This is a genomic window from Ensifer sp. EB106-03-01-XG145 (assembly GCF_058792075.1).
On sequence record NZ_JBYTEC010000028.1, the window covers coordinates 1 to 46412 of the forward strand.

Sequence of the window (46412 nt, forward strand, 5' to 3'; positions counted from 1 at the left end):
CTCTGCTTCTTCATTCGTCCGTCCTTTAATGGGCCGGACTCTAATCCAATCTGGAGGAAATTCGCAGTGGCAGGTCAACGATCAAAAAACAGCAGCTTCATCCGGTCGTGACGGCGATTGCAAAAGGCAAAGACCGCGGGAGCAAAGGGATCAAGCTCCATTACCTCCTGCACCAGAACTGCAAGGCTGTTGATGCCCGCGCGGAAGTCGATCGGTTCCCGATGCAGGTAGACCTTGAGGTCAGCGCCCAGTCTGAACACGGCTCAACGCTCCTATAATCGCCGCCAGTCCATCAACATCGCTGCATTCCACCGTCAGGCTGACCCCGTTCGGCAGTAGCGCGCTCACCTTGGATGCATGAGAGCGCTTGCCCAATGGCTCCGTCTTCGTCAGTCGATCGCTGGCAGAAGACGAGTGCATATCCGCAGCAATCTGAACCGGAACGAACGCCGAGACCAAAGGCAAAGGACGCTCCTCTCTGGCCTTCTTCATCCACTTCCGAACGAGATTTGCATTGACGCCATGTTCCAGCGCCAGCCGCGAGACCGAAACGCCGGGCTCTAAACACGCCGCGACAAGCTGATCTCTTGAGGCAGGGTCATATCGACGGCGACCGTCGCGACCAACAAGCCGCACCTGCAGTTTAGGAGCATCTTCATCCATGATTTGGTGTCCACCTATCTTTTGGTGGACACTTCATGCCTCACAGCACTGCGCTTCAGAAGGCGCGCAGAAATTCGCGCTTACGACCTTCTCGACTTCCAAGCCGTGGCGGGCCTTCATGCGCTCCTGTTTAACACGGAGGAGTGGGGTGACGACGCCCTTCGCATCGATGACTTGGCGGCGCCTCATGGCGACATCCCAAAAGGCAAAGTCTGCCCTGTTTAGGTGCAAATCAGCACACCATTGATGGTCAGCGTATATGAGCATCGAGCCATGAGGGATTGGACGCCGACAACGCGGTACAGGGCGAGGTCCGCAACGCCTCCCGTAGCCATGGCGGTGGCGGACCGATGTAGCTGAAACGGGAAACCCAGCGACCTGACCTCGCAACAACCGAAGTAAGACTAAGACCTTTGCGGCGAGCAATGGGACTGAAGTCCCATAGCGGAACCTTTAGCGCCACAATACCTCTCTTAAAAGCTCCGCACGCCGAAGCGACAATCGATGAATTTCTTGCCCTCGCATGCTTTCATGCAGACCACCGGGGCCAGAATCGACCCTGACCGTGGTCCCTTGACTACCTCATCGGCTCCTCAGGGAGCCTTTTTTGGCTGGTGCGAGTTGGCTGTGGTCTCAGCCAGGGGCAAAGGCAGTTCGTTGCCCACCGCGCTAAGTGCGTTTTGCGTACGAAAAGCCGTGGAGACACTATGATCACGCGTCGGATGATCCTGACAGCATTCTGGTCGGCAGTCTGCACCCTCGCCATCTCTTTGCCCTACAGCCTCGAAATGTCTAGCGCCGGGCTTGCGGTCGTCAAGACGGTCGCCTTCGCTGGCAATGGTAATGGAGGCGGAAGTGGCGGGAACGGTGGCGGGAGTGGTGGCGGCAACGGAGGTGGGAATGCTGGCGGCAACAGCGGTGGGAATTCGAAGTCCAACAGCTCGGGTCGTGGGAACGCAAAGGCCAATGGGCACAATGTCGGCGTTCGCCACGAAGGCGGCATTAGCGAAGAGATTGTGAATGGCCGCTATATCATGAAGGATGCCCGCGGACGCACCATCATCAACCGCCGCGCGACGGAAAACGATAGAAAACGGATAGATTCATTCTTGCATTAGGTGAGAATAGGCGCACGGAGCCGGTTGCGCCATCCTTGTTCGACGTGGATCAGACTTCGCGCGCATCGCGTAGTACCATGGCCGCCTCAGTGCGGTTGCCGACGCTCAGATTTGTCATGATCTGCGTCATCTCCGCGGGGCCATTTGACTAGTGCTGTTGCCTGTTGCTCCGCACGACCTTGCTCGAACTCATCGTCATGAATTGGGACGAGGACTGGGCTTGTCAAATTGATGAGCTTACCCACTTCGGGGGATGGTTTATTCGCCGGTACTCGTCAGAGAGAACAGCGCCTGATGCAGTCGGCGAAAGGTCTGTCAGTCATTCTGCCTTGCGCCAGAAATTGTAAGAGCGCCCAAACAAGGGCTTCTGCGCTGTAGTAATCCAAAGGGACTTCGATGTTCGCGCCCGTGAATGAGGTCAGTTCAAGTGTCCCAAGAAGCGGTTCCCGTGAGACGATACTGATTTCGAAACCCTGAAACTCTGTGGTTATTGTGGTCCGATCGTCTTCCATCTCTATCCCCTCCAGGCAAATACTCTGGCAATAGAGCGCTGAAAGGTTGGCTGGGTCCGCGCAACCGCCTCCTTTTCTTTCGCGGCTCGATGCGCACACTCCTCCTGCTGCCCATGGTGGTGCGTGCCTTGCCGTCGTGCTGGGGGTCGGCATGCAGTGCTGCTGGCGGGCTTTAGCCTCACCAATCGCTACATGGGCGTGATCATCGACCACACAGTCGTGGCGGTGCCCTTTGCGACGTCGTTGGACGAAGTCGTCCTCACGCTCTTCGTCGCAGGCCCGAACCAGCGGACGTTGGCACGGCAGATGTTTTCCAGCATCCGTGAAAATATCAGCCCTGCGATCGCGGCAGCAGCTTTTCTCTTCATCGCAGGGACGGTCTTGATCGGCCTCGTTGTCGTTGTGTCGCGGTCGATGATTGCGAAGCGGCTCTAATCAAGGATCGCTCATGTGTGACGATGACCTTTCGCGAAAACGGCTCTCAAGATAGGTCACGCCGAAGGAAACGATGTCCTGCGCATCAAATAAATAGCTGCATGCGTCTCCTACTCGGCCAATCTGGTGCCGTTCGAGGGCAATGTATGCACGCGCGATCGTTTCCACCGCGTCCGGCTGTCCATCGACCGCAAAGCAATCCAGGATGCCGTTTGAGTCGAAATCCTCCGTCAATTCCCAGATCGTTTGACCGTCTGGACCTAGGAGCGGCATCTCGTAGGTCACGCGGCGTTTACCGGGAATATTGGCAATAGCCTCGGCATAGTGCAGCGCGGTCACGGAGGCGAGCGGAGCACCAAGCAACAGAACTTTTCCACCCAGGCGGACAAAACGTTCAAGAGGCGAGCCTTTTCCCAACGCCTGTCCAAGACAATGTGGCTCTGTGAGTGTTTCCGCTAGAGGACCGATCGCGACCATTGATGCGTCCGGGTGAGCGCTTCGTCGCGCACCGCGATTTTGGACGAGAAACCGATTGAGCATGCCGAAACCTCGATATGTTGCCGAGGTCGCAGAATCAAAGGGTGGCCAATTACGACGCAGTTCCTCATCCATCTTAGCGCCGTTCAGTGTTTCCTCATAGGGTGATCGGTCCCATGAGGCATATCCCATCACGGTGCCCGTTGGCCCGATAGCGTCGAGAAGAGCGCCGACGACAGTGGCCGCACCTAGCTCGACACCACCGATGGCTTTCAAAGAGGCATGGACCATCACCAGGTCGCCCGGTTGGATGCCCAGTCTTTGAAGGTCCGCTGCGATTTCTATCCTGGTTTTCATTGGAACTTCTCTTCGTCAGGGCGTCGGCTTGAAAGCTCAGCAGAGCACTCCATCCTGAGGATCGCATAATGTCATCGTTGGGAACGTTGGCTTTTCCGTCGAGCGCAGATGTCCGCCATTTTCATTGGTGCCCCTGGCTGCTGAAGTTCAGGCCATGTGCGATTCAAAGGTAAAACGTGATGGCGAAATCGTACCTTTCCAAGTACTCATATATGATCGGGGGCGGTGGTCAGGCTCGATTGCAATCTGCGAGACGACTTATCCATGTCGGTGGCCGTTTGCACTGAACATATGGAGAGCTTCCGCACCGGCCCCAACTTTCACCTCGTCGCCGACCTCGTTGCGCGCTCGCCCGGAAACTCGGAAGATCAATTCGCTGCCGTTTTTGAGCCGACCATGCAGAAGGCTCTCGGCCCCGACTAGTTCGATACCGTCGATCCGGACCGTGGCCACGAATGGCAAACCGGGTGAATCGGCGAGTATCGGGGAAAGATCCTCGGGGCGGATGCCGAGCGTATAGTCGGCATTCGGGCGCACCACATCCGGGGATAGCGAGCACCCCGCCGACATGTCCTTGCCTTGCAAGAGATTCATCGAGGGCGAGCCTATAAAAGTGGCGACGAACGTTGTCGCGGGTTTCTCGTAGAGCTCCAGCGGTGTACCGACTTGTTCAATCCGGCCGGCATTCACGACGACCAGCCGATCGGCGAGCGTCATCGCTTCCATCTGATCGTGCGTGACATACACGCTCGTCGTTCCGAGCGACCGCTGCAGCCGCTTGATCTCTATACGCATCTGTCCGCGCAGCTTTGCGTCCAGATTGGAGAGCGGTTCGTCGAAGAGGAAGGCGGCCGGTTGCCGGACAATGGCCCGCCCCATCGCGACGCGCTGGCGCTGGCCGCCCGAAAGCTGGCGCGGCTTGCGGTCCAGGTAGGGTTCGATCTCCAGCGTCCTGGCGGCGGTCGCTATTCGCCGGTCGATCTCGGCGGCCGGCGTATTGCGGTTCTTCAGCCCGTAGGCGAGGTTCTGGCGTACGCTCATGTGCGGGTAGAGCGCATAGTTCTGGAAGACCATGGCAATATCGCGTTCGGCCGGTTCCACATCGTTGACACAGCGCGTGCCGATGAGGATATCGCCGCCGGTGATGCTTTCGAGCCCGGCGATCATGCGCAGGAGCGTGGACTTGCCGCAGCCCGACGGACCGACCAGCACGACGAATTCGCCATCCGTAATGTCGAGCGAGACGCCCTTGATCGCTTCCACCGTGCCGTAGGTCTTGCGGACGTCTTTGAGGGTAATCTCAGCCATTACTTTTCTGTCTCCACAAGACCTTTGACGAACCAGCGCTGCATTAGCACCACGACGAGGATAGGGGGGATGATCGCCAGGATCGCGGTCACCATGACATAGTTCCAGGGGGTCGAGGCGTCGGTGAAGTCGATCATCCGCCTGAGCCCAATGATGATCGTATTCATCTTGGCGTCGTTGGTGACGAGCAGGGGCCAGAGGTACTGGGTCCAGCCGTAGATGAAGAGGATGACGAAGAGCGCGGCGATGTTAGTTGCAGAGAGTGGCAGCAGGATGTCTCGCATAAAGCGAAACGGCCCGGCATTGTCGATGCGCGCGGCTTCCACCAGTTCTCCCGGTATCGTCAGGAAGAACTGGCGAAAGAGGAAGGTCGCCGTCGCCGAAGCCATCAGCGGCAGCGTCAGGCCCGCATAGGTGTCGATCAGGCCTAGGTCTACGATCACCTTGTAGGTCGGCAGGATGCGCACCTCGACCGGAAGCATCAGCGTGATGAAAATCATCCAGAAGAACAGCATCTTCAGCGGAAAGCGGAAAAAGACGATCGCGAAGGCGGAGAGAAAGGAAATCACGATCTTGCCGACCGCGATTGCGATCGCCACGACCGTCGAGTTGAAAAGCAGCCGTTCGAGGCTGACGCCGACGACGCGCTCGACGCCGCCACCGACTGCTTCCTTGTAATTTTCCACCAGATGGTCGCCGATCGCGAGCGACATCGGCGGGCGCACGATCTCGATCGACGTGTGCGTCGACGCGACGAACGTGTAGTAGATCGGAAGCGCAACGATGAGGATCCCGATCACGAGCACCAGGTGGCTGATCAGGGTGGAAATGGGGCGATTTTCGATCATCGGCGTCTCACGAGTAATGGACCCGCTTCTCGACGAAGCGGAACTGGAAGGCCGTCAGCGCAACGACGATGATCATCAGGATCACTGATTGGGCCGCCGAACTGCCGAGGTCGAGATTGACGAAACCGTCGTTGTAAACCTTGTAGACGAGCGTTTCGGTGGCCTTTGCCGGTCCCCCGCCGGTGACGGCATGAATGATACCAAAGGTATCAAAGAAGGCGTAGACGGTGTTGACGACCAGCAGGAAGAACGTCGTGGGCGCAAGAAGCGGAAAGACGATAGTCCAGAACCGCTTGCTGCCGCGGGCGCCGTCGATCGCGGCGGCCTCGATCAGCGATTTCGGGATCGCTTGCAGGCCGGCGACGAAGAACAGGAAATTGTAGCTAATCTGCTTCCAGGCCGCCGCAACGATGACCAGCCACATCGCCTGGTTGCCATTGAGGAGCGGATCCCAAACAAACCCGTTCCGGCGCAGAATGTAGGCGAACGTTCCCATCGCCGGATTGAACATGAAGAGCCAGAGCATGCCGGCAACGGCGGGGGCGACCGCATAGGGCCAGATCAGAAGCGTACGATAGATGTTGCGTCCCCGCACCACGCGGTCTGCCGAGGTGGCCAGCAGGAGCGCGAGAGCCATAGACAACAGGGCCGTCGCGAGACTGAAGACCACCGTGACCTTCAGCGAATGCAGGTAGTCCGGATTGGACAGGATCGCCTGGAAGTTGGCGAGGCCGACGAAACCGGATTTCAGGCCGAACGGATCCTCGCGCAGGACCGACTGGTAGAGAGCCTGGCTTGCGGGCCAAAAGAAGAAGACGATCGTCAGGACGATCTGAGGCGCAAGCAGAAGATACGGCAGCACCTTGTTGGGAAACACGACGGACTGCATGAAACGTCCCCTCCATGGAATACCAGTCCGCACCGCTTTGCGGTGCGGACATTTCGTTTAGAGGTTCAGTTTCCGATCGCTGCTTTAATTGCAGCGTTTGCCTTCGCTACACCTTCACTGAGGGCCGTCTTTGCATCCTTCTGGCCAGCAAGCATCGCTTCGAACTCTTCGTTGAGGATGTCTCGAACCTGCGGGAGGTTGACGAGGCGAACACCCTTCGAATTTTCGGTGGGAGCCTTGCCCATCATCTGCTTGATCGGCGTTTCCCGGCCCGGATTCTTTTCGTAGAAGCCGGACTTCTTGGTTTCTTCATAGGCTGCCAGCGTCACGGGCAGGTAGCCCGAAACCTGGTGAAGCTGGGCCTGGGTTTCCGTTTTCGAGAGGAAGTGGAAGAACTCGGCCACGCCCTTGTATTCGCCGTCGCTCTTGCCGGCGAAGACCCAGAGACTTGCGCCACCGGGGATGGTGTTCTGCGGACCATGGCCTTCATAGTAGGGAAGCTGGCCGACGCCATAGTTGATCCCCGACTTCACGATGTCGCCGAGACCGCCGGATGATTCGGTCAGGATGGCGCATTCGCCTGACATGAACAGCTGCTTTGCTTCCGATGTGCGGCCGCCATAGCGGAACGTTCCATCCTTGGCGAGGTCGGCAATCGACTGGAAATGCTCGACGAAGAGCGGCGCGTCGATTTTCAGTTCGACTTCGAGGCCAGAAAGGCCGTTCTCGTTCGTGCCATAGGGCACGTTGTTCCAGGCGGAGAAGTTCTCGGTCTGGATCCAGGTCAGCCAGGTCGATGTGAAGCCGCAATTTGCCGCCCCACTCGCCTTGATCTTCTTGGCCGCCTCGAAGACCTCGGGCCATGTGGCCGGTGGCTTTGCGGTATCGATGCCGGCCTTCGTGAAGGCGTCTTTGTTGTAATAGAGGATCGGCGAGGACGAGTTGAATGGGAAGGACAGCATGGTCCCGTCAGCCTTGGAATAGTACGCGACGATGCCTGGCAGGTACTGATCCTTGTTGAACTCGTAGCCGCCCTTCTGAAGGACGTCCGCCACCGGCACCACAGCGCCCTCGGCGCCCAGCATCACGCCGCTGCCCGCATCGAACACCTGCAGGATTGCAGGCGCCTGCTTGGAACGGAAAGCAGCGATGCCCGCGTTCAATGTTTCAGCATAGGTACCCTTGAACACTGGAACGACCTTGTACTCCGATTGGCTCTCGTTGAATTCCTTCGCAAGCCTTTCAACCGTTTCGTTGTTAGCGCCCGTCATGGCATGCCACCATTGAAGTTCCGTCGCCGCGAAGACATTGGAAGCAGCAAGGAATGAAAGCGTGGATGTGGCCGCAAGAGTCCATTTGAAAGCTGACATGGTGGTTCCTCCGATTATTAAGACGACAATGTCTGTCTTGATCGCGTCGACCCTCCTCGATCAAACGCGATTGACTTTCGTGGCGAAAGTAGGCGGATTAAAAACGAACGGGAACGAACCTGCAAGAGAAAATGGAATGGCGAATTCCCTGCTGCTTTTCGGTGGAATTTTCGTTCTGTTTCATGCCTTCGAGCCGAATGGCGTCCTAGTTAGCAATAAAAAATCGGCCCCGAGCGGGGCCGAAATCGAGTTCTAGGGGCTGGGTAATAAACGCTTTGCAGCCCTCCCGGTCCCGTCAAAGCCTGTAGCGGAGACGCTCTTTTTCGATCTCCTCGGGAGTGTAGGGATCGAGCTCTTCGTCGAAGCGTGTCCAGCCTTGCTCGAGGTAAGCCGCGCGGCGTTGTTCGGGATCTACCCAGCTGCCCCGGCGTAGGATGGCCTGGGCGTCCGCGTAGAGGCTCTCATCAACCCGGGCGGTGACAACAGCTCCGCCGCGGCGCACGCCTTCGGCATAGACATGGGCATGTTCTTCGGGAACGCCGGATTCGGTCATCGCGCCGATCAGTCCCCCCGCAGCGCCACCGGCGACTGCGCCTGCTGCTGCACCTGCTGCCGTTGCGGCAAGCCATCCCGCCGCCACCACAGGTCCGACACCGGGAACAGCCATGACGCCAAGCCCGGTCAAGAGACCCCCGATGCCGCCAACTGCAGCACCTAGACCTGCGCCTGTGCCTGCGCCCTCGGCAGCATTGCTGTCTTTGGAGTACCGGTCACCGACATTGTTAGAAACGATACTGATATCGTCAGACGGCACGCCGCGATCTTCCAGTGCGCTCACCGCCGCGCGTGCATCGGAGTAATCGTCAAAAAGTCCACTAACGGTTTTCATGTGGGTTCCTCGCTGCTGGGATTAGTTGGCGACCACGTTGCCCTGGTAGTCGAGTGCGATCTGGACAGATTTTCCGTCCTTCATGGCGCTGCCTCGCCAGACGCCCTCGCTATCGAGTTTGAGACCGGCAACGTCGGTATAACCGGCTTCAACGATGCGTTTCTTGGCCTGTTCTTCGGTGAAGCTGTTTGCCCCGGCGACCGGGGCGGTGGGATTGGTGGAGTCCGGCGTCGCGACGGCCGGCGTGTCACCGTTCGTAGTGGCCGGAGGCGTCGAAGTCTGCGCGAGCGCGCCAAAGGTCGTTGCGCCGAGGAATACCGCGGCGAGCAGCAGTTTTTTCATGATGTCTACATCCTTGTTTTCAGCCCGTGGAAGGCACTACCGGTCAAACTTTGCTCGAGTTTTTTGGTTCCCGAGTTTTTTGCCGTTCACGCAATGATTTCGACTTCTCGAAAAATACGTGTCGACCTCCTCGAATTCGGGGTAGGGAGGCTCAATTGGCGTTGCGACGGTTGGCAACAGACGCCTCGAAGCCGCGCCTACATGGCATCCATGCCCTTGATCGCATTCTCGAGATGCGACTTGCACTTTTCCACGTCATTGGCAGTCATGGCTTCTTTCGCTACAACGTTCCCGGTTTTGCGCCTGCGGCCCGGGAAACTCTCATTCTTTCCAGAGAGCATCTGGCGGAGCGGTGCGCCCTTTTCGTTCTTATCTGTCTGGGCGACACCATTCTTACCACGGGCCGTAACACCGTCGAGCATATGGATGCCGATCTGACGTTCCCGGTCTTCTGCAGCGCCTTTGTAAGCCGTCGCGATGTGGTGGATCTATTTTCATCGCGGGCAGGAGGTCGCGGCAGAAAAAGCGGAAAAGGCGTCACGACCGGAATCTGTGGCCCACAATCTTTTCACCTATGGGCATCTCCCGATCGTCGTCGGAATTATTCTGACGGCGGTCGGGCAGGACTTTTCCCTGTCGCACGCGGAGAAGGATGCCAGCCTGAAGACAGCGTCGGTCGTGGTTGGTGGTCCGGCACTCTTCCTCTGTGGGAACATATGGGTGAAGCTGTCGGCGGTGAGCCGATTGCCTGTGTCTCACATAGCCGGCCTGATGGCGCTCGGATTGCTGATGGCAGCGTTTTTGTTTCTGCCCACCTACGCCCTCAGTCTTGGCGCGACAATGAGCCTGCTTGTTGCCGCCACATGGGAATATGCCGCACTTAGGTGACCGGTGGACGCGCCGCCAGCGCACTGAGGAAACCAACCCGCCGTCTGCCTGACGACGGGTTGGCCGTTTCTTTTTTGAGGGTGGAAGCCATGTTCATGTTGCCATCGCATGGCCACATTCCATGATGCAGCTCGAGCGACTGCGCTCGCGTCATGAGTCGAGGTGCTCTGGCATTTCCTTGAGCTGATCCTTCGTCCAGGTGGTGATGGCGTGAACGTCGCCGTCATCGTCACGCATGAAGTCGAGATCCGCCAACGGCACGGCGACCGGTTTCGCGCCAATCCCGAGGAAGCCGCCAACATCAATGATCGCAGTGCTGTTGGCGCCGACGCCGTGAAGGTGATCCACCGTTCCGACCTTGTCATCGTCTGCGCCGTAAACCGTCGCGCCTTCGAGGTTTGCTGGTATCAGTTCAGAAGGATCAAGGCGCACGTGATTGGTATGGTCCATCTCTTTGGTCTCCGGTTAAGTCGGACTGAAAGAACCGGCTCAGCGGTAAACGGTTCCATTGATGAAGCAGCTTTCTGTTGGCCTTGGCCTGAGAGAAGCCTCCTCTGCTGCGATAAGTCACAAGACGATTGCGAAGGTGACCCGCGTCCAAGGCGAGGTCGCGCAACCTCAGCGAAACGCAAAAAGTTCACTGTCCGGATCCTGGTGCCCCAATATTGCTGACGACACGATCTCCGCGGCGATCTGGCTGTAGGTGATGCCGTTTCCGCCATATCCCATCACAGCATAAACGTTGTTGAGCCCTGGAACCGGACCGATTATCGGAAGCCCGTCGGCGGTCACGCCGAAGGCCGCTGCCCATTGATAGGCGGGCTCGGCGATCGGTATTTTCAGGAGCGCCGACAGCTTCGCCCGCAAGGTTTTGGATTTGGACTTGAGTTTGATGGGGTCCTGAAATGCTGTGGGGCTTTCTTCGTCCTCACCTCCAACCATGAGGCGGCCATCCGCAGTCGAGCGAAAATAGAGGTAGGGATCCGATCCCTCCCATAGCACATAATCCTTGAGCCAACGGGGCCTCGGATGATGCGGTCTGGTTGCAAGCGCCCAGGTGGAGAAGATCCGATGCTCTTGATTGGCCGCGACATCGAGGAACTCGTAGCCGGTGCAAAAGACGACATGCCTGGCCTGTATGATTTCTCCTTTTGATGTCGCGACGGCGTTCCAGTCATCGAAGCTGCGAACGTCGGTGATCTCAGTATCTCCTACGATCGCTACACCGTCTGCCTGCGCCTTGCGCCACAGGCCGGCGGTTAATTGTGCGGGATTTGCGGACGCGGAGATGGCAGACGCGATCGCAGCGGTCCGCTCCAGCCCAAACTTTTCGCGCAGTTGCGCGGCATTGAAAAACACCGCTGAAATGCCAGCCTTTTCGCGTGCCTCCGCCTCTGTGGCGAGCGCTCTTGCACCATAGGCATTTCCAGCGAGGTAGAGCGAATACTTCCGCTCGAGATGGCAGTCGATCCCAAGATTATCGACAAGCGAAGTTAGCGTTTCCACGGCCTTGGCGGAGCGTTGCCAAGCGCGCCGGGCTTTTGTTTGCCCAAGCATCGCCGTGAGCCTATGCAACGGCATGTCGATCTCATGCTGGATCATCGCGGTGCTGGCTAGAGTGCTACCTTGCACCGGTTGCCGTCGATCGACAACGAGGATTGTCATGTTTCGTTTGGCAAGGGACAGGGCCATCAGCGCCCCTCCAATGCCGGCGCCGACAATCAGCACGTCGACGACGTTGGCAGGGATGCGCGGTTGTACCGCGACCTGGATCTTCCGAGTGGTTTCCCACAATGGCTGGAAGGACCGCAGTTTGCGCTTGCGCGTAATTGTCTCCAATTCGTGGCTCTCCTATGTGCATTGTACTTCGGGCAATAAGCGGCCACGACCAGCCATGAACTCTCCCCCATGCCGCGTCAGGTAGCGGAGACATGAAAAGGACATGGGCGGGGTGGTCGACTAGTCAAGTGCTCGGTCCAACGCTCGCCGGTCGAACCCGGCAGAGCTCCGACTTAAGGCTTCCCCCCTGAGCCTTTGCAAATCGGGCGAGGCAAACGGGAAAAATCTGATGAGTTGCCTCGCCGGATCTCGTTTTTCGCGCGTTAAGCGATGCGGCGAGGTTGCAAGAGGTGTTTGGCATGCGGCTTTACCAATGCGATATCAGCGGGTTTCCGCTCTATTTCGACAATCATTTCTGCGTCGGGGCCAACAATGCGCCGGTCGGGTTTGTTGCAGACACATTGACGCTGCACACTCTCTTGGAAGTAGGCGACGGTTTGTGGAGCATTCCCTCACGGCCTGGCGAAACCTGGCGGTTCTGTGCCAACGCAGCCATAGATGGGAGCAACTGGTTGGTTGCGGCCGACGATCCAATTCGTCTGGCAATTCCTGCACGTTACAATCGGCTCATCCCCAACACCGATACCCCGGAGGGTCTCGCTAGGTTTCATAGAATTGGCGCGGCCCAGCGCCATCTGTTCTATTCCATTCTGCGCTTTGGCCTTCCGTGTCCCGGAAGAGACGTCGACCCTGAAGACGGGCTGGTGTTCGACTTTCTGGAAGATGCAGTCGATGAAGGCGGCGACGTCAGCCCTGCGATGACCGGGCACCAGAATGGGTTGATCAGTCTTCGAGCGGCAGAGGCTGATGACATCGTTCGCGAGACCGTTCGTGTTTCGATGGGGGAGCCCTACCGAACCCTGCTTGGACACTTTCGCCACGAGATCGGTCACTTCTATTTTCAGCAATTGGTGCGAAAGGGCGCATTGCTCGAGGAGGCACGCGCTCTCTTTGGTGACGAGCGCGACGACTACGCGGCCGCGCTCCAGAAAAGCTACGACAACGGGCCAGTTGCGGACTGGCAGGATACCTTCATTTCCGCTTACGCAAGCAGCCACCCATCTGAAGATTTTGCCGAATGCTGGGCCCACCTGTTTCACATTGTGGATACGCTGGAGACGGCCAGATCCTTCGGGCTATCGATAGAACCGTTCCGTCACCACGCCCTTGGGGCGGAGGTCGATTTTGACCCTTATCGGGCGCAGAATGCTCAGCAACTGGTGGATGCCTGGGTTCCGATCAGCCTTGCCCTTAACACCTTCCAGCGATCCATGGGCGAACGGGACATGTATCCGTTCGTTCTTTCGCCACCGGTCATAGCCAAACTCGATTTCATCAATCGGCTGGTTGCAGAAGCGCGCCTTCAAAACGGTCGCGCTTAACCGGAGGCAATGGGACGCTGCGACGAAACGAGACTAACAGGCATGCCGTCCTACGGGATCGTGACGTTCCCGCTTTCGAGATCGCTCACCCAGTGCTTCTTGAACATCTCCCTGTCCTTGACGAGAGTGGCGTTCCCTTCAATTGCAATGAATATGCCGGGATTGCTGAGTAGTATAGGTGAGGCCAACCTGAGGGTCGGCATTGATGTCGGCAATCTTGCGCGAGTCCCCGTAGTAGAAGAACCATGAGGCTCCATCATACTCCAGGTCGCCATTGTTGCTCATCGGTCGGCTGCAGATCGCGCCATCCGCATTCTTTGTCGAGAGCATTCCAAAATCGATGCTCTTCAGCTCCTTCGAGGTGTCCCTAGCGATTGCCGGCCTTAACCGTGCCCGTTCAAAGAGGTTCCCTGGCGGCCCGAACAATGTCGCCATAAGCTACGGCTCGCTGAAGCCGGTGGCAAAAATCCGGGATCGCCCGGCGGGATCGTTGCGAAAAATCAATCCAGCACGCGTCCTTGAATGCATCGGGACGTAGTCGAGTGTAATCTCGACCGTTTCGATAACAGTGTTTCCGGCGGTGATCTCGCCACGCACGGCGACGTCGGCGGCAGTCCGGTCGGCCGCGTTCTCAACGTCGAACATGACCTGATATTCGCCGTCCCGGCTCGCGCTGCTGATCGTCTTGACCGACAGCTCGGGAGCTCCATCGCTCTGCGTCGCAGCTTCGAAGCCGACCCACCCGATCAGGGCTATCACACCGATGGTTGAGACCGACCCGGTGAGCCATTCGATCCAGTGACCTTCGCCACTTTCAATCGGGCGGGATTTCGACGGTTTCGCCATAGGTCACCTAGAGAATGAGCCGCGCGGCTGCGGCGCCGATCGCGCTTGGAAATGCAAGCACTACCGTACTCATGATCGCCTGAGTCAGTTCGATCCCGTCCAGCCGATGAAACGTCCAGAGACAGTAGAAGCTGATCGCAAAGGCAACGGCGTAGCCGGGGAGGGTGAAGCGGACAAGGGCATGCCAAACGGGTGTGCCTTCTTCCAATTCGTGCCCGCCCGAAAACGACAGCGCGTAGACAAAACCATGCATCAGCACAATGGACGAAACGATGAGTGCGATTGCGTGCCAGGGTGACATCTTGAAGGAAATCAGGATCATTTCCTCGGTCGGGGCGACATTCAATCCGAGAAACAAGGCGCCGACGGCCATCATGAAAAGTTCGCCGCCATAGCCAATTTGCGTGTCATCGTCGATCGGGTCCTGTGCGTCCTCGTCATCATCGTCGCGTCTGCCCAGCTCGCTGCGACCAAGCAATGCACCGATACTGGCCGGAACCGTCTGAATGGCGATCATGCCTGCCGCCTCGGGCAAAGCCTGCTCGACACTTAGAACGCCTATGGCAGACAGCACGCTAGCGCTGGCCAACAGTCCCAGGAAATAGGCAATGCTGGCATCGCGCACTGCCTCATGCCAGGTCGAAATGTTTTCAAACCCGATCTGGCGCGCAAGAAGGATGAGCAAGGGGATGTTGACCAGGAGCACCAGAAGGAGCCTCGATCGATCGATATAGAGCCCAAGTTCCCACATCTCCATCGTCAGGAACATAGGCAGCGCAAAGAGCAGAGCGCCAGCCAATCCGCGCGCCAGGCCCTTAGCAAACCGACTATGGTCGAAATCAACACGCGTTTGCTCGATCGCCATTTTCTGTCGCCTTTCGGTTGCCATCTCAAAACGTCGACAAGCTCCGCAAGTTCCTGGTCTTGGAGGGACGGCCCCCCGTTCTGCAGTCTAAGTTCAAAGGTTCAAGGGTCCGGCCATTCCCGGATCGCGTCGGCTGCAGCAAGGGATGCGTCGGCGCGCGCGGCCGCTCCCAAGCCTGCGGAACAACGCACCAATCAGAGGGTTGGGCGCAGGAAAGGAGGCTGGCGATGGTTTTGATCCTGCCGGAATTCGATTGCAGAGGCGGCGAGGGATCCGACATCTCGGGCCTCGTTGCGTCGATCAAATGTGCCTTGAATGCGGAGGCATCATTGGAGACGCGAAACCTCACATTCAGGGTGCTTGGAAACAGCGTCGTTGTTGAAGGCGCAGTCGACCTGCCAGGGGGGCGCAGACTTTGTTCAGCGGCTTGCTGAGGGTCTTGCCGGTCCCGGCCGCGTCATCGTCAGGATCAGCTGTCCGCGCGATTAAGCCGCGGTGGACACATTCGAGCGGCCGGTGCTGCCGGGCAGAGCCCCGCAGCCCTTGCAATGAAGGTTACCGGTCGAAGGCCTGACGATCGTACCAGTCGTCCAGCTCGCGGCGAACGCGGTCCATCTCGATCCCATAGAGTTCCTGGATTCTGCCTTCGAGCTGTTCGCGATTACCATCGATCCGATCGAGGTCGTCGTCAGTAAGTCGGCCCCACTGCTCCTTGATTTTGCCTTTCACCTGTTTCCAGTTTCCTTCGACACGGTTCCAATCCATGACGGTTCCTCCTTTTGCTTCGAACCGTAGCCAAACCCGGGAGCGGTGGTTTGGTTCTCACGTTCGTTGATGTTCGGTAGGCAATCTCGGCGTTTTGTTGGGAGCTTCCACGTGGCGACTGCCGGCGTCTGCAGAGAGGCACAAGCCTGATTGAGCGGGCCCCTCAAAAAAGGGCCTCCGACGAGGGAGGCCAAGGGGGCGTATCCGGGTGCACGTCAGACCAGACCTCGCTGCATTGGTTCCCTCCGACGGCAAGGGAACGTTTGATCGTCGAGGCGGTTGGGCGGGCCTCAAGAACGAGAGATACGAATGCCCCGCGGGTCGGGCTTGCGCACTAGGTCAGTCGCTAAGGCCTATGCTGCGCTCGCGCATATACTGATCGAGATTAGAACGCGAGGGACCGAGTTGGACGAAGATCTCTCGGGCTTTCATCGGTGTGAGGCCATATCTGGCAATGAATTCCGCCAGGTCGTAATGGTCCCGATAAACTGTTTCGGCAGGATCTACGGCCCTGGCGCGGACCCTTCTCGGCACGACCTGTCCGTCGATTAACTTAAGCTCGCGCAAAGCGGGTTGGCTTTCTTTCATTTTTTCCTCCCTGTGGGCGTATCGACGCTTCGCCGGAACCTGTGTCGAACGAAGGCCGTGCGCCCGCGAGTCAAGTCTTCCAAACCCCATTTTGTTCCCGTTCGGAACCTTTGCAGCTGGGCTATGTTGGAGCGGCTCCACCAGACCGCAAAGGAGGTTGCTATGCCAGAGAAGACGCTTGAAACGCTGTTTCATGATGGCCTGAGGGACATCTACTACGCTGAGGGGCAGATTCTGAAAGCGCTACCGAAGATGGCACGCGCGGCGCAATTGCCGGACAGCAAGGCAGCGTTCGAAAAGCACCGGGACGAAACCGAAGTCCATGTGGAACGCTTGCAGCAGGTCTTCGAAATTTTTGGCAAGCGCGCCCAGGGAAAGACTTGCGAGGTTTCGCGATCTCAAAACGTTCTTTCGACAGCCTCTAAGGAGCGTATCGCCCTTCTAGGGCAAGGCGTTCTCTGTTTGGCGACACCAGCGGATTTGCCAGGATCATTTTACCTTGTTAAGGGCTGGGAGCGAGATCTCGAATAACGCTTTGGAACCGTCGTGGTACCGCTCGCCGAGGTCTCGTCGAGCGCGATGAAGGAGAGGTGAGGATTTCGACCGTTCCGTGATTCCTCCTGAATTGTTCAGATGGATGGCTTATAGCGGAATGCGCCGGTATTGCAGCCGGTGAGTCGATCGATGGTGGTTCCGAGTTAAACGAATGACGCAGCAGTTCGATCTGTTCGTCGCGAACGATGCGACAAATCAGAAGGCGGTTGGTTCGCCGGCGAAGCGACATCCTCCAACCGCGCTCAGCGAAGAGGATATGGTGCGCGTGCTTCGTGAAACCGGGCGCTACCGCATCCTGAAAAAGCTTGAACCGCGTCCCGTGACGATCTCGCCGCACCCCGGGTTTCTGTTAAGAGGCGTAATCGTCGATACCGAGACGACTGGCCTCAACCATCGCAAGGACGAGGTCATCGAAATTGGTGTCGTCGCGTTCACATTTGACGATACCGGCGCTGTCGGCGCTGTCACGGGCGTCTACGGCGGTCTGCAGCAACCAAGCATCCCAATTCCGGCCGAGGTCACGCGGCTGACCGGTATCACCGATGAGATGGTGGCCGGACAAATGATCGATCTGGCGCAGCTTCGGACCATCGTCGAGGACGCCGATCTTGTGATCGCGCACAACGCCGGTTTCGATCGGCCATTTTGTGAGGCACTTTCTCCCGTTTTCACCGGAAAGGCATGGGCCTGCTCGGTCTCTGAGATCGATTGGTCGGGGCGCGGCTTTGAAGGCACCAAGCTCGGATACCTGATCGGCCAGACTGGCTATTTTCATGAAGGGCATCGGGCGGTCGACGATTGCTTCGCCTTGCTCGAGGTGCTTGCGCAAGCGCGCACCGAGGACGCGCGTACGCCGTTTGCCGAACTCTACGAAGCGAGCCAGCAATCGCGCGTGCGCATCTTTGCCGAAAACAGCCCGTTCGACATGAAAGATCATCTAAAAGCCCGCGGCTACCGTTGGTCGGACGGAAGCGACGGCCGTCCGAAGTCGTGGTGGATCGAGCTTCAGGAAGATGCGCTGGACGATGAACTGCGCTATCTTCGCTCCGAAATCTATCGCTGGGATGCTGACCCTCCGACCAGGTATCTCACCGCCTTTGATCGCTTCAAGGCCTGAAGGTCGATTGACATCGATCGGATTCAAACGCCGTCGGGCGGCACGAACAAGCAGTTCACGTCTGACGAAGATCGACCGCTTGGAACAAGCCTACCGCGAAGAGCGGAACACGTGCACGAGATCGGAAGAACTGGCACGCCGTAACCGGGGCAGAGCGGACATGTGGTGCAACGACCTCCAATGCCGGGGACTCGATGACTTGGAGCCCGGCTTTCTTGCCCGTCGGTGCCTGCGGTTTTCGTGCGCAAATTGGCGTTGTCAGGCCAATGGCTTGTTGCCGTGAGGTCCCGAGCGCGCATGGTAGTGGGCAGCAACTGCTGACGTTGCCATGCCAGCCTCCAAGCACGCGCCAATGAAGGCCTCGCGCGCGACTGCAGATGGAACCGAATGGTTCAATGCGCCCCGGCACGTCATCACGGCTCGTTCATAGCCTTGTCCGTGCCGTAACGGCCATTCATGTTCTAGAAAATCCAGCGCGTCGTAGACGGATGCGAAAATGCGGTTGGCTCCTGACTGTAAACGAACAGATAACGGAACCGCCCAAGGTATCTCAGGAAGGCGCATAATGTCCTCCTTCTGCAGGCTAATGGTTTGAAAAAATTAAAATAAATTATAAGGGAAACTATACAGCGAGAAGCCCCGCCCTTCAACGTTGATACGGTAGTCATCTCGGGGGGCAGGGCTAGTACTTTCGCCTTACGGATTGCGAGAACGCGGTGAGGGAACCTAGTGCCGGCCTCCAGCCATAGGTATCGCGAGGTGTCCGCGGTGGACTTAGGAAGGACGATGGAGCTTGTCTGATCGCTGCCGCGCAAAGCGTCTCGAAACTGCAGGTAAGCAGCGATCAGGAATACTCGGCGCGTTTGTGGCGGGCACCGAGTGTCACGAGATCCGGGGTCGTCATTTGAGCAGGTTGATATATTAGCAAAGCCGTACCGGAATTGCCGAAAGCGACCTTCCTTGCGGGGGACTTTGTTCGTATCTGAGTGCATCGGCTTGGCCGATGGAGTTTTTCTTCCCCGCGTTCAGAGAGCCATCTGGGTGCGAACCTTGCCCCGCCTTCCCCGGCGGGGCTTTCTTTCCAATCTTTCCGCTTGGCGATTGTCGGAGCGCGAAGATTTCCGCCTCGGTCGGCAGCGCCAAGGCGCGAGGAACCTGATCAACCGCGAGGCGTGACAAAGCATGAGAAAGCTGGTGGCAGGGAAGCTCCATGGCATTTATGTCACCGAGGCGAACCTCAACTATCATGGGTCGATCACCCTTGACCCGGACCACTGTGAGGAGGCCGGCATCTTGCCGATGGAGTTCGTCGAGATCTGGAACAAGAATTCCGGGGCGCGCATCTCCACCTACGTCATCCTCGGTGAACGCGGGTCCAGGTGCTGCATCCTCAATGGAGCGGCCGCACGGACCTGCCAGCCCGGTGACCAGATCATCATATGCAACTCGGTCTACCTCGACGAAAGCCGGCTTACTTCCTTGAAGCCGAAGATCCTGACTTTCGACGAAAACAACCACGTGCAAGATCGCCTCAGCTACTCGGTGGGGGTCGATGCATCAGGCAGATACACCTTCGAAATCCTCGACGAGGCTGAGACGGCATTGCCGATGCCGCTCATGGTGTCCGGCAGCTGATGGTTCGCTGAGAGTGCCCAGGCCCCGCGGTCGCTGGCGCGGCCGGCCTTTTGCGTCTTCCTCAAAGCGCGAATGAGAACTGCGGCGCGCTTTCGAGTCTGGCTGGTTCAAGCGACGACAGGGTCACACCCAGCAACCGGATGCCTTTTGGAGCAGGGAAGAGCGGAGACAACAGTAGTGTCATGACCGCGGTAAGCTCCGCGGCATTCTCGATCGGTGCCGCTGTTGTCTTGCTTCGCGTGATCTGCGTGAAATCCGCCCATTTCACCTTCAGCGTCGCGGTCTTGGCGCGAATGCCACTCGCCTCGCAATAGCGCCAGACCTTTTCGATCAGCGGTTCGAGACCGGCTCGCGCGGTTTCAAAATCATGGACGTCCACTAAGAACGTGTCTTCCGCACCGATGGACTTGCGCACCCGGTCGGCCTTCACCTGGCGTTCGTCGACGCCGCGGGCGATCCAGTAGAAATAGGGGCCAGATTTTCCGAAGTGTTGCTGCAGGAAGGCGATATCGTGAGCCTTCAGGTCGGCGCCCGTTTCGATGCCGAGCTTGTGCATGCGCTCGGCGGTTGCCGGGCCGACGCCATGGAATTTCTTGACGGGCAGTGCCTCGACGAATGCCGGACCATTCTTCGGTGTAATGACGAAGAGGCCATCGGGTTTGCGTTGGTCGGAAGCCATCTTGGCGAGGAACTTGTTATAGGAAACGCCGGCCGACGCCGTAAGCCCGGTCCTTGCCCTGATCTTTGCGCGGATCTCCTCTGCAATCTCGGTCGCAACCTCCATTCCCTTGAGGTTCTCGGTGACATCCAGGTAGGCCTCGTCGAGCGAGAGCGGTTCGATCAGGGGCGTATATTCGGCAAAAATCGCGTGGATCTCTCCCGAAACCGCACGATAGGCGTCGAAGCGCGGTCTCACGAAAATCAGCTCCGGGCATTTCCGCTTGGCCGTGACGGACGGCATGGCCGAATGGACGCCGTATTTGCGCGCCTCGTAGCTTGCGGCTGCCACCACGCCGCGGGCCTCGCCAAAGCCAACGGCGATCGGGAGCCCGCGAAGCTCGGGATTGTCCCGTTGCTCCACCGATGCGTAGAAGGCATCCATATCGACGTGGATGATCTTGCGCAGTTGCCTGAGTGTGTCTGTCACGGCTCGCTCACAGCAATAGTTCCTCGCCCGGCGATGGCGCAGGCGGCCCGACGACAACGAGCATATTGCCGGGAAGCGACCGCTGCAGGTGCTTCACCTCGTCCCAGGATCCGGTGAGCCAAAGGTCGACCTCTTCAGGGGTGGTCAGGATCACCGGCATGGCCTTGAGATGGATCGGAGCGACGATCTCGTTCGGGGATGTGGTGAGGAAGCCGAAGAGCTCGTATTCGCGCTCACCATCGCGCACACGCCTCACACCCTTCCATGGTGTCCAGAAGCCCGCGAAGAACATGAGCGGCCGCTCCTTGTTGCCGGCAAACCAGGCGTTCGGGACTTTTCCGCCGGGAACCTTAGCTGCCGGATCCGGCTCGGCAAAGGAGGTGAAGGGCACGACGCAGCGGCTGGTCGGCCCGAGCCAGCGTCTCCAGTGCGGAGAGGTGACGTTTCGGATGTTGGTGACGCCTGGATCGTAGTTCGTCACGAAAGCCGGCGGCGAGGGCATGCCCCAGGTGACCCGCGTGATCTCGCGTTGACCGTCGTCGCCGACGCGAACAACCGGCGCCTGATAGCCTGGATAAACATCATAGGACGGCTGGTTCCAGCCGGCCTTGTCGCGAAAGGCCTTGGTGAATGCGATCACGGCATCGCGTGTCGTCGTGATGTTGTAGAGATTGCACATCGGCTCCGGTCCTCCGCTTTTCTCATCCGTCTTTCATACCAGCGCCCGCGCGCCTCTGTCGCCGTTCCCGGCGGCCGACGCATCCGTCTGCGCGAGGCCGCGTCTCCGTGCTGGCCGTCCGGATCGCAATCAACAGGCTCTTTTCTGAACTTCGTTGACTCGCAACCCAATTAGGAACAAATAGAGAACATATCAACAGGAAGCGCTAATGCATAGCCCTGAGGAGTTGTTCCTTCCAAAATGTCCCGTCCAGTCGACAATATCGTCGTCTCAGCACTTCGCGAGCGCATCCAGAGCCTCGAGGCACAAGCGGCCGTGGACGGCAGGTCCTGCCGTTTGGTGTCGTCGAGATCGATCGGCGCTTGCCGGGCGGTGGGCTCACACTCGGTTCGTTGCATGAGGTCGCCGGCGGCGGCAACGGTGCAATCGACGGCGCTGCAGCCGCCCTGTTTTCGGCTGGTATCGCCGCCCGCTCGAAGGGCAAGGTGCTGTGGTGCGTGACGCGGCCCGATCTCTTCGCACCGGCGCTGGCCCAGGTGGGACTGGCGCCGAGTCGCGTCATCTATGTGGAGGCTGGCGACGAAAAGGCACTTCTCTCCTGCATGGAAGAGGGGCTTCGCCACGGTGGCCTCGGTGCCGTCGTCGGCGAGCTCGCGCGCCTTCCGATGACCGCCTCGCGCCGCTTGCAGCTTGCGGCCGAAGGGTCTGGCGCAATGGGCATTGCGATCCGCCGCTGGCGCCGACAGGCCGAGGCCTCGGATTTCGGGCAGCCGACGGCATCGGTCACGCGTTGGCGGGTGTCCGTCTTGCCGTCGGCCCCCTTGCCGGTTCCAGGCGTCGGCCGCGCGCGTTGGCTCGTCGAACTCATCCGCTGCCGCGCCGGCGAAAGTGCAGATTTCGAAGTGGAGGCCCCAGATGCCAAGGGTCGTATCGCTCTTCCTTCCGAGCTGGTCCACGGATCGCCTGAGACGCAAGCTCGGCGACGCGTCGCCGCCGGTTGAGACGCCTCTCGTCCTCGTCAGCCGCGAAAAGCGCCGGCGTGTGGTGCTCTCGGCGTATGCCGCGGCGATCGCCGCCGGCCTGAGACCCGGCATGGCGGCAACGAAGGCCCAGGCGCTCGTCACAGATCTTGTCGTCATGGACGCCGATCCGGCGGCTGATGCAGAAGCGCTCGAACGCCTGGCGCTTTGGGCGCTGCAGCGCTACGCGCCGATCGTCGCTGCCGATCCGCCCGACGGCCTGGTGATAGACACATCAGGTGCCGATCACCTGCATGGCGGCGAAGACCTGATGTTGTCGGGCATGGTCAACCGGTTCTTCGGATCGGGCATCGAAGCGCGGGCTGCGGTTGCCGATACCTGGGGGGCGGCCCATGCCAGCGCCCGGTTTGTCGCTCGTCCGACGCTTGTCATTGCGCCGGGAGCGCAGCAGGACATCATCCGCAACCTGCCGATCTCAGCCCTTCGCCTTGATCCCGCGATTGTCCATGGTCTTCGCGTGCTGGGCTTCAACACGCTGGGCGAGGTGTCCGGCGTCCCGCGGGCGCCGCTTGCCCTTAGATTTGGACCCGAGCTTGGCCGTCGTCTCGACCAGGCCTTGGGGAAGATTGCAGAGCCCATCGACCCTGTGCGCACGCCCGATCTCATCGAGGTTCGCCGCTCCTTTTGTGAACCGATTGCGGCTGCCGAGACCATCGCCCGTTATGTCGCCAAGTTGGTACTCATGCTCTGTCGGATATTGGAGGAAAAGGGGCTCGGCGCGCGGCGCCTCGATCTTCTCTTCCACCGTGTCGACAACACCTATCAGGCGATCCGCGCAGGCACCGCGACCCCTGTTCGCGACGCCAAGCGCCTGACACGGCTCATCACCGATCGGATCGAGACGATCGACCCCGGCTTCGGGATCGAAATCATGTCGCTGACGGCAAGTCATGCCGAGCCGCTTGTGGCAAGCCAGGTCATTTCCTCGCTGGTCGAGGAGCCGGAAGCCGATGTTTCCGGCCTGATCGACATCTTGGGAAACCGTATCGGCGCAAGTCGGCTCTTTCGCTTTGCACCGGTTGCAAGCGACGTGCCCGAGCGCTCCATCAACCGCATCGCGCCGATGGCGCCGGACGAAGGCCAGACCTGGCCCGGCCAATGGCCAAGACCGGTGCGCCTGCTTGTCCATCCCGAACCGATCGAGACGATGGCGCTGCTTCCCGATCATCCGCCGGTCAGTTTCACCTGGCGCGGCGTGCGCCGGCGGGTGAGACGAGCCGATGGGCCGGAGCGCGTCTTCGGCGAGTGGTGGAAGCGCGACGCCGAGCTCGTCGCCGTGCGCGACTATTTCCAGGTCGAAGACGACGCCGGCGAGCGCTACTGGATTTATCGCGCAGGCGACGGCGAACACAGCGAGACCGGCAGCCACCAATGGTTCCTGCACGGGATCTTCGGATGACGACGCCACGTTATGCCGAACTGCAGGTAACCTCGCATTTCTCCTTCTTGCGCGGTGCGTCGTCCTGCGAAGAACTGTTTCAGCGAGCCGTTAAGCTCGGCATCGAAGCGCTGGCTGTGGCCGACCGCAACAGTCTCGCCGGCATCGTGCGCGCCCATCAGGCGGCTAAGGATGTCGGTGTTCGGCTGGTCGTCGGCTGCCGCCTTGATCTTGAAGGCGATCTCTCGGTTCTCGTCTATCCGACCGACCGGCCGGCCTATGCGCGGCTTTGCCGGCTGCTGTCACTCGGCAAGAAACGCGGCGGCAAGGCGAAATGCCGGCTCGACTGGTCCGATCTCGTTGCCTATGGCGAAGGCCTGATTGCGGTCCTCATTCCCGATGCCGCTGAGGAGGACTGCGCGCGGCAGCTGCGTCGTCTGAGGCAAGCGTTCGGCGATCGCGCCTACCTGGCGCTGACGCTCCGCCGCCGGCCGAATGACCAGCTGCGTCTTCACCAGCTTTCCAACCTGGCAGCGTCGATCGGCGTGCCGACGGTCGTCACCAACGACGTGCTGTTTCATGCGCCGGAGCGGCGCATCCTGCAGGATGTCGTTACTTGCATAAGACACAACATCACCATCGATGAGGCCGGTTTCCGCCGTGAGCGGCACGCCGACCGCTACCTGAAGCCGCCCGAGGAAATGGCGCGGCTCTTTGCGCGCTACCCCGATGCGCTTGCCCGCACCATCGAGATCATGGAGCGGTGTCGATTTTCGCTCGACGAGCTTGCCTATCAATATCCGGAGGAGCGTTCAAACCCGGAGCTGACGGCACAAGAGACGCTGTCGCAACTTACCTGGGAGGGTGCCGCCTGGCGCTATCCGGAGGGGTTGCCGGCCAAAGTCCGAAAGAACCTCGAGCATGAGCTACGGCTGATCGAGAAGCTTCAATATGCGCCCTATTTCCTGACCGTGAACTCTATCGTGCGTTTTGCCCGCTCAAGGGACATTTTATGCCAGGGCAGGGGATCGGCTGCCAATTCTTCCGTCTGCTATGTGCTCGGCATCACCTCGATCGACCCTGACATAAACGACCTTCTCTTCGAGCGCTTCGTTTCCGAGGAGCGGCGCGAGCCGCCTGACATCGACGTCGACTTCGAGCACGAGCGCCGCGAGATCGTCATGCAATGGGTGTTCGACACCTATGGCCGCGATCATGCGGCCCTTTGCTCGACGGTTATCCGCTACCGCTCGAAGGGCGCCATTCGGGATGTCGGCAAGGCGCTTGGGCTGCCTGAGGACTTGACGAAGACGCTGTCGTCACAGGTTTGGGGCTGGGGCGAGGACGTCGGCGAGAAACATGCCGAGGAGCTCAATCTCAACCTTTCTGACCGGCGATTGCGCCTGACGCTGGACCTGGCACGGCAGCTGATGGGCGCACCTCGCCACCTGTCGCAGCATCCGGGCGGCTTCGTTTTGACCCATGACCGCCTCGACGAACTCGTCCCGATTGAGCCTGCGGCAATGGCCGACCGACAGGTGATCGAATGGGACAAGGACGATATCGACATCTTGAAGTTCATGAAGGTCGATTGCCTGGCGCTCGGCATGCTCTCGTGCATGAAGCGTGGCTTTGATCTTCTCGCCCTGCACAAGGGCATCAATCTCGATCTCGCGAGCATCCCGGCCGAAGACCCGCGCACCTATGCGATGATCAGGCGTGCCGACACGCTCGGCACCTTCCAGATCGAGAGCCGCGCGCAGATGTCGATGCTGCCGAGGATCAAGCCGCGCACCTTCTATGACCTCGTCATCGAGGTGGCGATCGTTCGGCCCGGGCCGATCCAGGGCGACATGGTCCATCCCTATCTTCGCCGGCGCGAGGGCAAGGAGGCGGTCGTCTACCCGAAGCCGGAACTGGAGCAGGTGCTTGGCAAGACGCTCGGCGTGCCGCTCTTCCAGGAACAGGCGATGCGGGTCGCGATCGAGTGCGCCGGCTTCACGCCCGGAGAAGCCGATCAGCTCAGGCGCGCCATGGCAACCTTCAAGCATACCCGTGGTGTCTCGAAGTTCGGCGAGAAGCTTGTCCGGGGCATGGTTGCCAACGGCTATGAGCCGGACTTTGCCATAAAGACCTTCAAGCAGCTCGAAGGTTTCGGCAGCTACGGGTTCCCGGAAAGCCACGCCGCCTCCTTTGCGCTGATTGCCTATGCTTCTTCCTGGCTGAAATGCTGGCATCCGGACGTCTTTTGTGCGGCTCTCCTCAACGCTCAGCCGATGGGATTTTACGCCGCGGCCCAGATCGTGCGGGATGCGCGCGACCATGGCGTCGAAGTCCGGCCGGTCTGTGTGAACGCAAGCCGCTGGGATTGTACGTTCGAAACAACAGGAGACGAAAGTCGCTTTGCCGTCCGTCTCGGGTTTCGCATGGTCAAGGGGCTGGCGAATGCCGACGCTGCGGCGGTCGTTGCCGCGCGGGACGAACGACCCTTCGAAACCGTAGATGATCTCTGGCGTCGGGCAGGCGTGCCGGCCGCTTCTCTCGTGGAGCTCGCCGAAGCCGATGCGTTTCAGCCTTCGCTCAGGCTGGCGCGGCGCGAGGCGCTCTGGGCGATCAAGGCATTGCGCGACGAGCCGCTGCCGCTCTTTGCCGCCGCTTCGGCCCGTGAAAGCCGGACTGTCGCCGAACTCGATGAACCCTTTGTGGCGCTGAGGCCCATGACTTCGGGTGGGGAGGTGGTGGAGGACTATGGGCATGTCGGGCTGACGCTGCGCAACCATCCGCTCTCGTTCCTGCGCGCTGATCTTTCGAAACGTCGCATCGTCAACTGCCGCGACGCGATGCTGACGCGCGATGGAAAATGGTTGGAAGCCGCGGGTTTGGTGCTCGTCCGCCAGCGGCCGGGCTCGGCCAAGGGCGTGATGTTCATCACCATCGAGGACGAGACCGGCATTGCCAATCTCGTTGTCTGGGCCAAGACCTTCGAGAAGTACCGCCGCGTGGTTCTCGGCGCTGGCATGCTCGGCGTCTATGGCCGTATTCAACGGGAAGGCGAGGTCGTGCATCTCGTCGCCCATCGCTTGACCGACCTGTCAGCCGAACTCGCAAGCGTCGGTGACCGCGATGCCGGCTTTCCGGTGCCGCACGGGCGAGGGGACGAGTTCCATCATGGGTCGCCGGCGCCCGACCCGCGCGGGCTGCCGAAGGGGCCGCGGCCGCGCGACATCGTCGATCCCTACCTGCATCTCGATGCGATCAAGGTGAAGACGCGGGATTTTCGCTGAGAAGTGCTTTCCCTGGAATTCTCGAAAGCCGGTTTATTGCTTCGTGCGGCTCGAAGCCCTGACGCTCCGCGAGGTCCCCGTCTTAGAGGTTTCGGACGAAGTCTGGGCGCAGACGCTCAACGTTTATCTCATTGGCTATGTCTGCATGGCGCGGGCTGTCTTGCCGACGATACGGACTGAGGTCTCGGACCGCTCGAGCGGTTTCCTCCACGTCGCACTCAAGCTTTGGCTAGCGTTTGCCTAGCCTCGTTCGCCCCGCGGCCCGAATTGAGAGAGATGAGTCAGACGAGAGTCCGATAAGTCCAGCGCCAAGGGCGGCTTCGAGGGTCTGGCTGTATTCACTTCCCGCGAGACCATGTTTTTTGGAATGATTTTCAGCAGCGCCGCGTGAGACGGATGGCGACACTCCATATCGAACGCTGTGGAAGGCACCCAAAATAATAAGAAGTTTTTCGTCCAAGCTCTTCATTGTCTACCTTCAATCTATCTTGTGATGGAGGCGGCAATGACCACGAGAGGATGGCATTGGACTCACCTGCGGTCACCCGCGTGCTGCGGTTCCTTGGCTGTGCGGAATGGTTACCCGCGCTTATCGCGCAGGCGTTGGTAAAGCTCTGGCCTTCGATGAGATCGCTCCATCGGCGCCGTGCTTGTCAGGTTGGATGAAACCATGTCCTTATTGGAAGCATTTAACTGTGCCGGTGGCCGTGACGAGTCCTTCCAAAGCAAAATTGAGGCCCCGGTCCGAGACATGGGGTCTGATAGCGATTTTGAAAGGAAGGTTCGTTCAGAGCGCGATGCCAATCGCGCAATAATCAAAGCTAGCGAGCAAACTCGAGAGATCATTCTATCCGTGTCTTCGCCTGAGCGTCAATCGGTAGTAAAATCCATCCCCCGATCTGTGTTCGTGGCTGCTATTGGCGCAAGCTGATCCGTTGCCGGACTATGGCAATTCGATCTCGCCGTCCACCACGTGGTTGAGATTGGTGCCTTCCGCCGTCAGTGTAATGCGGACCTTCAACTTCTTGCCGCCGACCTGCCCTTCGCGCACGGTCTCCTCGATCTTGCGCTGGGATGTGACGCCGACTTCTTTCAGGAACTTGCGGATCGACATGTTGAAGGCGTCTTCGCTCATGGCGGAACTCCTCTCCTATCCGGAAGGGATTGTAAGGGAACGCAAGCTGTCAAGGAAGGACAGTGGCGCCCGCGCCATAGAAGTAGACCCCGTGCCTGGAGGAGGCATCGGGGTCTCTTGATCGGCCCCTTGGGAGGAGGAGCGGAACCGATCGATGACTTGGGCCGTGGGAGCAGGACTGCGGGTTGTTAATGGTGAGGATAAATTATGCCCCGTCATTGGAGTGTGCCCTAGGTAACATCGCAGCCTTGCGCAGAGAGCCGGGCGAGGTTTGTTCAAAATTGCCGCAGCCGCCACTATACTCTGGCGATATAACCGGGAGAGAGTTCATGCGTCCTCTAGCCCAGTGCCAAGCGTTAATGGCGGCGGTTCTCGCAGGCGCGGCCGCCGTGGTTTCGACATCCGCGCCCGCTCAGGATCGACTCGGCGAGCGTGCGGCGATGATCGAGACGATCAAAATGCACGCCCGTTCGGCGCCGTCAGCGGTCGAGGGCCAGGGCATCGATCCGGCTGTGTTGGAGACGATGGGAAGGGTGCCGCGCCACCTTTTTGTGCCCGAGGAGCAGCGTGGCGCGGCCTATCGAGATCGGCCGTTGCCGATCGGATACGGACAGACCATCTCGCAACCCTTCATCGTCGCGCTGATGACGGACCTGATCAACGTTGGGCCTGGCGACGCTGTCCTCGAGATCGGCACTGGCTCGGGTTATCAGGCAGCCGTCTTGTCGCCGCTCGCAGCGAAGGTTTACTCGATTGAGATCATACCGGAGCTGGGCGAAAGGGCGGCCGCCCGATTGGCGGAGCTCCGCTTCGACAATGTCGAGGGGAGGGTGGGCGACGGCTATTATGGTTGGCCTGCGCACGCGCCTTTCGACGGTATCGTGGTGACTGCCGCTGCCAGTCACATCCCGCCACCGCTGGTCGAGCAACTCGCCAAGGGAGGCCGGATGGTCGTCCCCGTGGGAGGCCCCTTCGCGACCCAGTTTCTTATGCTGGTCGAGAAGCGACGGGACGGAAGCATCACGACCCGCCAGCTGCTGCCGGTGGCCTTTGTGCCGCTGAGGGGAGGTAGGGCCCAATGAGAGCGGGGCGCCTGCTGCCGGTTGGTCTCATATCGGCGGCAACCCTTGCTCACGAAGTGCTGCTGATGCGGCTCTTTTCGATCATTCAGTGGCATCAATTTGCCTATATGATCATAAGCATCGCACTCCTGGGCTTCGGCGCGAGCGGTACGTTCGTTGCATTGGCCCGCCGCCCTCTGGTGAAAGGGTACCCGGCCGCCTTCGCAGCGTCGGCAGCGCTGTTCGGCATCACTGCGGTTGCCAGCTTCGCCGGTGCCGAACGCCTGCCGTTCAACGCGCTCGAGGTCGTCTGGAATCCGGGCCAGCTCGGTTGGCTCGCGGCTAGCTATGCTCTCCTGGTCCTGCCGTTCTTTTTTGGTGCCACCTGTATCGGCCTTGCCTTCAGCCGCCATCCCGGCCAGATCGGACGCGTCTATGCCTTCGACCTGGTCGGCGCTGGGGTCGGTGCACTGGGCATCGTCGGACTCCTGTTCCTGGTCTTTCCCTCTGCGGCACTGCGCTTTGTCGCGGCGTTGGGATTTGCGGCGGCTGCCCTTGCCGCGACGGGCATGGCTCGCCATCGGCGGCGCGCCGCGGGCAGCCTCGGGCTTGCAGCCGCGGTCATCGCGGTGTGGCTGCCACCGTCCATTACGGCCACCGGCCCGCACATGTCGCAATACAAGGGCCTAAGCATGGCTCTCGACGTCCCCGACGCGCGGGTGGTCGAGGAGCGATCAAGCCCGCTCGGACTACTGACAGTCGTGGAGAGCCCGAGCGTCCCATTCCGGTACGCGCCGGGCCTCAGCCTCGCCAACACCCAAGAGCCGCCCACGCAACTCGCCGTCTTCAGCGATGGCGATAGTGTTACAGCGATGACCGCCTATAGCGGCGATCTGGCGACGGTCGCCTATCTCGACCGGACAACGGCGGCGCTCCCGTACCGCATGCTTGCACGGCCGCGAGTGCTGGTCCTCGGTGCTGGTGGCGGCGAGCAGGTGCTGCTGGCGCTGCGCTCCGGAGCCGATCTCGTGGACGCTGTAGAGGTCAACCCGCAGATGATCGACCTGGCTCGCAATCGCTTCGCGAACTTCGCCGGCGGCATCTTCAGCCGACCGAACGTGCATCTGCATCTAGCCGAGGCGCGCGCCTTCGCTGCGACCGCTGGCGAGCGTTACGACCTGATCCAGATGCCGCTCCTTGACTCCTTCAGCGCGGCCGCGGCCGGCGTGCAAAGCATGCACGAGAATTACACCTACACCGTGGAGGCACTGCGGGATTACCTGTCGGTACTGAAGCCAGATGGCGTCGTCGCCATCACGCGATGGCTGCGCGTGCCGCCGCGCGACATCCTTAAGCTGTTCGCCACGGCTACCGCAGCGCTTGAAGCGGATGGCGTGTCCCAGCCCGGCCGGCACCTGGCGCTGATCCGGAGCTGGAATACCGCAACCCTGCTCGTCGCCACGTCGCCGTTCACTGGTGAGGACGTCGCAGCCATCCGCGGCTTCGCGGACGAGAATTTCTTCGACATCTCCTGGGCGCCGGGCATCTCCGCGAGCGACGTGAACCGCTACAATCAACTCGACCGGGAATATCTCTACGAGGGAGCCCTCGCTCTCCTTGGCCCTGAACGAGCCGACTTCACGGAGCGCTACAAGTTCGATATTGCGCCGGCCACGGACAATCGACCATATTTCTTCGACTTTTTCCGCTGGCGTGCGCTGCCCGAGCTCCTGACGCTGCGCACCCAAGGTGGGGCAGCGATGCTCGACTGGGGCTACCTGATCCTGGTGACGACGCTCGTCCAGGCCGTGATCCTCAGTGCCGTCTTGATCCTGCTGCCGCTCTGGCTTCGCCGGCGCACACTCGCGAGAGCCGTACCCCGGCTGCGCTTCGGGCTCTATTTCCTTGCCTTGGGCCTGGCCTTCCTCTTCATCGAGATCGCCTTCATCCAGCGCTTCGTGCTGTTCCTCGGCCATCCGCTCTACGCCGTCGCTGTCGTGCTTGCGGGTTTCCTCGTCTTCGCAGGTCTCGGTAGCGCCTTGGCTGTACGCTGGGTGGCGGCGGTCGGATGCGGATCCGCGGTGCGCGGCATCACCCTCGCTGTCGTGGTAATCGCATTCGTGGCTGGGACGTACCTGCTCGCGCTGCCTTCGATATTCGAACGGCTGCTGGCACTCCCGGATGCTGCGAAGGTTGCAATCGCGCTCCTCCTCATAGCACCGCTCGCTGTCTTCATGGGTATGCCCTTCCCCCTCGGCCTCGGCCACGTCGGCGCACGCTCGGAGGAATTTCTTCCCTGGGCGTGGGGGATCAATGGCTGTGCGTCGGTGCTAAGCGCGATCCTCGCCGCACTGCTTGCAATGCATATCGGGTTCACTGGCGTCGTGACGATGGCCGTGATCCTCTATCTTGCCGCGCCGGCCTTACTCGCCGGGTCGCGGGATCGATACGATCAGCAGACGTCGCAGCACGTTAATCCAGATCGGAACCGTTCGCGAGATAGGCGAAAAGGGCAATCCTGCAATTGATGTCGGCACACCGTTTGATGTCGATCGCGGCATGCGACATAACCCGGTGCAAACAGGGGGAGGGCGTCCCAAGCAGCCGTGCGGCGTCCAATACATGCGGCGAGGGGCGCCGTGCCCCTTTCTTCTCGTCCACCCCCAGCTATTTATCCAAGAACAATCCTGCTCCGACTGGCAGGAGGCGCGGTCCGCCGCCTTTCAGCCGAGAAGAACAGCGAGCGCGTCATGCAAGTTCAGGTCGAAACCTTTGTGGACGAAGGTGGTGTCGAAAAGATCCGACGATTTTACCTCAACGGCCGGCAGGTCGAAGTGGTCGAAAACCTCGATCAGTGGCATGGCGCCGACTACCGATACTTCAAGGTCAGGGGCAGCGAGGGTGACGTTTACATTTTGTATCTGGACGTACTCCGAACGCAGTGGGCGCTGACGATGTATCAACGCTCGCAATCACCGGGCTCCCGCGTCGCCATGTGACGTTCGACGTCGGTATTCGCATCTCCGCGCCGTAGGCCTTTCCAAGCGGCTGTGGAGAGTTAAATATGTGCAATCGTCCTAATCTTGGCCGCTAAGGTGATCGCTCTCCGCAATCTTAGGAAATCCTATGAGACTGCCGAAGGGCGGCTTGAAGTGCTGAGAGGGGTCAATCTCGTTCTCGGCGCGGGAGACAGAGTTGCCCTGACAGGGGAGTCCGGTAGCGGAAAGAGCACGCTCCTGCATCTCATAGCCGGCCTCGACCGAGCGGACTCCGGCGAGATCGCGATCGGGGGGCGAGATATTTCCAAGCTGAACGACCGGGAACGCGCTGCCTACAGGCGGACAGAAGTCGGCCTCGTATTTCAGCAGTTCAACCTTGTCCCGTCACTAGACGTGGCCGCGAACATTGCTTTCCACGCCAAGCTCGCGGGACGCCACGACAGAGAGTGGGAAAATGAACTCGTGGAGCGCCTCGGAATCGGGACGTTGCTGACCAGATATCCCGAACAACTTTCCATCGGACAGCAGCAGCGGGTGGCGATCGGACGAACCCTTGCCGCGCGTCCCGGCTTAGTTCTGGCGGATGAGCCCACAGGAAACCTGGACGAGGCCAACGGAGACGCTGTCCTGGAACTGATGCTCTCGCTATCGAAGGGAAGCGGATCGACACTTCTCCTGGTGACACACTCGCAAAGACTGGCGGACAGGCTCGACCGGCAGGTGCATTTGCGGTTCGGGAAGATCGAATGAAGATGTGGACCGCAGCCACGGCACTTCTGTCCCACTGGCGACGACGACCGCTGCAGCTCGGCGCTCTCTTGTCCGGCCTGGCGGTGGCGACGGCCCTGTGGTGCGGAGTGCAGGCGATCAACGCAGAAGCTCGCGCCAGCTATACCCGCGCCGCGGTTGTGCTCGACCAGAACGGATTGGCGAACCTCGTTTCTCCAAACGGCAGCTCGATTCCTCAGTCCGCCTTCGTGCGGCTCAGGCGGGCGGGCTGGAACGTGTCACCAGTTTTGGAGGGAGACTATCGGTTCGGAGTCATCCGGTTAAGGGTGATCGGCATCGAGCCACTGACGATGCCCGCGGAGACTAACACCGTCGACCTGGGAAATGCCGGGGACTTGCTTTCCTTCATCACGCCTCCTGGCATGCTGTTTGTCTCTCCCGCAACAGCGGAAAAAATGCGAGGACAGACGGACCTCGCACTGCGTGTTTCGGATCGGATGCTGGACGGCGCCGCCTTCATCGACATTGGCTTGGCCCAGAAGCTGTTAAGAAGAGAGGGCGAACTCAGTCGGATTGTGATTGCCGAAAACCAACGTTCCGGTCTGGAGCCGCTTGAAAAGCTTGTTCCAACGCTCTCAGTTCGCGAGCCGAATGCACAAACCGACGTCGAGCATCTTACCGAGAGCTTCCATCTCAATTTGACCGCCTTCGGGTTTCTCGCCTTCGCGGTGGGGCTGTTCATCGTGTACTCGACGATCGGTCTCGCCTTCGAGCAACGGCGGCCGACCTTCAGAACGCTTCGCTGCCTTGGAGTTTCGTTAAGTGCGCTTGCGGTTCTGCTGCTCGCCGAACTTGTCCTTTTCGCCCTTGCCGCCGGGGCGGTCGGCGTCGCGATAGGATATCTGGTCGCGTCGCTGCTTCTGCCCGGAGTGGCCGCAACCCTCGAAGGACTCTACGGAGCCAGCGTGCCTGGCACGCTTTCCCTGCGTCCGGAGTGGTGGGTTTCTGGTTTTGCCATCGCGGTGGCCGGCACATTGGTTTCGTCGGCACAGAGCCTGTTGCGCTTGACGAGGGTGCCTTTGCTCGCGGCGGGCCAGCCCCAGGCCTGGGGGCAATCGTGGCAAGCGGGGTGGCGGGTTCAGGTGCTGGCCGCAGCGGCTTTGCTAGCCCTCTCGGGAGCTCTTCTTCTGGGGGCTGAAGGACTTGAGGCGGGCTTTGGCGTTCTTGGCTGTCTTCTGCTCGGGGCGTCGCTACTTCTCCCCACCGTACTCTCCGGATTCCTCACCGTGATGCAGCGAGCGTCTTCGCGCGCGCTTGTCACGTGGTTCTGGGCCGACGCGCGGCAGCAGCTCCCCGGACTTTCCCTCGCGCTCATGGCATTGCTTCTTGCTCTGGCGGCAAACGTCGGCGTCGCAACCATGGTCTCGAGCTTCCGTCTCACGTTCGTCGGCTGGCTCGACCAACGCCTCGCCGCCGAGCTTTACGTCGCTGCCCGGAACGAGGGCGAGGCAGACAGGCTCAGGACATGGCTCGCAACGAAGGTGGAATCGGTGTTGCCGATCTTGAGCGTAGACGCCGAGATCCGGGGGCAGCCGATGCAGATCTTCGGTGTCGCTGACGATCCGACCTACAGGATGCACTGGCCCCTGATCGTTGGCATGCCGGACGTCTGGGATCGGGTGGCGTCCGGTCAAGGGGTGCTGGTCAACGAACAGTTCTGGAGGCGGGACCGGCTCCGCATCGGCGATCAGCTGGATCTAGCGGGTGACTGGAAGCCGGCGGTTGTCGGCGTCTATTCGGATTACGGAAACCCAAAGGGCCAGGTCATCGCCGGAATAAACGCTCTGACCTCTCGCTACCCGCAGGTCTCGCGCCTGCGCTACGGTCTGCGGATCCAGCCTGATCAGGTTGCGGACCTACGATCGAGGCTCTCGGACAACTTCGGACTACCACCGGGTAACGTCGTCGATCAAGCGGCACTAAAGGAACAGTCACGACGGATCTTCGATCGCACATTCTTGGTTACTGGCGCGTTGAACATCTTCACGCTCGGGGTTGCAGCATTGGCTATGTTCTCAAGCCTCCTCACGCTACAGGAAATGCGGCTCCCGCAGCTTGCGCCCGTGTGGGCCTTGGGGGTCACGAGACGTGATCTCGCTCTTCTTGAAGTTTTAAGGACGCTGGTCCTCTGGCTGGCGACATTTGTTGCCGCTTTGCCACTCGGCCTCGCGCTGGCGTGGGTGCTTTTGGCGGTGGTGAACGTCGAAGCCTTTGGCTGGCGTCTGCCTATGTATATCTTTCCCTACGAGTGGGTTCGCCTCGGACTAGTCGCACTCGCCGCTGCGGTCGTTTCCGTATTGATTCCGCTTCGCCGGCTGGCGGGAGCCACGCCGTCGGAACTTCTGAAGGTATTTGCCAATGAGCGTTAGATTGACTCTGATCGCTTTTGCGGTGACGACCATGGCCAGCTTGTCCGGAAGCCAAGCGGCCTCCGAGGGTTTTGGTGGCCTTGGCTCGGCGGCCGAAGGGTTTTCGGTGCCGCGGCCTGGCCTGCTGTTCCGTTTCCCCGCCGACCACGGCCCACATCCGGACTTCCGGATAGAGTGGTGGTATCTAACGGCCAATCTTGAAGCCCCCGACGGAACTCAATACGGAGCGCAGTGGACCCTTTTCCGGTCAGCGCTTGCTCCGGGTGAGGCCAACGCGTGGTCGAGCCCACAGCTCTGGATGGGTCACGCAGCCGTCACCACTTCAGAGGACCATTTCGTCGCAGAACGTATTTCACGCGGGGGAGTGGGGCAGGCTGGTGTTGTCGCGGCGCCGTTCTCGGCCTGGATCGATGACTGGCAGATGAAGGGACATGCCGCCCCGGGAGTGGATCAACTGGCCGATCTCAGCCTGACTGCGACTACAGAGGAATTCGGCTATGAACTCCGCCTATCGGCTACCGGTCCGCTGGTACCACAGGGCGACAACGGCTATTCGGTGAAATCAGCGAAGGGACAGGCCAGCTACTACTATTCGCAACCGTTCTATGCGGTGACCGGCTCGCTTTCGCTACCGACCGGGAATGTAGAGGTGGCGGGGAAGGCTTGGCTTGACCGCGAGTGGTCGTCACAGCCGCTCGCGGAAGACCAGACCGGTTGGGACTGGTTCTCGCTGCATCTCGATACAGGGGAGAAGCTAATGGGCTTCCGCCTCAGAGATGAAGGGGAGGGATATACCTCCGCCACCTGGATCACTGCCGACGGGCGACCGGACCCTTTACCCGCGGCAGCTCTCAAGATCGTTCCCGTGCGAACCGCCAAAGTCGCAGGGCGTCAAATTCCCGTTTCCTGGAACGTCCAGATTCCCAGTCGCGGCTTTGACGTCACGACCCAGCCTCTGAACGACCATGCGTGGATGTCAACGTCCATCCCGTACTGGGAAGGCCCGATCGCCTTCGAGGGCAGTGTGAGTGGCAGGGGTTACCTGGAGATGACCGGGTACTAGCCCAAACCAAGGGTAGCGGGAAGGCGAGGGCTTTTTCTTTGAGATTACGGAAAAACGCGGCTATCGCGGCTATGGGGCCGCCAACGCCATCTTCCGCATCGCCGCGCTGAGAAAGTCCCTGGGGCCGGCGGGCCTGCCGAAAAACTGATCGTCGGGCGATAGCCTTGGGTCGGCGCCTGGGATGGCTCAGACAGCCGCAATTCCCGAAAGATCGCACGCAAAAGAGCACATCGACTTTGGCGCGATGCCTCTTGTTCAGAGCGACTTCAACACGTCGCCAATTGCATCCAACAGCATGTCCGAGTTCTCGCGGGAGAAGACGAGGGGTGGCCGGATTTTTAGAACATTGGCATTGGGGCCGGAGGCGCTGATGAGGATGCGGCGCTCTCGCAGACCATTGACGATCCGGGTCGTCAGCGCGGCATCGGGGCTCTTGGCGGCAGGGTCGGCGACGATCTCGACGCCGATGAAGAGACCGGAACCGCGCACGTCCCCGATGGCGTGGTAGCGATCGGAAAGGCTCTTGAGGCCGTCCATCAGGTAACAACCGACCTCCAGCGCATTCTGCTGCAGGCCTTCAATGCGGATCGTGTCGAGCACTGCCCTGCCGGCCGCGGCGGCGACCGGATTGCCGCCGAACGTGTTGAAATAGCGCGCCTTTGGGCCGAACTCGGCGATCACCTCGGGACGCAGCACAATGCCCGCCATCGGATAGCCATTGCCCATTGGCTTGCCGATCGTCACAATGTCGGGTGCAACGCCGTGGCGTTCGAAACCCCACATGGTTTCGCCCGTGCGGCCGAAGCCGGGCTGCACCTCGTCAGCGATAAAGAGGCCGCCAGCCTCGTGGATCGCGTCCACCGCCGGCTTGAGAAAACCTTTCGGGCCTTCGAAGATGCCGTCGCTGGAAAAGATCGTATCGGTGATCAGCATGGCCGGCTTGATGCCGTGACGTTTGAGGTCGGCTATTGCGGCGCGCACGTCGTGGCCGAATTTTACCGCCATCTCTTCAGGCGAGTGACGGTAGCTGTCCGGCGCCGGCACTGTGCGCACATGCGGGCCGAGCGTCACGGATTCGCCGAGCGAGGGCGAGAATTCGGCAACCGCGCTCGTCAGGCCGTGATAGGCGAGGTCCGTCGCGATGATGCCGGTGCCCCCAGTGACGAAGCGGGCGATGCGCACGGCAAGATCGTTCGCCTCGCTACCGGTGCAGGTGAACATCGCCTGGCTGAGCGCCTCGGGGAAGGTGGCCGTCAGCGTTTCGGCATAGTCGACGATGCCTTCGTGCAGGTAGCGTGTGTGGGTGTTGAGCACGGCCGTCTGCTTCGTGATCGCCTCGACCACCCGCGGATGGCAATGGCCGAGCGAGGCGACGTTGTTATAGGCGTCGAGGTAGCGTTCGCCGGCCGCGTCGTAGAGAAAAACGCCTTCGCCGCGCACAAGATGCAGCGGCTTTTCGTAAAACAGGCGGTAGGCGGGACCGAGCACTTTTTCTCGGCGGGCGATAAGCGCCCGTTCGCTCTCGCCTAGTCGGTCGAAATCTGCACGCGAAAAAGCATTCACCATCGACATGATCAAGCCTCGGAAAGGTTGGGCGCGAGCCGTTTCAGCCCGGCCGGAGTGAGATCGACTATGTTCTGCAGGCCGCGGCATGCGGTCGCGTGGTTACGCATGATATAGGTCCGGTTCTCAGGAAAACGTGCGGAACGCCACTCCGCGATGATGATGGACATGGCGAGGCGGGAACGGGCGAGAAGCGGTAGCAGCTCGATTTCGGCCGGCTCCAGCGCGCGCGCCGACAGGAAGCCTTCGAGGAAGGCACCGGTGCGGGCGGCCCAGTTGTCGGTCGCAAGGTGATAGGAGAGTGCGACGGCAAGGTCATTAATCAGCGGCGCATGCACCATGTCGCCGAAGTCGATGATGCCAACGACCTTCGTCGGGTCCGCCGGATCGAGCAGGATGTTGTGCGGGTTGAAATCGTTATGGATGATCTGCCGGCGCTTGATTGCGGCGATCGCCGGCAGCGAGCGCTCGACCTCGGCGAGTATGACCTCAACCTGCGCTCGGCGCTCCATGCCGACATGGTCGAGCAGGGCGACAAGGTCGAGCGTATGAGAAATGTCCCACATCAACTTTCCGGCGGGCGGCCGGCCATTGTAGTCCTCGAGACCTAGCCCAAGTTCTGCGAGCGCCCGGCCGACGTTGCGGCTCTGCATCTCTGAGGCCGAGGTGCGGTATTGGAGTTCGCCGCCGAGGAAGGTCAGCAGACGCATGACGCGCGGGCCATCGGAGGTGGAAAGCGTGTGGCTCGGCGCTCCGGTTTTCGTGAGCATGAGCCGTGGCACCGGTACGTTGGGGGCCGCAGCCTCCAGATGCAGTAGCGCACCGTCCTGGAATTCAAGCGAGGCCGGGTCTTCGGCGGGATTGGCAATCTTGAGGACGAAGTCCGTTCCGTCCGAGCGGGTGAAAAGAAAGGTCTCGTCCCTTTCGCTTGAAAGCCGCCCGATCGTGCCGCTCGCGCCATAGACCTGCTTCACCGCCGCCTCCGCATCGGAAGGCGATGTCGCGCTCCATGTCGCCGACATGGAATCGGCGTCCTTGGCGGTGGGCAATGGCTCCGTCATGCTTGCTCCGTTGGCGCGGTCGCCCGCATTTCCTTCAATTGTCTCTGCCCGTCTGCTGGCCACGGCGACGACTACATTGCCGCGCCGTGCCGTTTGGCGAATGATGGCCGCGACATGTCATACTTGAAACACAGCAAAAAAGATGCATCAAGTATCTTGTTATTCCATTTTGCGGACCAGTTCCATGCCTCAATTCACGTCACTGGATCATGAGAACCTCAGCAGCGCCGTTTATGGTGCGTTGTGCGATGCCCTTATCCAGGGACGGTTCCAGCCCGGCGACCGACTGAAGATCCGTGATCTGGCGGAACAATTCGGCACGAGCGTCACACCGATCCGCGACGCCATCCTTCGGCTTGCCAATGACGAGGCGATCACCTTCCGCTCGCCGCGCGACATCCGCATCCCGGGTTTGAGCGAAAATCGCTACCGCGAGATCCGCGCGATACGGGTGCGCCTGGAGGGACTGGCGGCGGAAACGGCCGCCCAGGTGGCCACGAGCGCGGATATCGAGGCGCTGGAACGAATCTTGCGCGAAAACGAACAAGCAATCGAGGCTGGCGACCGGCTGAAGGGCACGCAACTCAACCAGGCCTTCCACTTCCTGCTGCCGCAGATCGCCGGGCTGCCGGTGCTGAACGGCATCCTGCGGCGGCTCTGGCTGCAGATGGGACCGCACATTTCCGATGCTTATATAGAGGGCGGACGTGCGATGATCGACCATCACTACCCGGTTGTCGAAGCCCTGAAACGGCACGATTCCGCCGCCGCCTCGATGGCGATCGTCGACGACATCCTGCTCGGTGGCAAGCCGATCCTCGAGCGCATCGAACGGGGCAGTGAGCGGGAGACGCGCCCAGCCTGACACCGCTTGGAAGAGGAGGCTTGCAATTCATGGGCGGCCCATTACGATGTATCAAGCATCAAGAGGGATACGCTCGCATGACCGAAGAATGCCGCTACATGTTGCTTACGGGAGCGAGCCGCGGGATCGGGCATGCGACGGTCAAGCTCTTCCAGTCGAAGGGCTGGCGCATTCTCACCGTATCCCGCCAGCCCTTTTCCGAAGAATGCGCCTGGCCGTCCGCCCGCGAGAGCCATATCCAGGCGGACCTTGCGGATCTCACGCAGATTGACCGCCTGGCAGCGACCGTGCGCGAGCGCCTGCCGAACGGTCGGCTGCACGCGCTCGTCAACAATGCCGGCATTTCTCCGAAGGGGCCGGGCAAGAGCCGCCTCGGTGTGCTGGATACGGATGCCGATGTCTGGACGCAGGTGCTCAACGTCAATCTTGTCTCGACCGCTTTGATCGCCCGCGCGCTCATGCCGGAACTGGAAGCGGCGAAGGGCTCGATCGTCAATGTTACGTCCATCGCCGGCTCTCGCGTTCACCCTTTCGCAGGCGTTGCCTATGCGGCGTCCAAGGCGGCGCTTGCCTCACTGACCCGCGAAATGGCGCACGAATTCGGCCAACGCGGCGTCAGGGCGAATGCCATCGCGCCGGGCGAGATCGAAACGTCGATCCTGTCGCCCGGAACGGATGAACTGGTGGCGGCGGAAGTACCGATGCGAAGACTGGGCGAACCGCGCGAAGTTGCGGAGACCATCTATTTCCTCTGCACCGAGCCATCGTCCTACATCAATGGCGCGGAAATCCACATCAACGGAGGGCAGCACGTCTGACAACGGTCAAAACCGGGAGAACCCCGTTGACCGGCAATGACCAGAATGCATCCATCGGTCGAAACGCCCAGGGGAGAAAGGGCGCGAAGGCCGGTGAGGCCGCAGCCACCGCCGCAAAAAGGACGGGGACAACGGTCTGCATGGGATCGTCATCGGAGCCGCAGAGGCTCTTTCATAAACGAAGAAAAGGGGAATGCCATGAAGACAATCTTTAAGTCGGGTGTCCTGGCGGCGGCGGCCGTCGTTCTGTCGGCGGGTCTTGTTGCGCCGGTTTTCGCGCGAGATCTGACAGTCGTTTCATGGGGCGGAAACTATCAGGATGCCCAGCGCAACATCTACTTCAAACCGTTCTCCGAAAAGTCCGGCAAGCCAGTGCTCGACGAAGCCTGGGACGGCGGCATCGGCGTCATCCAGTCGAAGGTGAAGGCCGGCGCACCGAACTGGGATGCCGTGCAGGTGGAGGCCGAAGAACTGGCGCTCGGCTGTGCTGACGGCCTCTATGAAAAGATCGACTGGGACAAGATGGGCGGGAAGGACAAATTCCTAGATTCCGCCGTCAATGACTGCGGTGTCGGCGCCATTGTCTGGTCCACGGCCATCGCCTATGACGGCGATAAGCTGAAGGAAGGTCCGACTTCGTGGGCGGACTTCTGGAACGTCGAAAAGTTCCCCGGCAAGCGCTCGCTGCGCAAGGGCCCAAAATACACGCTGGAATTCGCGCTGCTCGCCGATGGTGTCTCCAAGGATGAGATCTATGACGTTCTCGGCACGGAGGAGGGGGTTGCCCGCGCCTTCAAGAAGCTCGACGAATTGAAGCCGAACATCGTCTGGTGGGAATCCGGCGCACAGCCGTTGCAGTTTCTCGCATCGGGTGAAGTCGCCATGACTTCGGCCTATAACGGCCGCATCACCGGCATCAATCGGTCGGAAGGCAAGAACTTCAAGGTTGTCTTCCCCGGCAGCATTTATGCCGTCGATAGCTGGGTCGTGTTGAAGGATGCGGAGAACAAGGATGCTGCGCAGGACTTCATCGCTTTTGCGAGCCTGCCCGAAAACCAGGCGAAGCTGCCGGAATTCGTGGCATACGGTCTGCCGAACAAGGAGGCTGCGTCCAAAGTGCCGGCGCAATTCTCCAAGGACCTGCCAACCGATCCTGCCAACATGACGGATGCCATCCCGCTCAATGTTGACTTCTGGATCGACAATGCCGAAACGCTGACGCAGCGTTTCAACGCCTGGCTCGCCCAGTAAGAACATCCGTGGTGAGGGGCGCTCCGGCGGGGCGCCCTTTCCTGCGTGGCCGGGTGCGTTTCTTAAGGACGCATCCTTCGCCTTTAGCGATGGAGTCTTCCGTGGCCGAATTCATTCGATTTGACCGCATCACGAAATTCTACGGCCCGCTCTGCGTGGTCGAAAATCTCGATCTCGGCATCGGGAAGGGTGAGTTCGTCAGCCTGGTCGGCCCGTCCGGCTCGGGCAAGACGACGCTTCTGATGATGCTCGCTGGCTTCGAGCAGCCGACCGCGGGCGAAATCCTGCTCGACGGAACTGCCATCAACGCGGTGCCCACCTACAAGCGGGACATGGGTGTTGTCTTCCAGAGCTACGCGCTCTTCCCGCATATGTCAGTCGGCGACAACATCGCTTTTCCGCTCCAGATGCGGGGCATTGGCAAGGCGGGGATCGATGAGCGCGTCAAGCGCGCACTCGACATGGTGCAGCTTTCGACCCTTTCCGACCGGCGCCCTTCGCAGCTCTCCGGTGGCCAGCAGCAGCGCGTGGCGCTTGCCCGGGCGCTCGTCTTCGAACCGCGTGTCGTGCTGATGGACGAGCCACTCGGCGCGCTTGACAAGCAACTGCGCGAGCAGATGCAGCTCGACATTCGCGATCTGCACCGCCGCCTCGGCCTAACGATCGTTTTCGTTACGCATGATCAGTCCGAAGCGCTCACGATGTCGGATCGCGTCGCCGTCTTCAACAAGGGCAAGATCGAACAAATCGGTACACCCCGCCAGGTCTACGACGAACCGGCGACGCGCTTCGTCGCCGAATTCATCGGCGAGACCAATCTCGTCGAAGGTGTCGTGGAAACCGTGCAAGGCGCGGAAGCAACCGTGCGTCTTCCTTCCGGGGCGCAAATCGTGTCGGCGGTTTCCGGCAGCATCGCTTCCGGCCAATCCGTCTTTCTCTCCATCCGTCCGGAACGGGTTGATCTCAGCGAGACGCGGAGTGAGGGGCGAAACGTCTTGGAAACGGAAGTTACGGATTCCGTTTATCAGGGAGATCATTTGCGCGTGCAATTGCACAACGCCACTCACCCATTGATCGCCAAGCTCGGCAGAAGGTCGCGCGAGTTTCCGCCGGGCACCAAAGTCTTCGCGGCGTTTTCGGCCGGCGATTGCCGGGTCATTGCGCCATGAGTGGAGCCTCCTCCCGCACTGGACGATCGCTGCTTCTTCTGGCGCCGCTGCTTTTCTTCCTCATCGGCTTCTTCGTCTGGCCGCTCTTCAGCATGATGTCGCAGTCCGTGTCGGACCCGGCCGTGCTGCGGCTGCTGCCACGCAGCGCGGAAGTTCTGGCCGATTGGGACCGTAAGTCTCCACCCACCATACCCATGCAGATGGCGCTGATGGAGGACCTGAAGGCCGTCGACGACGATCAGGCGCTTGGTGACATGGTGCGGCGTCTCAACAGCGCCCGCTCGGGTTTTCGCACGCTGATGGGGAAAACGACGAGTGCGTTGAAGGAAACGGCGAACCCGCCCGTCGACCTCGTTTCCATCGACAGACGCTGGGAAAAGCCGGAGTTCTGGCTGGCAATCGCAGATGCACTATCGCCCTATACCGACCGCAACCTGCTCGCCGCGGTCGATCTTGGCCGCAATGCGGCTGGTGAGATTGAGCATCTGCCGCCAGATCAGTCCGTCAACGGCGTGATCCTGATGCGCACCTTCTGGATCGCCGCGCTCGTCACCTTCGCCTGCGCCTGTATCGGCTTTCCGTATGCAATCATCGCCGCCTCGCTCGACGGCTGGAAGCGTGATCTGATGCTTGGCGCCGTACTGTTGCCGCTGTGGACGTCGCTTCTGGTGCGCACCGCGGCCTGGTTCATCCTGTTGCAGGAGCAGGGTCTCATCAACGATCTCTTGCGCGCCATCGGCCTCATCGATGCGCCGCTCGCGCTGATCTTCAACCGCACCGGCGTCATCATCGCCATGACCCATGTGCTGTTGCCTTTCATGGTACTGCCGATCTATTCCGTGCTCATCACCATACCGAAGAACCTGATGCCGGCGGCCGCCTCGCTCGGCGCGCACCCGCTGCGCGCTTTCCTGCGTGTGCTGCTGCCGCTGAGCCTCAGGGGGGTGGCATCCGGCGCTCTGCTGGTCTTCATCTCTGCGATCGGCTACTACATAACGCCGGCGCTGATCGGCGGACCGGGCGACCAGATGATCTCCTCGATCATCGCCTTTTACGCTACGGGCTCGGCGAATTGGGGCATGGCTGGTGCACTCGGGGTCGTACTACTGGTCGCAACACTACTGCTCTACAGCGTCTACGCGCGCCTCTCCAGCGACGAAATTGGGGGGCGCTGACCATGCCGATGAAAGTTGCCAAAGCCACCTTCGCCACGCTGACGATCCTCTTCCTCGTCGCGCCGCTCATTGCCATCCTGCCGCTCGCCTTCACCTCGAGCGTGATCCTCACCTATCCAATCCCGTCGTGGTCCCTGCGCTGGTTCGAGGAACTCTTCTTCGCGGACGCCTGGCGACGGGCAATCTTCAACAGCCTGATCATCGGCACGGGCACGACGTTGCTCGCAACCGCGCTTGGCACGGCCGCGTCGCTGGGCCTGCGCAACCGCCTTCTTCTCTTTCGTGGCTCGATGCGCACACTCTTCCTGCTGCCCATGGTGGTGCCGGCCGTCGTGCAGGGTGTCGGCATGCAAGTGCTGCTGGCGGGCTTTGGCCTCACCAACAGTTACATCGGCGTGATCATCGCCCACACAGTCGTGGCGGTGCCCTTTGTGGTCGTGAGCGTCACCGGTGCGCTGGCCGGGATCGACGAGCGAGTCGAGCTTGCGGCCCAGAGCCTCGGAGCTTCGCCGACCACGGTGTTCCGTCGTGTCACCCTGCCGCTCGCCATGCCGGGCGTACTCTCTGGCGCTGTGCTCGCCTTTGCGACCTCGTTGGACGAAGTCGTCCTTACGCTCTTCGTCGCAGGCCCGAACCAGCGGACGTTGGCACGGCAGATGTTTTCCAGCATCCGTGAAAATATCAGCCCTGCGATCGCGGCAGCGGCCTTTCTCTTCATCGCGGGAACGGTCTTGATCGGCCTCGTTGTCGTTGTGTCGCGGTCGATCATGGCGGAGCGGCGTTAAATCGTTCAAGACCGTAGTGAATGGCCCGCACCATCGCTGACATCCCTTGTTTGCAAGGCCGATGTCGGCTATATATCCTGATATAAAACGGAGGCTGGCCATGGGCAATGCCGCACAGAAGAGAGCGATCCAGAATTACCGCGCGCGCTTGACGCAGCGCGGCTACAAGCGCTTCGAGGTCATGGCGCTGGAATCCGACCGCGAACTGATCCGGTCGCTTGCACGGCAACTGGCCGAGGAGGGACCTAAAGCGGACCAGGCGAGGCAGGCAGTGAAGGCCCTCGTTGCAGGTGAACCGCCGAAAGTCGGTGGTATCCTGTCGGCGCTCCGACGCTCGCCACTTGTCGGCGCTGATCTCGACCTGTCTCGTCCGCGCGAGGAAGGGCGCAAGGTCGATCTGTGACGCGTTATCTCCTCGACACGAACATCATCAGCAATATCGTCAAGCCGCAAGCTTCGGAACTGCTGCTCGCTTGGTGGGCTGAGCAGCGCGATGAAGATCTGTTCGTCGCCTCGCTGACAATTGCCGAAATTCGACGCGGCATTCTGGAAAAGCCCCGCGGCAAGAAGCGGGACGTGCTTGATGCCTGGTTCTCTGGGCCGGAAGGCCCGCAGGAATTGTTCGCCAATCGTATCCTTCCGTTCGACGACAAGGCAGCCCTGATCTGGGCGCGATTGATGGCCGAAGGCAAAGCGACAGGTCGTCCGCGCAGCGCGCTTGACATGATCATCGCTGCCGTCGCGGGGGCCAACGATTGTGTGGTGGTCACTGACAACGAAAAGGACTTCAAGGGGCTCCAGATCGTCAACCCCTTGCGACTTGGAGCCGGAGGGGAAGAGAAATGACGGCGACTGCGTCTGGTCCGACAGAATGCGCTCGTCGCAGGACAGTCCGCGGACGCGGCGGTTGCTTGGTGATGAAATGCGCGCCCGTCATCCACGTGAGATGACGGAAGGGATTTTTCAATCGTTCGCAAGCGGAAATGGTGTTCAGCGATCATGCGGCGTTCGAAGTCAGTTCCATAATGTATGTTATGCGATCATCGTGTGTAGCGGCATTTTAGAGATGCGACACATAGGCCAGTTAGAGATG

The 46412-nt window shown here is 60.4% G+C and carries 44 protein-coding genes and 4 pseudogenes; 26 read left to right on the forward strand and 22 right to left on the reverse strand.

Annotation, left to right across the window (positions count from 1 at the left end; genetic code table 11):
- Positions 1 to 74 precede the first annotated feature (74 nt).
- Complete coding sequence (tnpB, locus tag AC3WWH_RS31145; protein ID WP_082641033.1) at positions 75 to 260, reverse strand: IS66 family insertion sequence element accessory protein TnpB; 186 nt, start codon at positions 258 to 260, stop codon at positions 75 to 77.
- On the reverse strand, positions 241 to 663 hold the full coding sequence (gene tnpA, locus AC3WWH_RS31150) for an IS66-like element accessory protein TnpA (RefSeq protein ID WP_082641035.1): 423 nt from the start codon (positions 661 to 663) through the stop codon (positions 241 to 243). The genes tnpB and tnpA overlap by 20 nt, the downstream gene beginning before the upstream one ends.
- A gap of 707 nt (positions 664 to 1370) precedes the next feature.
- On the opposite strand from tnpA, the gene AC3WWH_RS31155 reads away from it, so the two are divergent.
- Both AC3WWH_RS31155 and AC3WWH_RS31160 read left to right on the forward strand, forming a co-directional pair.
- The gene (locus tag AC3WWH_RS31155; protein WP_058323797.1) at positions 1371 to 1781 is read left to right on the forward strand and encodes a hypothetical protein; all 411 of its coding nucleotides are present in this window, start codon (positions 1371 to 1373) and stop codon (positions 1779 to 1781) included.
- 562 nt (positions 1782 to 2343) lie between these two features.
- Positions 2344 to 2728 (forward strand): annotated as a pseudogene (locus tag AC3WWH_RS31160) (ABC transporter permease subunit); the annotation flags it as partial.
- Here AC3WWH_RS31160 and aac(3) read toward each other — a convergent pair.
- The 5 genes from aac(3) to ugpB form a co-directional block, all read right to left on the reverse strand.
- Positions 2729 to 3562: an aminoglycoside 3-N-acetyltransferase gene (aac(3), locus tag AC3WWH_RS31165; RefSeq protein WP_058323800.1), complete on the reverse strand. Its 834-nt coding sequence runs from the start codon at positions 3560 to 3562 to the stop codon at positions 2729 to 2731. It abuts the pseudogene before it with no gap.
- A gap of 258 nt (positions 3563 to 3820) precedes the next feature.
- Positions 3821 to 4870, reverse strand: coding sequence for a sn-glycerol-3-phosphate import ATP-binding protein UgpC (locus AC3WWH_RS31170; RefSeq protein WP_058323801.1), 1050 nt, complete (start codon positions 4868 to 4870; stop codon positions 3821 to 3823).
- Entirely contained in the window at positions 4870 to 5718 is an 849-nt protein-coding gene (ugpE, locus tag AC3WWH_RS31175) for a sn-glycerol-3-phosphate ABC transporter permease UgpE (RefSeq protein ID WP_058323802.1), read from the reverse strand. The genes AC3WWH_RS31170 and ugpE overlap by 1 nt, the downstream gene beginning before the upstream one ends.
- A 7-nt stretch (positions 5719 to 5725) precedes the next feature.
- Positions 5726 to 6607, reverse strand: coding sequence for a sn-glycerol-3-phosphate ABC transporter permease UgpA (gene ugpA / locus AC3WWH_RS31180; protein ID WP_057251362.1), 882 nt, complete (start codon positions 6605 to 6607; stop codon positions 5726 to 5728).
- A 65-nt stretch (positions 6608 to 6672) separates the two neighbouring features.
- Positions 6673 to 7977, reverse strand: a complete 1305-nt coding sequence (ugpB, locus tag AC3WWH_RS31185) for a sn-glycerol-3-phosphate ABC transporter substrate-binding protein UgpB (RefSeq protein WP_058323803.1) — start codon at positions 7975 to 7977, stop codon at positions 6673 to 6675.
- Here ugpB and AC3WWH_RS31190 point away from each other — a divergent pair.
- Positions 7940 to 8233, forward strand: a complete 294-nt coding sequence (locus tag AC3WWH_RS31190) for a hypothetical protein (RefSeq protein WP_162752587.1) — start codon at positions 7940 to 7942, stop codon at positions 8231 to 8233. The two genes, ugpB and AC3WWH_RS31190, sit on opposite strands and share 38 nt — an antisense overlap.
- Positions 8234 to 8272: 39 nt before the next feature.
- On the opposite strand, the gene AC3WWH_RS31195 is transcribed toward AC3WWH_RS31190, so the two are convergent.
- Together AC3WWH_RS31195 and AC3WWH_RS31200 are read right to left on the reverse strand one after the other, a co-directional pair.
- Entirely contained in the window at positions 8273 to 8866 is a 594-nt protein-coding gene (locus AC3WWH_RS31195; RefSeq protein WP_058323805.1) for a general stress protein, read from the reverse strand.
- A 21-nt stretch (positions 8867 to 8887) separates the two neighbouring features.
- Positions 8888 to 9208, reverse strand: a complete 321-nt coding sequence (locus tag AC3WWH_RS31200) for a PepSY domain-containing protein (RefSeq protein ID WP_057250042.1) — start codon at positions 9206 to 9208, stop codon at positions 8888 to 8890.
- Between the two features lie 233 nt (positions 9209 to 9441).
- Here AC3WWH_RS31200 and AC3WWH_RS31205 point away from each other — a divergent pair.
- Positions 9442 to 9603, forward strand: a pseudogene (locus tag AC3WWH_RS31205) (hypothetical protein); the annotation flags it as partial.
- An 82-nt stretch (positions 9604 to 9685) separates the two neighbouring features.
- Entirely contained in the window at positions 9686 to 10096 is a 411-nt protein-coding gene (locus AC3WWH_RS31210) for a low temperature requirement protein A (RefSeq protein WP_082641039.1), read from the forward strand.
- Between the two features lie 150 nt (positions 10097 to 10246).
- Here the strand turns inward: AC3WWH_RS31210 and AC3WWH_RS31215 are convergent, their stop codons facing one another.
- The gene (locus AC3WWH_RS31215) at positions 10247 to 10546 is read right to left on the reverse strand and encodes a PRC-barrel domain-containing protein (RefSeq protein ID WP_057250048.1); all 300 of its coding nucleotides are present in this window, start codon (positions 10544 to 10546) and stop codon (positions 10247 to 10249) included.
- A gap of 168 nt (positions 10547 to 10714) precedes the next feature.
- Entirely contained in the window at positions 10715 to 11935 is a 1221-nt protein-coding gene (locus AC3WWH_RS31220) for an NAD(P)/FAD-dependent oxidoreductase (protein ID WP_058323808.1), read from the reverse strand.
- Between the two features lie 299 nt (positions 11936 to 12234).
- On the opposite strand from AC3WWH_RS31220, the gene AC3WWH_RS31225 reads away from it, so the two are divergent.
- The gene (locus tag AC3WWH_RS31225; RefSeq protein ID WP_058323809.1) at positions 12235 to 13317 is read left to right on the forward strand and encodes a zinc-binding metallopeptidase family protein; all 1083 of its coding nucleotides are present in this window, start codon (positions 12235 to 12237) and stop codon (positions 13315 to 13317) included.
- A 138-nt stretch (positions 13318 to 13455) separates the two neighbouring features.
- On the opposite strand, the gene AC3WWH_RS31230 is transcribed toward AC3WWH_RS31225, so the two are convergent.
- The 5 genes from AC3WWH_RS31230 to AC3WWH_RS31250 all read right to left on the reverse strand — a co-directional run bounded on the left by AC3WWH_RS31230 (position 13456) and on the right by AC3WWH_RS31250 (position 16381).
- Positions 13456 to 13752: a pyridoxamine 5'-phosphate oxidase family protein gene (locus tag AC3WWH_RS31230; protein WP_058323810.1), complete on the reverse strand. Its 297-nt coding sequence runs from the start codon at positions 13750 to 13752 to the stop codon at positions 13456 to 13458.
- 3 nt (positions 13753 to 13755) lie between these two features.
- Positions 13756 to 14163 carry a hypothetical protein gene (locus tag AC3WWH_RS31235; protein WP_058323811.1) on the reverse strand — a complete coding sequence of 136 codons (408 nt, stop codon included), beginning with the start codon at positions 14161 to 14163 and terminating at the stop codon, positions 13756 to 13758.
- Between the two features lie 7 nt (positions 14164 to 14170).
- Positions 14171 to 15028, reverse strand: a complete 858-nt coding sequence (locus tag AC3WWH_RS31240) for a TIGR02587 family membrane protein (RefSeq protein ID WP_058323812.1) — start codon at positions 15026 to 15028, stop codon at positions 14171 to 14173.
- A gap of 555 nt (positions 15029 to 15583) precedes the next feature.
- Entirely contained in the window at positions 15584 to 15793 is a 210-nt protein-coding gene (locus AC3WWH_RS31245; RefSeq protein WP_058323813.1) for a CsbD family protein, read from the reverse strand.
- Between the two features lie 339 nt (positions 15794 to 16132).
- On the reverse strand, positions 16133 to 16381 hold the full coding sequence (locus AC3WWH_RS31250) for a hypothetical protein (RefSeq protein WP_058323814.1): 249 nt from the start codon (positions 16379 to 16381) through the stop codon (positions 16133 to 16135).
- 162 nt (positions 16382 to 16543) lie between these two features.
- On the opposite strand from AC3WWH_RS31250, the pseudogene AC3WWH_RS31255 reads away from it, so the two are divergent.
- Positions 16544 to 16768 (forward strand): annotated as a pseudogene (locus tag AC3WWH_RS31255) (YciE/YciF ferroxidase family protein); the annotation flags it as partial.
- A gap of 319 nt (positions 16769 to 17087) precedes the next feature.
- Entirely contained in the window at positions 17088 to 18053 is a 966-nt protein-coding gene (locus tag AC3WWH_RS31260; RefSeq protein WP_058323815.1) for a 3'-5' exonuclease, read from the forward strand.
- A gap of 258 nt (positions 18054 to 18311) precedes the next feature.
- On the opposite strand, the gene AC3WWH_RS31265 is transcribed toward AC3WWH_RS31260, so the two are convergent.
- Positions 18312 to 18617, reverse strand: a complete 306-nt coding sequence (locus AC3WWH_RS31265; RefSeq protein ID WP_082641040.1) for a DUF982 domain-containing protein — start codon at positions 18615 to 18617, stop codon at positions 18312 to 18314.
- A gap of 618 nt (positions 18618 to 19235) precedes the next feature.
- Here AC3WWH_RS31265 and panD point away from each other — a divergent pair.
- Entirely contained in the window at positions 19236 to 19688 is a 453-nt protein-coding gene (panD, locus tag AC3WWH_RS31270; protein WP_058323816.1) for an aspartate 1-decarboxylase, read from the forward strand.
- 61 nt (positions 19689 to 19749) lie between these two features.
- On the opposite strand, the gene dinB is transcribed toward panD, so the two are convergent.
- Positions 19750 to 20835 carry a DNA polymerase IV gene (gene dinB, locus AC3WWH_RS31275; protein WP_058323817.1) on the reverse strand — a complete coding sequence of 362 codons (1086 nt, stop codon included), beginning with the start codon at positions 20833 to 20835 and terminating at the stop codon, positions 19750 to 19752.
- 7 nt (positions 20836 to 20842) lie between these two features.
- Entirely contained in the window at positions 20843 to 21514 is a 672-nt protein-coding gene (locus AC3WWH_RS31280) for an SOS response-associated peptidase (RefSeq protein ID WP_058323818.1), read from the reverse strand.
- Between the two features lie 240 nt (positions 21515 to 21754).
- Here AC3WWH_RS31280 and AC3WWH_RS31285 point away from each other — a divergent pair.
- The 3 genes and pseudogenes from AC3WWH_RS31285 (at position 21755) to AC3WWH_RS31295 (ending at position 27216) form a co-directional block, all read left to right on the forward strand.
- Positions 21755 to 22515: pseudogene (locus tag AC3WWH_RS31285) on the forward strand (ImuA family protein).
- On the forward strand, positions 22430 to 23953 hold the full coding sequence (locus tag AC3WWH_RS31290) for a Y-family DNA polymerase (RefSeq protein WP_058323833.1): 1524 nt from the start codon (positions 22430 to 22432) through the stop codon (positions 23951 to 23953). The pseudogene AC3WWH_RS31285 and the gene AC3WWH_RS31290 overlap by 86 nt, the downstream one beginning before the upstream one ends.
- Complete coding sequence (locus AC3WWH_RS31295) at positions 23950 to 27216, forward strand: error-prone DNA polymerase (protein WP_058323834.1); 3267 nt, start codon at positions 23950 to 23952, stop codon at positions 27214 to 27216. The genes AC3WWH_RS31290 and AC3WWH_RS31295 overlap by 4 nt, the downstream gene beginning before the upstream one ends.
- Before the next feature lie 943 nt (positions 27217 to 28159).
- Here the strand turns inward: AC3WWH_RS31295 and AC3WWH_RS31300 are convergent.
- Positions 28160 to 28351 carry a DUF6494 family protein gene (locus AC3WWH_RS31300; protein WP_058323820.1) on the reverse strand — a complete coding sequence of 64 codons (192 nt, stop codon included), beginning with the start codon at positions 28349 to 28351 and terminating at the stop codon, positions 28160 to 28162.
- Positions 28352 to 28791: 440 nt separating this feature from the next.
- Here AC3WWH_RS31300 and AC3WWH_RS31305 point away from each other — a divergent pair, with 440 nt between their 5' ends.
- The 6 genes from AC3WWH_RS31305 (at position 28792) to AC3WWH_RS31330 (ending at position 36632) form a co-directional block, all read left to right on the forward strand.
- Complete coding sequence (locus tag AC3WWH_RS31305) at positions 28792 to 29433, forward strand: protein-L-isoaspartate(D-aspartate) O-methyltransferase (RefSeq protein ID WP_492377471.1); 642 nt, start codon at positions 28792 to 28794, stop codon at positions 29431 to 29433.
- Positions 29430 to 31940: a spermine/spermidine synthase domain-containing protein gene (locus AC3WWH_RS31310; protein WP_197417415.1), complete on the forward strand. Its 2511-nt coding sequence runs from the start codon at positions 29430 to 29432 to the stop codon at positions 31938 to 31940. Before AC3WWH_RS31305 ends, AC3WWH_RS31310 begins: the two co-directional genes overlap by 4 nt.
- A 222-nt stretch (positions 31941 to 32162) precedes the next feature.
- Entirely contained in the window at positions 32163 to 32411 is a 249-nt protein-coding gene (locus tag AC3WWH_RS31315) for a hypothetical protein (RefSeq protein WP_082641041.1), read from the forward strand.
- 96 nt (positions 32412 to 32507) lie between these two features.
- Complete coding sequence (locus AC3WWH_RS31320; RefSeq protein ID WP_113399300.1) at positions 32508 to 33161, forward strand: ABC transporter ATP-binding protein; 654 nt, start codon at positions 32508 to 32510, stop codon at positions 33159 to 33161.
- Positions 33158 to 35569, forward strand: a complete 2412-nt coding sequence (locus AC3WWH_RS31325) for an FtsX-like permease family protein (RefSeq protein WP_058323822.1) — start codon at positions 33158 to 33160, stop codon at positions 35567 to 35569. Before AC3WWH_RS31320 ends, AC3WWH_RS31325 begins: the two co-directional genes overlap by 4 nt.
- Positions 35559 to 36632 carry a lipocalin-like domain-containing protein gene (locus AC3WWH_RS31330; protein ID WP_492377472.1) on the forward strand — a complete coding sequence of 358 codons (1074 nt, stop codon included), beginning with the start codon at positions 35559 to 35561 and terminating at the stop codon, positions 36630 to 36632. Before AC3WWH_RS31325 ends, AC3WWH_RS31330 begins: the two co-directional genes overlap by 11 nt.
- Before the next feature lie 255 nt (positions 36633 to 36887).
- On the opposite strand, the gene AC3WWH_RS31335 is transcribed toward AC3WWH_RS31330, so the two are convergent.
- Both AC3WWH_RS31335 and AC3WWH_RS31340 read right to left on the reverse strand, forming a co-directional pair.
- A complete protein-coding gene (locus AC3WWH_RS31335; RefSeq protein ID WP_058323824.1) occupies positions 36888 to 38204 on the reverse strand; it encodes an aspartate aminotransferase family protein in 1317 nt (438 codons plus the stop codon).
- Positions 38205 to 38206: 2 nt separating this feature from the next.
- Positions 38207 to 39256 (reverse strand): phosphotransferase, encoded by a 1050-nt coding sequence (locus tag AC3WWH_RS31340; RefSeq protein ID WP_058323825.1) that lies wholly within the window; start codon positions 39254 to 39256, stop codon positions 38207 to 38209.
- Between the two features lie 184 nt (positions 39257 to 39440).
- Here AC3WWH_RS31340 and AC3WWH_RS31345 point away from each other — a divergent pair, with 184 nt between their 5' ends.
- The 8 genes from AC3WWH_RS31345 (at position 39441) to AC3WWH_RS31380 (ending at position 46165) form a co-directional block, all read left to right on the forward strand.
- Positions 39441 to 40121, forward strand: a complete 681-nt coding sequence (locus AC3WWH_RS31345) for a GntR family transcriptional regulator (protein ID WP_058323826.1) — start codon at positions 39441 to 39443, stop codon at positions 40119 to 40121.
- A 77-nt stretch (positions 40122 to 40198) separates the two neighbouring features.
- Positions 40199 to 40939 (forward strand): SDR family NAD(P)-dependent oxidoreductase, encoded by a 741-nt coding sequence (locus AC3WWH_RS31350; protein ID WP_058323827.1) that lies wholly within the window; start codon positions 40199 to 40201, stop codon positions 40937 to 40939.
- A gap of 198 nt (positions 40940 to 41137) precedes the next feature.
- A complete protein-coding gene (locus AC3WWH_RS31355; RefSeq protein ID WP_082641042.1) occupies positions 41138 to 42190 on the forward strand; it encodes an ABC transporter substrate-binding protein in 1053 nt (350 codons plus the stop codon).
- 89 nt (positions 42191 to 42279) lie between these two features.
- Positions 42280 to 43359: an ABC transporter ATP-binding protein gene (locus AC3WWH_RS31360; protein ID WP_058323828.1), complete on the forward strand. Its 1080-nt coding sequence runs from the start codon at positions 42280 to 42282 to the stop codon at positions 43357 to 43359.
- A complete protein-coding gene (locus tag AC3WWH_RS31365; RefSeq protein WP_058323829.1) occupies positions 43356 to 44534 on the forward strand; it encodes an ABC transporter permease in 1179 nt (392 codons plus the stop codon). The genes AC3WWH_RS31360 and AC3WWH_RS31365 overlap by 4 nt, the downstream gene beginning before the upstream one ends.
- Before the next feature lie 2 nt (positions 44535 to 44536).
- Positions 44537 to 45319 (forward strand): ABC transporter permease, encoded by a 783-nt coding sequence (locus AC3WWH_RS31370; protein ID WP_058323830.1) that lies wholly within the window; start codon positions 44537 to 44539, stop codon positions 45317 to 45319.
- Positions 45320 to 45419: 100 nt separating this feature from the next.
- Positions 45420 to 45722, forward strand: coding sequence for a hypothetical protein (locus AC3WWH_RS31375; protein ID WP_058323831.1), 303 nt, complete (start codon positions 45420 to 45422; stop codon positions 45720 to 45722).
- Complete coding sequence (locus tag AC3WWH_RS31380; protein WP_058323832.1) at positions 45719 to 46165, forward strand: type II toxin-antitoxin system VapC family toxin; 447 nt, start codon at positions 45719 to 45721, stop codon at positions 46163 to 46165. The genes AC3WWH_RS31375 and AC3WWH_RS31380 overlap by 4 nt, the downstream gene beginning before the upstream one ends.
- Positions 46166 to 46412 lie beyond the last annotated feature (247 nt).

Excerpts from the sequence above, each read along its gene's own strand:
- tnpA (WP_082641035.1), bottom strand. The coding sequence starts at position 663 with ATGGATGAAGATGCTCCTAAACTGCAGGTGCGGCTTGTTGGTCGCGAC.
- AC3WWH_RS31155 (WP_058323797.1), top strand. The coding sequence starts at position 1,371 with ATGATCACGCGTCGGATGATCCTGACAGCATTCTGGTCGGCAGTCTGC.
- AC3WWH_RS31170 (WP_058323801.1), bottom strand. The coding sequence starts at position 4,870 with ATGGCTGAGATTACCCTCAAAGACGTCCGCAAGACCTACGGCACGGTG.
- ugpE (WP_058323802.1), bottom strand. The coding sequence starts at position 5,718 with ATGATCGAAAATCGCCCCATTTCCACCCTGATCAGCCACCTGGTGCTC.
- ugpA (WP_057251362.1), bottom strand. The coding sequence starts at position 6,607 with ATGCAGTCCGTCGTGTTTCCCAACAAGGTGCTGCCGTATCTTCTGCTT.
- ugpB (WP_058323803.1), bottom strand. The coding sequence starts at position 7,977 with ATGTCAGCTTTCAAATGGACTCTTGCGGCCACATCCACGCTTTCATTC.
- AC3WWH_RS31195 (WP_058323805.1), bottom strand. The coding sequence starts at position 8,866 with ATGAAAACCGTTAGTGGACTTTTTGACGATTACTCCGATGCACGCGCG.
- AC3WWH_RS31200 (WP_057250042.1), bottom strand. The coding sequence starts at position 9,208 with ATGAAAAAACTGCTGCTCGCCGCGGTATTCCTCGGCGCAACGACCTTT.
- AC3WWH_RS31210 (WP_082641039.1), top strand. The coding sequence starts at position 9,686 with ATGTGGTGGATCTATTTTCATCGCGGGCAGGAGGTCGCGGCAGAAAAA.
- AC3WWH_RS31215 (WP_057250048.1), bottom strand. The coding sequence starts at position 10,546 with ATGGACCATACCAATCACGTGCGCCTTGATCCTTCTGAACTGATACCA.
- AC3WWH_RS31225 (WP_058323809.1), top strand. The coding sequence starts at position 12,235 with ATGCGGCTTTACCAATGCGATATCAGCGGGTTTCCGCTCTATTTCGAC.
- AC3WWH_RS31230 (WP_058323810.1), bottom strand. The coding sequence starts at position 13,752 with ATGGCGACATTGTTCGGGCCGCCAGGGAACCTCTTTGAACGGGCACGG.
- AC3WWH_RS31235 (WP_058323811.1), bottom strand. The coding sequence starts at position 14,163 with ATGGCGAAACCGTCGAAATCCCGCCCGATTGAAAGTGGCGAAGGTCAC.
- AC3WWH_RS31240 (WP_058323812.1), bottom strand. The coding sequence starts at position 15,028 with ATGGCGATCGAGCAAACGCGTGTTGATTTCGACCATAGTCGGTTTGCT.
- AC3WWH_RS31245 (WP_058323813.1), bottom strand. The coding sequence starts at position 15,793 with ATGGATTGGAACCGTGTCGAAGGAAACTGGAAACAGGTGAAAGGCAAA.
- AC3WWH_RS31250 (WP_058323814.1), bottom strand. The coding sequence starts at position 16,381 with ATGAAAGAAAGCCAACCCGCTTTGCGCGAGCTTAAGTTAATCGACGGA.
- AC3WWH_RS31260 (WP_058323815.1), top strand. The coding sequence starts at position 17,088 with ATGACGCAGCAGTTCGATCTGTTCGTCGCGAACGATGCGACAAATCAG.
- AC3WWH_RS31265 (WP_082641040.1), bottom strand. The coding sequence starts at position 18,617 with ATGCGCCTTCCTGAGATACCTTGGGCGGTTCCGTTATCTGTTCGTTTA.
- panD (WP_058323816.1), top strand. The coding sequence starts at position 19,236 with ATGAGAAAGCTGGTGGCAGGGAAGCTCCATGGCATTTATGTCACCGAG.
- AC3WWH_RS31280 (WP_058323818.1), bottom strand. The coding sequence starts at position 21,514 with ATGTGCAATCTCTACAACATCACGACGACACGCGATGCCGTGATCGCA.
- AC3WWH_RS31290 (WP_058323833.1), top strand. The coding sequence starts at position 22,430 with ATGCCAAGGGTCGTATCGCTCTTCCTTCCGAGCTGGTCCACGGATCGC.
- AC3WWH_RS31295 (WP_058323834.1), top strand. The coding sequence starts at position 23,950 with ATGACGACGCCACGTTATGCCGAACTGCAGGTAACCTCGCATTTCTCC.
- AC3WWH_RS31300 (WP_058323820.1), bottom strand. The coding sequence starts at position 28,351 with ATGAGCGAAGACGCCTTCAACATGTCGATCCGCAAGTTCCTGAAAGAA.
- AC3WWH_RS31305 (WP_492377471.1), top strand. The coding sequence starts at position 28,792 with ATGATCGAGACGATCAAAATGCACGCCCGTTCGGCGCCGTCAGCGGTC.
- AC3WWH_RS31310 (WP_197417415.1), top strand. The coding sequence starts at position 29,430 with ATGAGAGCGGGGCGCCTGCTGCCGGTTGGTCTCATATCGGCGGCAACC.
- AC3WWH_RS31315 (WP_082641041.1), top strand. The coding sequence starts at position 32,163 with ATGCAAGTTCAGGTCGAAACCTTTGTGGACGAAGGTGGTGTCGAAAAG.
- AC3WWH_RS31325 (WP_058323822.1), top strand. The coding sequence starts at position 33,158 with ATGAAGATGTGGACCGCAGCCACGGCACTTCTGTCCCACTGGCGACGA.
- AC3WWH_RS31330 (WP_492377472.1), top strand. The coding sequence starts at position 35,559 with ATGAGCGTTAGATTGACTCTGATCGCTTTTGCGGTGACGACCATGGCC.
- AC3WWH_RS31335 (WP_058323824.1), bottom strand. The coding sequence starts at position 38,204 with ATGTCGATGGTGAATGCTTTTTCGCGTGCAGATTTCGACCGACTAGGC.
- AC3WWH_RS31340 (WP_058323825.1), bottom strand. The coding sequence starts at position 39,256 with ATGACGGAGCCATTGCCCACCGCCAAGGACGCCGATTCCATGTCGGCG.
- AC3WWH_RS31345 (WP_058323826.1), top strand. The coding sequence starts at position 39,441 with ATGCCTCAATTCACGTCACTGGATCATGAGAACCTCAGCAGCGCCGTT.
- AC3WWH_RS31350 (WP_058323827.1), top strand. The coding sequence starts at position 40,199 with ATGACCGAAGAATGCCGCTACATGTTGCTTACGGGAGCGAGCCGCGGG.
- AC3WWH_RS31355 (WP_082641042.1), top strand. The coding sequence starts at position 41,138 with ATGAAGACAATCTTTAAGTCGGGTGTCCTGGCGGCGGCGGCCGTCGTT.
- AC3WWH_RS31360 (WP_058323828.1), top strand. The coding sequence starts at position 42,280 with ATGGAGTCTTCCGTGGCCGAATTCATTCGATTTGACCGCATCACGAAA.
- AC3WWH_RS31365 (WP_058323829.1), top strand. The coding sequence starts at position 43,356 with ATGAGTGGAGCCTCCTCCCGCACTGGACGATCGCTGCTTCTTCTGGCG.
- AC3WWH_RS31370 (WP_058323830.1), top strand. The coding sequence starts at position 44,537 with ATGCCGATGAAAGTTGCCAAAGCCACCTTCGCCACGCTGACGATCCTC.
- AC3WWH_RS31375 (WP_058323831.1), top strand. The coding sequence starts at position 45,420 with ATGGGCAATGCCGCACAGAAGAGAGCGATCCAGAATTACCGCGCGCGC.